This window comes from Cupriavidus malaysiensis (genome assembly GCF_001854325.1).
In the GTDB taxonomy this organism is placed as follows: domain Bacteria; phylum Pseudomonadota; class Gammaproteobacteria; order Burkholderiales; family Burkholderiaceae; genus Cupriavidus; species Cupriavidus malaysiensis.
On the sequence record NZ_CP017755.1, the window covers coordinates 1,084,074 to 1,139,533 of the forward strand.

52 protein-coding genes, 3 tRNA genes and 1 pseudogene (2 of these 56 cut by a window edge) are annotated in these 55,460 nt (G+C 70.1%); 25 read left to right on the top strand and 31 right to left on the bottom strand.

What is annotated here, in order from left to right:
* A protein-coding gene (locus BKK80_RS24435) for a cyclase family protein (RefSeq protein ID WP_071021364.1) crosses the window boundary here: on the bottom strand, positions 1-345 show its 5' portion. 486 nt of this gene lie to the left of the window's left edge; 345 of the gene's 831 nt are visible here — the first part of the coding sequence; its start codon is at positions 343-345; the stop codon falls past the left edge of the window.
* 43 nt (positions 346-388) lie between these two features.
* The gene (locus BKK80_RS24440; RefSeq protein WP_071071654.1) at positions 389-1,663 is read right to left on the bottom strand and encodes an MFS transporter; all 1,275 of its coding nucleotides are present in this window, start codon (positions 1,661-1,663) and stop codon (positions 389-391) included.
* A gap of 182 nt (positions 1,664-1,845) precedes the next feature.
* Here BKK80_RS24440 and BKK80_RS24445 point away from each other — a divergent pair, with 182 nt between their 5' ends.
* A complete protein-coding gene (locus tag BKK80_RS24445; protein WP_071021359.1) occupies positions 1,846-2,520 on the top strand; it encodes a TetR/AcrR family transcriptional regulator in 675 nt (224 codons plus the stop codon).
* A gap of 39 nt (positions 2,521-2,559) precedes the next feature.
* Here the strand turns inward: BKK80_RS24445 and BKK80_RS24450 are convergent, their stop codons facing one another.
* Both BKK80_RS24450 and BKK80_RS24455 read right to left on the bottom strand, forming a co-directional pair.
* On the bottom strand, positions 2,560-3,567 hold the full coding sequence (locus BKK80_RS24450; protein ID WP_071021357.1) for a PAS domain-containing protein: 1,008 nt from the start codon (positions 3,565-3,567) through the stop codon (positions 2,560-2,562).
* Positions 3,564-4,481, bottom strand: a complete 918-nt coding sequence (locus tag BKK80_RS24455; protein ID WP_071021355.1) for a LysR substrate-binding domain-containing protein — start codon at positions 4,479-4,481, stop codon at positions 3,564-3,566. Before BKK80_RS24455 ends, BKK80_RS24450 begins: the two co-directional genes overlap by 4 nt.
* 101 nt (positions 4,482-4,582) lie before the next feature.
* Between BKK80_RS24455 and BKK80_RS24460 the strand changes: the two genes are divergently transcribed.
* From BKK80_RS24460 to BKK80_RS24485, 6 genes are all read left to right on the top strand, one after another.
* A complete protein-coding gene (locus BKK80_RS24460) occupies positions 4,583-5,656 on the top strand; it encodes a tartrate dehydrogenase (RefSeq protein WP_071071658.1) in 1,074 nt (357 codons plus the stop codon).
* 294 nt (positions 5,657-5,950) lie between these two features.
* Positions 5,951-7,567, top strand: a complete 1,617-nt coding sequence (locus BKK80_RS24465) for a BCCT family transporter (RefSeq protein ID WP_269466358.1) — start codon at positions 5,951-5,953, stop codon at positions 7,565-7,567.
* A 105-nt stretch (positions 7,568-7,672) separates the two neighbouring features.
* Complete coding sequence (locus BKK80_RS24470; protein ID WP_071039605.1) at positions 7,673-8,794, top strand: aromatic ring-hydroxylating oxygenase subunit alpha; 1,122 nt, start codon at positions 7,673-7,675, stop codon at positions 8,792-8,794.
* Positions 8,795-8,812: 18 nt separating this feature from the next.
* Positions 8,813-10,264, top strand: coding sequence for an NAD-dependent succinate-semialdehyde dehydrogenase (locus BKK80_RS24475; protein WP_418235912.1), 1,452 nt, complete (start codon positions 8,813-8,815; stop codon positions 10,262-10,264).
* A gap of 96 nt (positions 10,265-10,360) precedes the next feature.
* Positions 10,361-11,338 carry a PDR/VanB family oxidoreductase gene (locus tag BKK80_RS24480; protein WP_071071660.1) on the top strand — a complete coding sequence of 326 codons (978 nt, stop codon included), beginning with the start codon at positions 10,361-10,363 and terminating at the stop codon, positions 11,336-11,338.
* 114 nt (positions 11,339-11,452) lie between these two features.
* Complete coding sequence (locus BKK80_RS24485; protein WP_071021341.1) at positions 11,453-12,529, top strand: porin; 1,077 nt, start codon at positions 11,453-11,455, stop codon at positions 12,527-12,529.
* Positions 12,530-12,556: 27 nt separating this feature from the next.
* Here BKK80_RS24485 and BKK80_RS24490 read toward each other — a convergent pair whose 3' ends face one another.
* A complete protein-coding gene (locus BKK80_RS24490; protein ID WP_071039606.1) occupies positions 12,557-13,525 on the bottom strand; it encodes a LysR family transcriptional regulator in 969 nt (322 codons plus the stop codon).
* A gap of 107 nt (positions 13,526-13,632) precedes the next feature.
* Here BKK80_RS24490 and BKK80_RS24495 point away from each other — a divergent pair, with 107 nt between their 5' ends.
* A complete protein-coding gene (locus tag BKK80_RS24495; protein WP_071071663.1) occupies positions 13,633-15,150 on the top strand; it encodes a CoA-acylating methylmalonate-semialdehyde dehydrogenase in 1,518 nt (505 codons plus the stop codon).
* Positions 15,151-15,277: 127 nt separating this feature from the next.
* Here the strand turns inward: BKK80_RS24495 and BKK80_RS24500 are convergent, their stop codons facing one another.
* Complete coding sequence (locus BKK80_RS24500) at positions 15,278-15,859, bottom strand: class I SAM-dependent methyltransferase (protein WP_071071665.1); 582 nt, start codon at positions 15,857-15,859, stop codon at positions 15,278-15,280.
* A 168-nt stretch (positions 15,860-16,027) separates the two neighbouring features.
* On the bottom strand, positions 16,028-17,410 hold the full coding sequence (locus BKK80_RS24505; RefSeq protein ID WP_071021330.1) for an NCS2 family permease: 1,383 nt from the start codon (positions 17,408-17,410) through the stop codon (positions 16,028-16,030).
* A gap of 432 nt (positions 17,411-17,842) precedes the next feature.
* Between BKK80_RS24505 and BKK80_RS36660 the strand changes: the two genes are divergently transcribed.
* Complete coding sequence (locus BKK80_RS36660; protein WP_156811516.1) at positions 17,843-18,013, top strand: hypothetical protein; 171 nt, start codon at positions 17,843-17,845, stop codon at positions 18,011-18,013.
* 91 nt (positions 18,014-18,104) lie between these two features.
* Here BKK80_RS36660 and BKK80_RS24510 read toward each other — a convergent pair whose 3' ends face one another.
* A complete protein-coding gene (locus tag BKK80_RS24510; protein WP_232346351.1) occupies positions 18,105-19,001 on the bottom strand; it encodes a LysR family transcriptional regulator in 897 nt (298 codons plus the stop codon).
* 260 nt (positions 19,002-19,261) lie between these two features.
* Here BKK80_RS24510 and BKK80_RS24515 point away from each other — a divergent pair, with 260 nt between their 5' ends.
* Positions 19,262-20,620, top strand: a complete 1,359-nt coding sequence (locus BKK80_RS24515) for an MFS transporter (RefSeq protein WP_071071666.1) — start codon at positions 19,262-19,264, stop codon at positions 20,618-20,620.
* A 34-nt stretch (positions 20,621-20,654) separates the two neighbouring features.
* On the opposite strand, the gene BKK80_RS24520 is transcribed toward BKK80_RS24515, so the two are convergent.
* Positions 20,655-21,539, bottom strand: a complete 885-nt coding sequence (locus BKK80_RS24520) for a LysR family transcriptional regulator (RefSeq protein ID WP_071021324.1) — start codon at positions 21,537-21,539, stop codon at positions 20,655-20,657.
* Between the two features lie 202 nt (positions 21,540-21,741).
* Between BKK80_RS24520 and BKK80_RS24525 the strand changes: the two genes are divergently transcribed.
* Positions 21,742-22,251, top strand: coding sequence for a multidrug/biocide efflux PACE transporter (locus BKK80_RS24525; protein ID WP_071071668.1), 510 nt, complete (start codon positions 21,742-21,744; stop codon positions 22,249-22,251).
* Between the two features lie 136 nt (positions 22,252-22,387).
* On the opposite strand, the gene BKK80_RS24530 is transcribed toward BKK80_RS24525, so the two are convergent.
* The 3 genes from BKK80_RS24530 to BKK80_RS36665 form a co-directional block, all read right to left on the bottom strand.
* Complete coding sequence (locus BKK80_RS24530; protein ID WP_071022797.1) at positions 22,388-22,981, bottom strand: N-acetyltransferase; 594 nt, start codon at positions 22,979-22,981, stop codon at positions 22,388-22,390.
* Between the two features lie 125 nt (positions 22,982-23,106).
* A complete protein-coding gene (locus BKK80_RS24535; protein WP_071021320.1) occupies positions 23,107-23,970 on the bottom strand; it encodes a hypothetical protein in 864 nt (287 codons plus the stop codon).
* Between the two features lie 268 nt (positions 23,971-24,238).
* Entirely contained in the window at positions 24,239-24,382 is a 144-nt protein-coding gene (locus BKK80_RS36665) for a hypothetical protein (protein WP_157128552.1), read from the bottom strand.
* Between the two features lie 366 nt (positions 24,383-24,748).
* On the opposite strand from BKK80_RS36665, the gene BKK80_RS24540 reads away from it, so the two are divergent.
* The 4 genes from BKK80_RS24540 to BKK80_RS24555 all read left to right on the top strand — a co-directional run bounded on the left by BKK80_RS24540 (position 24,749) and on the right by BKK80_RS24555 (position 29,592).
* The gene (locus BKK80_RS24540) at positions 24,749-25,912 is read left to right on the top strand and encodes a beta propeller repeat protein (RefSeq protein WP_071021318.1); all 1,164 of its coding nucleotides are present in this window, start codon (positions 24,749-24,751) and stop codon (positions 25,910-25,912) included.
* Positions 25,913-25,953: 41 nt separating this feature from the next.
* Positions 25,954-26,214, top strand: coding sequence for a MoaD/ThiS family protein (locus BKK80_RS24545; RefSeq protein WP_071021315.1), 261 nt, complete (start codon positions 25,954-25,956; stop codon positions 26,212-26,214).
* Between the two features lie 189 nt (positions 26,215-26,403).
* A complete protein-coding gene (locus BKK80_RS24550; protein WP_071021312.1) occupies positions 26,404-27,372 on the top strand; it encodes a chemotaxis protein in 969 nt (322 codons plus the stop codon).
* Between the two features lie 570 nt (positions 27,373-27,942).
* Positions 27,943-29,592, top strand: a complete 1,650-nt coding sequence (locus tag BKK80_RS24555) for a SulP family inorganic anion transporter (RefSeq protein ID WP_071021310.1) — start codon at positions 27,943-27,945, stop codon at positions 29,590-29,592.
* A 54-nt stretch (positions 29,593-29,646) separates the two neighbouring features.
* On the opposite strand, the gene BKK80_RS24560 is transcribed toward BKK80_RS24555, so the two are convergent.
* The 10 genes from BKK80_RS24560 to BKK80_RS36675 all read right to left on the bottom strand — a co-directional run bounded on the left by BKK80_RS24560 (position 29,647) and on the right by BKK80_RS36675 (position 36,031).
* Positions 29,647-29,850 carry a CopG family transcriptional regulator gene (locus BKK80_RS24560; protein WP_071021308.1) on the bottom strand — a complete coding sequence of 68 codons (204 nt, stop codon included), beginning with the start codon at positions 29,848-29,850 and terminating at the stop codon, positions 29,647-29,649.
* An 871-nt stretch (positions 29,851-30,721) separates the two neighbouring features.
* Positions 30,722-31,828: a dihydrolipoamide acetyltransferase family protein gene (locus BKK80_RS24565; RefSeq protein ID WP_071071670.1), complete on the bottom strand. Its 1,107-nt coding sequence runs from the start codon at positions 31,826-31,828 to the stop codon at positions 30,722-30,724.
* 79 nt (positions 31,829-31,907) lie between these two features.
* A complete protein-coding gene (locus BKK80_RS24570) occupies positions 31,908-32,885 on the bottom strand; it encodes an alpha-ketoacid dehydrogenase subunit beta (protein WP_071039613.1) in 978 nt (325 codons plus the stop codon).
* A 109-nt stretch (positions 32,886-32,994) separates the two neighbouring features.
* Positions 32,995-34,077 (bottom strand): pyruvate dehydrogenase (acetyl-transferring) E1 component subunit alpha, encoded by a 1,083-nt coding sequence (pdhA, locus tag BKK80_RS24575; RefSeq protein WP_071071672.1) that lies wholly within the window; start codon positions 34,075-34,077, stop codon positions 32,995-32,997.
* A gap of 261 nt (positions 34,078-34,338) precedes the next feature.
* Positions 34,339-34,413: transfer RNA gene (locus tag BKK80_RS24580), tRNA-Thr, on the bottom strand.
* A 30-nt stretch (positions 34,414-34,443) separates the two neighbouring features.
* Positions 34,444-34,519, bottom strand: a tRNA-Gly gene (locus BKK80_RS24585).
* Positions 34,520-34,525: 6 nt separating this feature from the next.
* Positions 34,526-34,601: transfer RNA gene (locus BKK80_RS24590), tRNA-Asn, on the bottom strand.
* A 178-nt stretch (positions 34,602-34,779) separates the two neighbouring features.
* A complete protein-coding gene (locus tag BKK80_RS36670) occupies positions 34,780-35,163 on the bottom strand; it encodes a hypothetical protein (protein WP_157903332.1) in 384 nt (127 codons plus the stop codon).
* Between the two features lie 38 nt (positions 35,164-35,201).
* The gene (locus tag BKK80_RS24600; RefSeq protein WP_071021295.1) at positions 35,202-35,723 is read right to left on the bottom strand and encodes a hypothetical protein; all 522 of its coding nucleotides are present in this window, start codon (positions 35,721-35,723) and stop codon (positions 35,202-35,204) included.
* Between the two features lie 164 nt (positions 35,724-35,887).
* Positions 35,888-36,031, bottom strand: a complete 144-nt coding sequence (locus tag BKK80_RS36675; RefSeq protein WP_157903333.1) for a hypothetical protein — start codon at positions 36,029-36,031, stop codon at positions 35,888-35,890.
* A gap of 181 nt (positions 36,032-36,212) precedes the next feature.
* Here BKK80_RS36675 and BKK80_RS24605 point away from each other — a divergent pair, with 181 nt between their 5' ends.
* Positions 36,213-36,596 carry an antibiotic biosynthesis monooxygenase family protein gene (locus BKK80_RS24605; RefSeq protein ID WP_071021292.1) on the top strand — a complete coding sequence of 128 codons (384 nt, stop codon included), beginning with the start codon at positions 36,213-36,215 and terminating at the stop codon, positions 36,594-36,596.
* A 356-nt stretch (positions 36,597-36,952) separates the two neighbouring features.
* Positions 36,953-39,190, top strand: a complete 2,238-nt coding sequence (locus BKK80_RS24610) for an NADP-dependent isocitrate dehydrogenase (RefSeq protein WP_071021290.1) — start codon at positions 36,953-36,955, stop codon at positions 39,188-39,190.
* Positions 39,191-39,357: 167 nt separating this feature from the next.
* Here the strand turns inward: BKK80_RS24610 and BKK80_RS24615 are convergent, their stop codons facing one another.
* Together BKK80_RS24615 and BKK80_RS36680 are read right to left on the bottom strand one after the other, a co-directional pair.
* Entirely contained in the window at positions 39,358-40,620 is a 1,263-nt protein-coding gene (locus BKK80_RS24615; RefSeq protein WP_071071675.1) for an MFS transporter, read from the bottom strand.
* Positions 40,617-40,787, bottom strand: a pseudogene (locus BKK80_RS36680) (serine hydrolase); the annotation flags it as partial. The gene BKK80_RS24615 and the pseudogene BKK80_RS36680, both read right to left, overlap by 4 nt.
* A gap of 295 nt (positions 40,788-41,082) precedes the next feature.
* Between BKK80_RS36680 and BKK80_RS24625 the strand changes: the two are divergent.
* Entirely contained in the window at positions 41,083-42,087 is a 1,005-nt protein-coding gene (locus tag BKK80_RS24625) for a LysR family transcriptional regulator (protein WP_071071679.1), read from the top strand.
* Here the strand turns inward: BKK80_RS24625 and fabV are convergent.
* The gene (fabV, locus tag BKK80_RS24630; RefSeq protein WP_071071681.1) at positions 42,053-43,243 is read right to left on the bottom strand and encodes an enoyl-ACP reductase FabV; all 1,191 of its coding nucleotides are present in this window, start codon (positions 43,241-43,243) and stop codon (positions 42,053-42,055) included. The two genes, BKK80_RS24625 and fabV, sit on opposite strands and share 35 nt — an antisense overlap.
* Before the next feature lie 358 nt (positions 43,244-43,601).
* Between fabV and BKK80_RS24635 the strand changes: the two genes are divergently transcribed.
* On the top strand, positions 43,602-44,066 hold the full coding sequence (locus tag BKK80_RS24635; protein ID WP_071021283.1) for a NuoB/complex I 20 kDa subunit family protein: 465 nt from the start codon (positions 43,602-43,604) through the stop codon (positions 44,064-44,066).
* A gap of 17 nt (positions 44,067-44,083) precedes the next feature.
* Entirely contained in the window at positions 44,084-44,911 is an 828-nt protein-coding gene (locus BKK80_RS24640) for a helix-turn-helix domain-containing protein (protein WP_071071683.1), read from the top strand.
* Here BKK80_RS24640 and BKK80_RS24645 read toward each other — a convergent pair.
* Positions 44,875-45,867, bottom strand: a complete 993-nt coding sequence (locus BKK80_RS24645) for a LysR family transcriptional regulator (protein ID WP_071021277.1) — start codon at positions 45,865-45,867, stop codon at positions 44,875-44,877. The genes BKK80_RS24640 and BKK80_RS24645 overlap by 37 nt on opposite strands.
* A gap of 218 nt (positions 45,868-46,085) precedes the next feature.
* Here BKK80_RS24645 and BKK80_RS24650 point away from each other — a divergent pair, with 218 nt between their 5' ends.
* From BKK80_RS24650 to BKK80_RS24660, 3 genes are all read left to right on the top strand, one after another.
* Complete coding sequence (locus tag BKK80_RS24650; RefSeq protein ID WP_236903953.1) at positions 46,086-46,754, top strand: HAD family hydrolase; 669 nt, start codon at positions 46,086-46,088, stop codon at positions 46,752-46,754.
* 94 nt (positions 46,755-46,848) lie between these two features.
* Positions 46,849-47,994, top strand: coding sequence for a DSD1 family PLP-dependent enzyme (locus tag BKK80_RS24655; RefSeq protein ID WP_071073281.1), 1,146 nt, complete (start codon positions 46,849-46,851; stop codon positions 47,992-47,994).
* Positions 47,984-48,394, top strand: a complete 411-nt coding sequence (locus BKK80_RS24660; RefSeq protein ID WP_071021274.1) for a RidA family protein — start codon at positions 47,984-47,986, stop codon at positions 48,392-48,394. Before BKK80_RS24655 ends, BKK80_RS24660 begins: the two co-directional genes overlap by 11 nt.
* A gap of 86 nt (positions 48,395-48,480) precedes the next feature.
* Here the strand turns inward: BKK80_RS24660 and BKK80_RS24665 are convergent, their stop codons facing one another.
* The gene (locus BKK80_RS24665) at positions 48,481-49,302 is read right to left on the bottom strand and encodes a MetQ/NlpA family ABC transporter substrate-binding protein (protein ID WP_071021271.1); all 822 of its coding nucleotides are present in this window, start codon (positions 49,300-49,302) and stop codon (positions 48,481-48,483) included.
* Positions 49,303-49,656: 354 nt separating this feature from the next.
* On the opposite strand from BKK80_RS24665, the gene BKK80_RS24670 reads away from it, so the two are divergent.
* Positions 49,657-50,439: an HAD-IIB family hydrolase gene (locus tag BKK80_RS24670; protein WP_071022787.1), complete on the top strand. Its 783-nt coding sequence runs from the start codon at positions 49,657-49,659 to the stop codon at positions 50,437-50,439.
* Positions 50,440-50,468: 29 nt separating this feature from the next.
* Here BKK80_RS24670 and BKK80_RS24675 read toward each other — a convergent pair whose 3' ends face one another.
* Positions 50,469-51,743: an O-acetylhomoserine aminocarboxypropyltransferase/cysteine synthase family protein gene (locus BKK80_RS24675; RefSeq protein ID WP_071022784.1), complete on the bottom strand. Its 1,275-nt coding sequence runs from the start codon at positions 51,741-51,743 to the stop codon at positions 50,469-50,471.
* A 118-nt stretch (positions 51,744-51,861) separates the two neighbouring features.
* Positions 51,862-52,938 (bottom strand): sulfonate ABC transporter substrate-binding protein, encoded by a 1,077-nt coding sequence (locus BKK80_RS24680; protein ID WP_084545742.1) that lies wholly within the window; start codon positions 52,936-52,938, stop codon positions 51,862-51,864.
* 671 nt (positions 52,939-53,609) lie between these two features.
* On the opposite strand from BKK80_RS24680, the gene BKK80_RS24690 reads away from it, so the two are divergent.
* Positions 53,610-53,924, top strand: a complete 315-nt coding sequence (locus BKK80_RS24690; RefSeq protein WP_071071687.1) for a hypothetical protein — start codon at positions 53,610-53,612, stop codon at positions 53,922-53,924.
* Between the two features lie 149 nt (positions 53,925-54,073).
* On the opposite strand, the gene BKK80_RS24695 is transcribed toward BKK80_RS24690, so the two are convergent.
* A complete protein-coding gene (locus tag BKK80_RS24695) occupies positions 54,074-55,432 on the bottom strand; it encodes an LLM class flavin-dependent oxidoreductase (protein WP_071071690.1) in 1,359 nt (452 codons plus the stop codon).
* 14 nt (positions 55,433-55,446) lie between these two features.
* Positions 55,447-55,460, bottom strand: partial view of a TauD/TfdA dioxygenase family protein gene (locus BKK80_RS24700; RefSeq protein WP_071071691.1) — the end only. The gene runs 994 nt beyond the window's last position; the window shows 14 of its 1,008 coding nt (coding positions 995-1,008); its start codon lies beyond the right edge, outside the window — the gene reads right to left on this strand; the stop codon is at positions 55,447-55,449.

Sequence of the window (55,460 nt, forward strand, 5' to 3'; positions counted from 1 at the left end):
GAAGGCGCGGAAATCCAGCTTGACGCCCGGCTGGAAGCACCACTCCAGCGGCACCTCGTCGATGGTGGTCGAGCGCTCGCGTTCGCCGAGCGCCTCGTTCATGGTGCTGTGGAAGTGATACGGCGCGTCGAGGTGGGTGCCGTTGTGGGTGCTGAGCTGGATCTGCTCGATGGCCCAGCCTTCGCCGTCGGGCAGGTCGGCCGGCCGCAGCCCGGGAAAGAAGGACGCTACCTGCTCGGCGGTGGAGCGGTGCGACAGGTATTCGATCCGGGGGCCGAAGCCCGGGGGATCGGAGACGACATCGTTTTCCAGGTAGATCGACAGGTCGACGAAGCGGCGGGTCATGGGCGGTGCTCCTTGGCGATGGCGGGAGAGGGTGTCGGGGGGATCAGGAATCGAGCGAGGCATCGGCCGGTGCGCCGGCAGCGCTGCGGGGGCGGGAACCCGCGCCGGCGGCATCGCGCGGCAGCAGGGCCACCACGGCGGCGGCCAGCAGGAACAGCGCGCCGCACAGCGCGATGCTGTTGGCGAAGCCGAGCACGCCGGCCACCGAGCCCAGCGTCAGCGGCGCGAAGGCGGAGATGCCGCGGCCGACGTTGAAGCAGAAGCCGGCCCCGGTGGCGCGCAGCCGGGTCGGGAACAGCTCGGCGAAATAGGCGCCGACCAGGCCGGCGAAGGCCATGAAGAAGGCGAACACCGGGCCGAGCAGCAGCAGCGCGCCGTGGCCGGTGGTCATCGCATACAGGGGCAGCGTGAGACCGGTGCCGAGCAGCGACACGATGATGGCGCGCTGCTTGCCGATGCGGTCGGCCAGCAGCCCGAAGGCGTTGTAGCCGAGGAACATGCCGAGATTGAGGACTGCCACGAAGCCGGCCATGGTGGCCACGTCCAGGCCGCGCTCCTTGACGAGGAAGGTGGGCAGCCAGGTGGTCGCGCCCCAGTAGGCGGCAAGGGCCAGCGCCGAAGTGGCGGTGCCGAGCACGGTGATGCGGCGCAAGGCCGGGTCGAACAGCTCGGCGAGGCTGGCGCCGGCCGGGGCGCCCGCGGCGGACGCCGTGGTGGATACCCTCATGCGGCGCTGCGCCAGCCAGACCTCCGATTCCGGCACGCGCAGCCAGACATAGGCGATGGCGATGGCCACCGCGGCGCCGCAGGCGAAGAACAGCACGCGCCAGCCGTGCGCCGGCAGCAGCCAGGCCGAGGCGGCCGCGGCCACGCTGGCCCCGACCGAGAAGGAACTGAGCACGAAAGCCGTGGCGCGCCCGCGCTGGTGTGCCGGCCAGGTCTCGTTGACATGGGCGGCGGCGGTGCTCCAGACCCCGCCGAGCCCCAGCCCGGAGAAGAAGCGCAGCACCAGGATCTGGCGCCAGTCGGTGGCGCCGGCGATGGCCATGGTCAGCACGCCGAAGCTCGCCAGCGACAGCAACAGGGCGGTGCGGCGGCCCAGCGTGTCGGCCAGCCGCCCCATCACCACGCTGCTCAGGCCGATGCCCAGCAGCGTGGCCGTGACCAGCAGGCCGGCCTGGGCCTGCGTGATCTGCAGCGAGGCCGTGATGGCCGGCATGGCGATGGTCAGGATGATGATGTCGACCGCGTCGAACAGGTAGCTGAGGAAGCAGCCGATCAACACGCGCCACTTCAGGGATGCCGGGGTGGGGGCCACGATCTCTCCTCGTCAGGTCCGGCTGTGCGCCGGCGCATTCGGTGCACGCACTGTACGATCGTACAGTCAGTTTATGTACTAGGGTAAACCGGGGGAGGAAGGAAGCGGAGGGGGCGGGAGCGGAGCCGGCCGCGGCGGCGGCATCGTTCGCTACAATCGGGACTTCTTTTCGCGGAGACAGCATGCAAGGCAAGAAAGCGCCAAGGGCGGCAGCCGGGCCGGGCGCGGTGCCGGCACCGCCGGAGGCAAGCAAGCGGGAGCGGGTGCTGGACGCCGCCGAGCGGCTGTTCGCCGAAGGCGGCTTCGACGGCGTATCGATGCGCGACATCGCTGCCGCGGCCGAAGTCGGGCTGCCGCTGATCGTCTATCACTTCGAGACCAAGGCCAAGCTGTACCGGGCGCTGTTCGAGCGCCGCAAGACCGTGCTGGAAGCGCGCCTGGCCGCCTTGCACGCGCCTGTAGCGGAAGGGGAGGACCCGCTCGAACACATCGTGCGGGCCTTCGTGGAACCGGTGATGCGGATCCAGGACAGCGCGCCCGGCATCGCCTACGCCAAGCTGGTCGCGCGCGAAGCCTCGGATCCGCGTGAGTCCGAGCGCGGCATCGTGACCGACTACTTCGACCCCTTCGCCAAGGAGTTCGTGCGCGCGATCCGCAAGGTCCTGCCCGGCCATCCTGCCGGCTACGCCCACTGGGCCTACCTGTTCTCCGTCGGCGCGCTGGTCACGAGCGTGTTCGACAGCCGCATCGAGCGCATCTCCGCCGGCAAGGTCAAGGCGGGCGACCTGCGGCGCAAGACCGCCTACCTGGTCACCTTCATCATGGCGGGCATCCGCGCCGGGGCGCGGCAGGACTGAGCGGATTCCCCGGCCCCCGGGGAGGGCGGCAGCGCCGCTTCAGGCGGGGCGGATGGCGACGGCGAAGTACCCGCTGGCGTGATCGCCGGTGGTGTCGCTGTCCGCGTTCCGTACCAGGGTGGCACGGACGCCGACGGCCAGCGCGGTGCCGTCGGGTGCGAGCAGTTCGGCCTGGAAATCGGCCTGGGGCCTGCCGCGCAGCATGCGCCGCAGCCGCCCGCCGCCATCGGCGAAGGCACTTGCCAGTCCGGCGCCCAGCAGCGCCTCGCGGTCCGTGCCCAGCATGGCCGCCAGGGCGAGGTTGGCTGACTCGCAGCGCAGGCCGGTGTCCAGGATCGCCATGCCTTCCGCCGCCAGGTCGAACATCACCTGGAAACGCTGCTGCTGGTCGCGCAGGGACTGCTCGGTCAGCTTGCGCGCGGTGTTGTCCATGCTGATGCCGACGATCTTGACGATGCGGCCGTCGAATTCGCGCATCGGCGTGGCGCGCGAGGAGATCCAGCGGATGCTGCCGTCCGGCTGGATCAGCCGGAAGTCGAACTCGTGCGCATGCCCGGTACGCAGCGACTCCTCGTAGGCCGCGTTCATCATGGCGATGTCGTCGGCATGCACGTGCTTCCAGAAGCTGGCGTTGCTGTCGATATGCCAGCCGTAGACCGACTCGACATTGGCGGAGTAGGCCACGTCGTCGGTGACCAGGTTCCATTCCCAGGTGACGATGCGCGCGCCCTCCTGGGCCAGCTTCATGCGGGCCTCGCTTTCCATGATCTCGGCGGTATAGCGGCGCCGCACGTCCGTCATCGGCAGTGTCACGGCGCCGGCGTCGTCGAGTTCGCGCCGGGCCTGCTCGCCATAGCGCAGCCAGATCCAGTTGACGCCGAGGAAGGCGGCGAGCTTGCGCAGCTTCTCGTAGTCGATCTCGCCGCCCTTGGTCCACTTGTGCACGGCCGGCCGCGAGACCTGCAGCGCCGTCGCCACGGCCTGCAAGGTCAGTTTCTTGTGTTCGAGGAGTTCCTTCAGGCGGAAAGCAAAGCTGTTCTCAGTCATGGCCCGGCATTCTGGATCGAGGCCTCGTGCAGATGCCTCTCGAAGAACTCGACGCAGGCACGCAGCCGCGCCGAGCCCGAAAGCCGAGAAGGATACACCGCCCAGATATCGGCATCCTGGCGGTAGTCCGGCAGGACCTGCTCGAGGGTGCCGGCGGCCAGGCTGGCGCGCACGTCCCACAGCGAGCGCAGCATGATGCCCCGGCCGCCCAGGGCCCAGCCGTGCACGATCTCGCCATGGTTGGAGGACAGCGTGCCGCGCACCTTGACGTTGCGCTGGCCGTCCGGTCCGCCCAGGCGCCAGACGCCGAAGGGATGGTCACGCTCCTTGGTCACCAGGCAGTTGTGCGTGGACAGGTCTTCCAGCGTCCGCGGCCGGCCGTGGACGGCCAGGTAGGCCGGCGCCGCGCACAACACGCGCCAGTTGCGCGCCAGCCGGCGCGCGATCAGGTGCGGGGCGATCTCGTTGCCGATGCGGATGTCCAGGTCGATGCCCTCGGCGATCAGGTCGACCAGCTTGTCGAAGACGTCGAAGCGGATCTCCAGGCCGGGATGGGCCGCGCTCAGGCTGGACAGCAGGGGCGCCACATGGCGGCGGCCGAAGCCCACGCTGCTGCCGATGCGCACCAGGCCGCGCGGCGTGCCGCCGGCGGCGGAGACATCGTCGAGCAGTTGTCCGACTTCGTCGAGCATGCGCAGCGCCCAGCGCCGCACGCGTTCGCCGTTCTCGGTGAGCGAGACCTGCCGGGTGCTGCGGTGCAGGAGCTTCGCCCCCATCACCTGTTCCAGCAGCTTGATGCGCTTGCTGACATAGGCCGGCGAGCTGCCCAGCTCCTGCGCGGCGGCGATGAAGCTGGCGCGCTGCGCCACCAGCAGGAACACGCGCAGGTCGTCGAGCGGCGGGAGATTGTTCACGATTCGTACTCCTGGTATCCACGGAGGGGCGGCTGTGCCGCGAGCGGTTTGTTGGCAAGCTTGCTGTGTTCCTTGCACAGAGACAGAGAGCACAAGCCAACATGACCACACCATTCCGCATTGCCGCCATCGCCGGCGATGGCATCGGCAACGAGGTGCTGCCCGAGGGGCTGCGCGTCGTCGAGGCCGCCGCGCGCAAGTTCGACCTGCACATCGAGGTCCGTCACTTCGGCTGGGCCAACTGCGACTACTACCTGCGCCACGGCCGCATGATGCCGGACGACTGGAAGGCCCAACTCGACGGCTTCGACGCCATCTACTTCGGCGCCGTAGGCTGGCCGGAGAAGGTGCCCGACCACGTCTCGCTGTGGGGCTCGCTGCTCAGGTTCCGCCGCGAGTTCGACCAGTATGTCAACCTGCGCCCGGTGCGCCTGCTGCCGGGCGTGCCCTGCCCGCTGGCGGGAAAGCAGCCGGGCGATATCGACTTCCTGGTGGTGCGCGAGAACACCGAGGGTGAGTATAGCGCGGTGGGCGGGCGCATGTACGAGGGCACCGAGCGTGAAGTGGTGATGCAGCAGTCGGTGTTCAGCCGCCACGGCACCGACCGCATCCTGCGCTATGCCTTCGAACTGGCACGCGCGCGCCCGCTCCGCAGGCTGACCTCGGCCACCAAGTCGAACGGCATCGCTGTCAGCATGCCCTGGTGGGACGAGCGGACCGCCGCGGTCGGCGCGCACTACCCTGAGGTGGCCTGGGACAGCCAGCACATCGACATCCTGTGCGCGCGCTTCGTGCTGCAGCCGGAGCGCTTCGACGTGGTGGTCGCTTCCAACCTGTTCGGCGACCTGCTGTCGGACCTGGGCCCGGCCTGTACCGGCACCATCGGGCTGGCGGCTTCGGCCAACCTGAACCCGGAACGGCGTTTCCCCTCGCTGTTCGAGCCGGTGCACGGATCGGCTCCGGACATCTACGGCAAGCGCATCGCCAACCCGATCGGCATGATCTGGTCGGGTGCCATGATGCTCGACTTCCTTGGCGGTGCGCCGGGCCGCCAGGCGCACGATGCCATCCTTGCCGCCATCGAGACCGTGCTGCGCGAGGGGCCGCTGACGCCAGATGCCGGCGGCCGCGCCGGCACCAGCGACGTCGGCAAGGCGATCGCCGAGGCGCTCTGACGCCATAGCCTCATCACGGCGAGCCGGAGGTGCCGCACGCCAACGGGCGTGCGGCATCGACGGATCACCACGTCTGCCACCAACACAGGGAATACCCCATCGGTACTTGTGCATGCCGGGAAAAGTGCTTACATTAGCTTCGTAAACCAAAGGTTACGGTAAACCAATGGTTTACAAAAAGCAAGGAAAGCATCGACAGAAGCAGAAAGCCGCGATTCCGTCCCACCCGCGGCCACCGGCAGGCAAGCCCGCTACAGAACACTCGTGCGCCAAGACGCACCGGAGGAGATCCACTTGAAAACATCCATGCCCCGCCGCGACGGGTTCCTGACCGCCTGCACGCTCGCCGCCGTGCTGGTCACCGTCGTCGCCATGACCTACTGGCCCGCGCAAGCGGCCGCCACCGCTGCCGTGCTGTTCGACTGGTCCACGCGTTCCTTCGGTTCGCTGGTCCAGGTCTTCGTGTTCGGCTGCGTGATCGCCTGTATCGCGCTGGCCTTCAGCAAGTACGGCAACATCCGCCTCGGCGAAGGCAAGCCCGAGTACTCCACGCTGTCGTGGGTGTTCATGTTCATCTGTGCCGGCATGGGCTCGTCGACCATGTACTGGGGCGTGATGGAATGGGTCTACTACTACCAGTCGCCCGGCCTCAACCTGCCCAAGGGATCGCGCGAGGCGCTGGAATACAGCATCAGCTATTCATTCTTCCACTGGGGCCTGAGCGCCTGGGCGGTGTACGCGCTGCCGTCGCTGGCCATGGCCTATCACTTCCATGTGCGCAAGAACAAGGGCCTGAACCTCGCCGCCGTCGTCGAGGCCGTTACCGGCTTCCGCGCCACCGGCGCGGTGGGCCGCCTGGTCGACCTGATCTTCCTGCTGACCATGTTCGGTGCGCTCACGGTGTCGATCGCCCTGACGGCGTCGACCTTCACCCGCGGCCTGTCCGGCCTGTTCGGCCTGCCGGACACCTTCACCATGCAGCTGATCGTCATCGTCGGCGTGTCGGTGCTGTTCTCGATGAGTTCCTACATCGGCATCGATGGCGGCATGCAGCGCCTCAGCCACATGGTGTGCTGGGGGGCGCTGCTGCTGGCCGCGGTGGTGTTCGCCATCGGCCCGACGCTGTTCACCGGCAACAACATCGTCAACGGCCTCGGCCTGATGCTGCAGAACTACGTGCACATGAGCCTGTTCACCGATCCCACCGGCGACGGCGCCTTCAGCCGCGGCTGGACGGTGTTCTACTGGCTCTGGTGGGTGTCCTATTCGCCCGGCGTGGCGATGTTCGTGGCACGTGTGTCGAAGGGGCGCAAGATCAAGGAGGTCATCTATGCGCTGCTGCTCGGCGGCAGCGTGGGCTGCTGGTTCTTCTTCGGTGCGCTGGAGAGCTACAGCATGCACCAGTTCCTCACGGGAACCATCGACGTGCCCGCCATCCTGAAGCAGTTCGGCGGCGAGACCGCGGTCGAGATGCTGCTGTCGGCGCTGCCGGCCGGCAAGCTGTTCCTCGCCGTCTACCTGGCCATCATGATCGTCTTCCTCGCCGCCCACGTCGATGCAGTGGCCTATGCGGTGGCCGCCACCACGACCCGCAATCTCGCCGAAGGGCAGGACCCGGCGCCGGGCAGCCGCGTGTTCTGGTGCGTGATGCTGACCCTGGTGCCGCTGGCGATGCTGTTCACCAAGGCCTCGCTGGAAACCATGAAGACCGCGGTGGTGCTGACGGCCATCCCCTTCCTGGCCATCCTGGCCGTCAAGCTGTTCGGCCTGTTCCGCTGGCTGCTGCAGGACTATGCCGATGTGCCGGCGCACCTGATCGAGAGCGTGCCCCCGCTGGAGTCCGCCGCCACGGCCGATGGCCGCGAGCCGGCCGGCGCGGGCGAACGGCAGACCGCCATCGCCAACGGATGAGTGCTGGCATCCGCGCCGCACCTGCAAGCGACGCTGCCCGCCCAGGCATTTTTTTTACGCAAGAAAGTTAAACAATATTTAACGGTTAACCCGAGGAGTGAACTGATGAAGCCGATCGAACAGTTGCCCGAGAATTTCTGCGCGGACGAGGAGAACGCGTGGACCCTGCCGGCCTCGTACTACACCCAGCCGTCGGTCTTCGCCTACGAGAAGGAGAAGATCTTCGCCGACAGCTGGATCTGCGTGGCCCATCGCAGCGAGCTGGCCGAGCCCAACGACTATGTGACGCGCGAGATCATCGGCGAGAGCATCGTCGTCCTGCGCGACCGCGAGGGCGTGCTGCGCGCCTTCTACAACGTCTGCCCGCACCGCGGCCACCAACTGCTGTCGGGCAGCGGCCGCGCGCGCAACGTGATCACCTGCCCGTACCACGCCTGGACCTTCAAGCTCGACGGCGAACTGGCGCTGGCCCGCAATTGCGACAACGTGCCCAACTTCGACAAGAGCAAGGCCAGCCTGGTGCCGGTCAAGGTGGAGGAGTACGCCGGCTTCGTCTTCATCAACATGAACCCGGAGGCCGGCACCGTCGAGGCGCAGCTGCCCGGCCTGGAGGCCCGCCTGCGCGCCGCCTGCCCGGTGGTCGACCGCCTGCACCTGGGTGCCCGCTTTGTCACGGAGACGCCGGCCAACTGGAAGAGCATCGTCGACAACTACATGGAGTGCTACCACTGCGGCCCGGCGCACCCGGGCTTCTCCGATTCGGTGCAGGTGGACAAGTACACCCATACCCTGCACGGCAACTGGACGCTGCAGTTCGGCCTGGCCAAGTCGTCGGAGAAGTCGTTCAAGCTCGACGACTCGATCAAGGACCCCAGCTTCAGCGGTTTCTGGGCGTGGCCGTGCACCATGTTCAACGTGCCGCCGGGCGGCGACTTCATGACCGTGATCTACGAGTTTCCGGCCAGCGCGGAAGTCACGCTGCAGCACTACGAGATCTACTTCCTCAACAAGGAGCTGACCGAGGCCCAGCAGAAGCTGGTCGAGTGGTACCGCGACGTGTTCCGCCCCGAGGACCTGCGCCTGGTGGAAAGCGTGCAGCGCGGCCTCAAGTCGCGCGGCTATCGCGGCCAGGGCCGGATCATGGTCGACCGGCAGCGCAGCGGCATCAGCGAGCACGGCATCGTGCATTTCCACCGCAAGGTGGCCAAGGAATACGAGGCGGGCTGAGCGGTGTCGAGGGAGAGCATGATGCAACTCAATGACAAAGCCCTGTTCCGCCAGCAGGCGATGCTGGGTGGCGAGTGGACCGATGCCGCGGACGGTGCCACCGTGGCGGTGCACGATCCGGCCTCGGGGGCGCTGCTCGGCACGGTGCCCGGCATGGGCGCGGGCGACGCCGTGGCGGCCATCGAAGCCGCCCACGCCGCGCTGCCGGGCTGGAAGGGGCGCACCGCCAGGGAACGGGCGGCCGTGCTGCGCCGCTGGTTCGAACTGATCCTGCAGCACGAGGAAGACCTGGCGCTCATCATGACGCGCGAGCAGGGCAAGCCCTTGCACGAGGCGCGCGGGGAAGTGCGCTATGCCGCCTCCTTCGTCGAGTGGTTCGGCGAGGAGGCCAAGCGTCTCTACGGCGAGGTGATCCCGTCGCCGGCGGCCGACAAGCGGCTGGTGGTGGTGCGCGAGCCGATCGGCGTGTGCGCCGCCATCACGCCGTGGAACTTCCCCGCCGCGATGATCGCGCGCAAGGCCGCGCCGGCACTTGCCGCCGGCTGCACGATGGTGGTCAAGCCAGCCAACGAGACACCCTTCAGCGCGCTGGCGCTGGCCGAGCTGGCGCTGCGCGCAGGCGTGCCGGCCGGCGTGCTGAATGTCATCACCGGGGACGCCGTCGCCATCGGCAGCCAGCTGAGCGGCCATGCCCATGTGCGCAAGCTCTCCTTCACCGGCTCCACGCCGGTCGGGCGGCTGCTGATGCAGCAATGCGCGGGCACGGTGAAGAAGGTTTCGCTCGAACTGGGCGGCAATGCGCCCTTCATCGTCTTCGAGGATGCGGACGTCGACGCGGCGGTCGAAGGCGCGTTGCAGGCCAAGTACCGCAACGCGGGCCAGACCTGTGTCTGCGTGAACCGCTTCTACGTGCACGACACCGTCTATGACCGCTTCGTCGACCGCTTCGTGGCCAAGGTGGCGGCGTTGCGTGTCGGCAGCGGCCTGGAGCCGGACAGCGAGATCGGACCCCTGATCAGCGGGCGCGCGGTCGGCAAGGTGAGCGAACTGGTGGCGGACGCAGTGGCCAAAGGCGCCACCGTGGCGCTGGGCGGCGGCCTGCACGCCGCCGGCGGGCAGTTCTTCCAGCCGACCGTGCTCACCGGGGTCAGCCCCGGCATGCGCGTGCTGGACGAGGAGATCTTCGGGCCGGTCGCGGCGATCGTGCGTTTCCATGCGGAGAGCGAAGTCGTGCGCATGGCCAACGACACGATCTACGGCCTTGCCGCCTACTTCTACAGCCGCGACATCGCGCGCGTGTGGCGCGTGGCGGAACGACTGGAGTACGGCATGGTGGGCATCAACACCGGCCTGATCTCCAACGAGGTCGCGCCCTTCGGCGGCATCAAGCAGTCCGGCCTGGGGCGCGAGGGTTCGCGCCATGGCATCGAGGACTACCTGGAGATGAAGTACCTCTGCATGGCGCTGTAAAGCGTCGGAAGGCGCAGTAAAGCGCCGCACAGCGCCGGAAGCCGCTGCGCGGCGGCTCGGGCGGCAAGAGATCAAGACAGGCAGAAAGGCGGCAATATGGCCAATTCTTATCAGACCCTCCAGGTCCGGGTGGCGCGCATCGAGCGCGCCACTCCCCTGATCAAGCGATTCACCCTGGCGGCGGCGGACGGCGGGCCGCTGCCGCCGTTCACCGGCGGCAGCCACGTCATCGTGCAGATGCAGGACGGCGCGCGCCGCTACAGCAACGCCTACTCGCTGATGGGATCCCCCGACGAGCTGGGCCACTACCAGATCGGCGTGCGCCGCGAAGAGGCGTCCAAGGGCGGTTCGGCCTTTCTCCATGACAAGGTGGCGGAAGGCGACGGCCTCGCCATCACCATGCCGAACAACCTGTTCGCGCTGAGCGCGCAGGCCAGCCACCACGTGCTGGTCGCCGGCGGCATCGGCATCACGCCGTTCCTGTCGCAGATGCATGAGTTGCGCAAGCGTGGCGCGTCGCACGAGCTGCACTATGCCTATCGCGCCGAAGAGCACGGGGCGTTCCGCGACGAGATCGTCGCGCAGTCGCGGCAGGCCGGCGCGGGCACGGCCCGCTTCTACGTCGACAGCCTGGGCCAGAAGCTGGACCTGGATGGCCTGGCGCGCGGCCTGCAGGCCGGGGCGCACATCTATGTGTGCGGACCGGCGCCGCTGATCGATGCGGTGCGCGCGGCGGCGCAGGCAGCCGGCATTGCGCCGGAACGCGTGCACTGGGAGCAGTTCGCGGCGCCGCCGCAGGCGGGCGACGCCTTCTCGGTGGTGCTGGCGCGCTCGGGGCGGACCGTGGAGGTGGCGCCGGGAGAATCGATCCTCAAGGCGATCGAGCGCGGCAACGCCGCCGAGGTGGAGTGCCTGTGCCGCGAGGGCGTCTGCGGTACCTGCGAGACCCGCATTCTCGACGGCGAGGCCGAGCATTTCGACCAGTACCTGAGCGAGGCGGAAAAGCGCGCGCAGCGGAGCCTGATGATCTGCGTGTCGCGGGCCAAGGGCCAGCGGATCGTGCTCGACCTGTAAGGCCGGCGAGCCGGGCCATCGCGCCGGCGGGGCAGGACCCAAGAACCAGAAGAGACAGCCGGCGCCCCATGGCATGCGAGCCCGCGGGCCGCCGGCATCCGGAGGAGATCACCGATGAAACACAGAGCCAGCCTGTGGCTGCTGGCGGGCACGCTGCTGCCTGCCGCCGCGCAAGCGGAGCCCGGCGTCACACTGTACGGCGTCATCAGCACCGCCGTGCGCTATACCTCGAACCTCGACGGCAGGCACGACAACCAGGCCGAACTGGTGTCCAGCGGCATCGGCGGCAGCCGCTGGGGCCTGAAGGGGACGGAAGAACTGGGCGGCGGCAACCAGGCCGTCTTCCTGCTGGAGAACGGCTTCGGCACCGACGATGGCAGGACCGCCTACAACGCCCTGTTCGGGCGCCAGGCCTATGCCGGGCTGACGGGCACCTGGGGCAGCCTGACCTTCGGCCGGCAGTACAACGCGCTGAACAATATCGGCTGGGCCTTCAACCCGCTCGACCAGAGCTGGGGCAACTTCTGGTCGGACCCGCTCTATACCGGCGGCGACATCTTCTTCCAGGACTACCGCATCAACCATAGCGTGGTCTACAAGCACACGCTGGGGCCGGTGTCGGTCCAGCTCGACTACGGCCTGGGCGGACAGCCCGGCAGCCTGGCGCGCGGCAGCACCTTCGGTGGCGGGCTGATGTTCCAGCAGGGAGCGCTGTCGGTCGGCGTCGCCTACGACCAGCGCCGCGTGGCGGGCGGCGGCAACACGCTGCACAACTACTCGGCCGGCGCCTCCTATGTGCTGGGCAAGGCCACCTTCTACGCCGGGCACATGGGGCGGCGGGAAGCCGCCGGCGACGCCCGCTTCGGCATCGGCTTCGTCGGCGTGGGCTACCAGCTCACTCCGGCGCTCCATGTATCCGGTGCGTACTACCACTACCGGCAGCGCGGCGACGTCACCACGCAGTTCCAGGCCACGCCGGTGTGGCTGGGCGGCGGCCGGGCCGACAGCGTCGCCGCGGTGCTCGACTACGCGTTGTCGAAGCGCACCAGCCTGTTCCTGGAGGCCGACGCCACGCGCGCGCGTGGCGGGGCGGTCGGGCGCGAGACCGAGTACTGGGGCGGTCAGCCGCTGTCGGGGGTGGACAGCACCACGCGGGTCGGCGTGATGGCCGGCATCCGGCACCTGTTCTGAGCACCGCAGCCGGCGGGGACGGGTGCGTCAGGCTTCCCGCCGCACCCGCGCGGCCGGGGCGAAGCCCCCCTGCAAGGCCGTCCGCAGCCATTCGACGAACACCGACACCGCCCGCGGCACATGTGCCGCGTACGGCCGGATGGCGAAGATCTGGTCCGGGAAGGCGCCGACCGGCAGCCATTCGTCCAGCACCTCGACCAGCTTGTTGCCCTGCAGCGCCGACTGCGCGGTGAAGTCCGGCACCAGGGCGATGCCGAGGCCGGCCAGCGCGGCGTCGCGCAGTGCTTCGCTGTTGGTGGCGCAGAAGGGCCCGGAGACCGGCACGGTGACGCGCGGCCTGGCCTGGCCCGCGCCGGGCCGGGCCTCGACGAAATGCCAGGCCGGGGTTTCGCGCGTGCGCGGGTAGTACAGGCAGTCGTGGCCGGCCAGGTCCGCCGGGGTGGCGGGATGGCCGCGCCGGCGCAGGTAGGCCCGGCTCGCCACCAGCACGTTGCGGGTGGGGCACAGCGCCCAGGCCACATGGGTGTCGGGCGGCGCCATGGTGTGGCGGATGGCGAGGTCAAAGCCCTCCAGCGCCAGCGCGCGCAGCTTGTCCGACAGTTCCAGTTCGAGCCGGATGTCCGGATAGCGCTCGAAGAAGCCGGCCAGGCGCGGCACCAGCTGCTGGCGCGAGAAGGCGACCGGCGCGGTGACGCGCAGCACGCCGCGCGGCTCGCCGGCGGTGTCGCGCACGCCGGCGAAGCTGCGCGCGATCTGCTCGAACGGCGCGCCGACCTCCTCGACCAGCCGCTGTCCCGCGTCGGTGAGCCGCACGCTGCGCGTGGTGCGCTGCACCAGCGGCACGCCGGCGGCGCGCTCCAGGTCGGCGATGCGCTGGCTGACCGCGCCCTTGGTGACGTTCAGGTAGGCCGCGGCGGCGGTATAGCTGCCTTGCTGCGCCAGCACCGTGAGCCAGTGGAGATGGCCCCAGATCTCTTCTTTGTTCTTGGCTTTCACGATGAATTGTTTAGAAAAATAAACAAGCAGTTTGCCACGGCGGGGCTTGGCGCGTGCGCGGAGGATTCTTAGACTGGATGCAGAGACAGTCCATCGGAGCACAAACCATGTCCAGCATCCAGCACGCCATCGAACACTATATCGGCGGCCGCCGCACCGCCGGCGCCTCGGGCCGCAGCCAGGAAGTGACCAATCCCGCCAGCGGGCAGGTGACCGGCCATGTCGCGCTGGCCGGCGTAGCCGAAGTGAATGCCGCCGTCGCCGCCGCGGCCGCGGCGTTCCCGGCCTGGGCCGGCACGCCGCCGATCCGCCGCGCGCGCGTGCTGTTCCGCTTCCTCGAACTGCTGAACCGCGACAAGGACGCGCTGGCCCACGCCATCACCGCCGAGCACGGCAAGGTGTTCACCGACGCCCAGGGCGAAGTCGCGCGCGGCATCGACATCGTCGAGTTCGCCTGCGGCGTGCCGCAACTGCTGAAGGGCGACTACACCGCCCAGGTCTCCACCGGCATGGACAACTGGACGCTGCGCCAGCCGCTGGGCGTGGTGGCCGGCATCACGCCGTTCAACTTCCCGGTGATGGTGCCGATGTGGATGTTCCCGGTGGCGCTGGCCACCGGCAATACCTTCGTGCTGAAGCCGAGCCCGACCGATCCCGGCCCGTCGCTGATGATCGCCGACCTGCTCAAGGAAGCCGGCCTGCCCGACGGCGTCTTCAACGTCGTGCAGGGCGACAAGGTGGCGGTCGACGCGCTGGTCGGGCACCCCGACGTGCGCGCGCTCAGCTTCGTCGGCTCCACCCCGATCGCCAGCTATATCTACGAGACCGGCGCGCACCACGGCAAGCGCGTGCAGGCGCTGGGCGGTGCCAAGAACCATATGGTGGTGATGCCGGACGCCGACATCGAACAGGCCGTCGACGCGCTGATCGGCGCGGCCTACGGCTCGGCCGGCGAGCGCTGCATGGCGATCAGCGTGGCCGTGCTGGTCGGCGATGTCGCCGAGCGGCTGATGCCGCGCCTGGTGGAGCGCGCCCGCTCGCTCAAGGTGCTGGACGGCGAGAACCTCGCCGCCGAGATGGGGCCGATCGTGACGCGCGCGGCGCATGCGCGCATCACCGGCTACATCGAGCGCGGCGTGGCCGAGGGAGCCAAGCTGCTGGTCGATGGCCGCGACTTCGACCCCGCCTCGGCCGGACCGGGCTGCGCCGGGGGCTTCTGGATGGGCGGCACGCTGTTCGACCACGTCACGCCCGAGATGACCATCTACAAGGAAGAGATCTTCGGGCCGGTGCTGTCCTGCGTGCGGGTCAAGGACATGGCCGAGGCCGTGCGCCTGATCAATGCCCATGAGTTCGGCAACGGCGTGAGCTGCTTCACCCGCGACGGCAATGCGGCGCGCGAATTCGGCCAGCAGATCGAGGTCGGCATGGTCGGCATCAACGTGCCCATCCCGGTGCCGATGGCCTGGCACGGCTTCGGCGGCTGGAAGCGCTCGCTGTTCGGCGACATGCATGCCTACGGCGAGGAGGGCGTGCGTTTCTACACCAAGCAGAAGTCGATCATGCAGCGCTGGCCGGAGAGCATCGAGAAGGGCGCCGAGTTCGTCATGCCGACGGCGAAGTAAGCGCAGCACGCCTGCATGGGCTGCCGCGCGCCGCGCGGCAGCGCCGCCGCCCGGTGCGGGTCCGGTCCCGCCGGGCGCGGCATCCGGCGTGCCGCGTCACCGAATCCCGGACGCAGGACGCAGGGCCCTAGACCCTCTCCACCACCACCTCCCACAGGGCCTTGCTGCGGACGTACTTGCGCGTGCGCTGGTGCGTCATGGACACGCGTTGCCACTGGCCGTCGAACAGGCGGCAGACCGCCTCCTCGTCGAAGAAGCGCTTCGGCTGCCCATCGACCGAGTAGTAGTTCTCTTCGATCCGCACCCCCTGGCCGGCGCCGAAATTGTGGTCCTCGGTGGAATTCAGGCGGCATAGCAACCATCCGCCAGGCCTCATGACGTCCCGGATGCGCTGGACGATCGACACGGTCTCGTCCCAGGGGAAGTAGTGCAGGGACAGGCTGGCGATGACCGCGCCGAGCTCGCTTGCCTGCGGCGGAAACGGCGCGCGGATGTCGCGGCACTCGATCTGTGCCGACGGTACGCGCAGCCGGGCCGCGGCGACGGCTGCCCGCGACAGGTCGAAGGCGATCACGCGCAGGCCGGCGTCCGCCAGCACGGCGGTGTCGTCGCCATGGCCGCAGCCGATCTCGAGCACGGGCGAGGTGGTGCTGCGGGCGGAGATCGCCGGCAGCCAGGGATGCAGCCAGGGATCGGAAAAGGAAGGCATGTTGCGGACCCGGACAGGGGAAGTGGTCGATCGCGCATTGTGCCACCACCGCACGCCACCACCGCGGCGCTCGCCGGGCGAAAAAAAACCGGGCCGACAGGCCCGGTGCGGTAAGCCAGCGCCGAAGCGGCTGGAGGAGACATCGTTCCTTATCGCGGGCGGGCGGCCTCAGATCGCCCAGCCGCCGGCGTAGAAGGCGGCCAGCACCACGGCGATGGCCACCGTGCCGACGTTCAGCTTGCGCCATTCGCCGGCGACGATGCGGCCCACCACCAGGGTGCAGAAGCCGAGCATGATGCCGGTGACGATATTGCAGGTCAGCACGATGAAGACGGCGCACACCAGCCCGGCGAGGGCGTCGACGGTGTCTTCCATGTGCAGGCGGCTGACGCTGGAGAGCATCAGCAGGCCGACGTACATCAGCGCCGGCGCGGTGGCGTAGGAGGGCACCAGGCCCGCCAGCGGCGAGAAGAACATCACGGCGAGGAAGAGCAGGCCGACCACCACCGCGGCCAGGCCGGTCTTGGCGCCGGCGGCCACGCCGACCGTCGATTCGATGTAGGCCGCCGCCGGGGCGCCGCCGAAGAAGGCGGAGAAGATGGAGCTGACGGAGTCGGCGGTCAGCGCGCGGCCGCCGTTGCGGATGTGGCCGCTGGCATCGAGCTGGCCGGCCTGCCCGGCTACCGCGCGGATGGTGCCGGTAGCGTCGAACACGGCGGTCATCACCAGCGCGAACACGCTCGGCAGCACGGCGGCGGAGAGCGCGCCGCGCACATCCATGGCGCCGATCAGCGAGGCGTGGCCGGGGGCGCTCAGCGAGGGCAGGGCGAACACGCCGGTGAACTTCACCGCGGGGTCGAAGGCCAGGCCCAGCGCCGAGATGCCGACGATCACCAGCAGGATGCCGCCGGGCACGCGGCGGCGCTCCAGGCCGAAGATGGCGGCCAGGCCCAGCACCGACATCACCACCGGGAAGGCGGTGATCTTGCCCAGCGTGACCGGCAGGCCGGCGCCGCTGTTCTTGACCACCAGGCCGACGTCGTTGGAGGCGATCAGCAGCAGGAACAGGCCGATGCCGATGCCGGCGCCATGCGCCACGCCGGCCGGCAGGTTGCGCAGGATCCAGGAGCGCACGCCGGTGACGGAGATGGCGGTGAACACCACGCCCATCAGGAAGACCGCGCCGAGCGCCACGCTGGGCGTCAGCTTCTGGCCGAGCACCAGGCCGAAGGCGACGAAGGCGGTCAGCGAGATGGCGCAGCCGATGGCGATCGGCAGGCGTGCCCACATGCCCATCAGCAGCGAGCCGAAGGCCGTGGTCAGGCAGACCGCCACGAACACTGCGCTGGTGTCGAAGCCGGCCTTGCCGAGCATGCCGGGAACGACGAAGACGGCGTAGACCATCGCCATGAAGGTGGTGATGCCGGCCACCACTTCCTGGCGCGTATTGCTGCCGCGCGCGCTGATCTCGAAGTAGCGGTCGAGCTTGCGCTGCGGCGGCGCCGACGCGGCATCGAGTTCCGTCGGCGACGGAATGGATTGGTCCATCATGATTGGCTGTCTCCTAGCGGGGCGCCGGGCGCCGCCAACGGCGGTCGTGGCCGGCCTGGTCTTTTGTGGTGTCGGATGCTGGCCCGCCTGCGCCGGTCTGCGCGGCATGCAAGTTCGGGCGAGGCTCAAGGCTAGGGGAGTTGCCCGCGAAATTCATAAGCGGGTCGGAATGCACGGTATGCCGGCGTGGAAATACCGGAATGCCTGGCCATTGCGACGCTGCCCGGCCGCGTGGCTGCCGGCGGCGGGGCCAGCATCACGGTGTGTGAATCTTCGCAATCCGATCTATCCCAGGTTCCGATGTGCCGGATTCGGTATACTCGGGAAAACCCTTATGCGGGGCCGGCGGCTGTGATGGTGCCGGACCCCGGCACGGAATGCGGGCGCTTCGCCACCAGCGCACCCCGCCGTGGAACCCACCAGGAGAAACCGATGCAGATCTACCTCGAAACCCACTTGCGCAAGACCCCCGCCGCCGCGCGCACCAGCGCCGCCCGTCCCACCCGTCCGCTGCTGGCGCGCCTGCAAGCCTTCCTCGATGCCGGCTGGCAGCGCAATCTGCACCATGCGCAGGCGCTGGCGCGCGTGTACGCCAACCGCTGAAACCAACCGCTGAAATCAGCCGCTGAAGCAGGCTGCTGAAGCCAGCCGCTCACTCAGTACTCCAGTTGCATCCGGCACGCGCTGCGCGCGCTCAGCGCTTGAAGGCGCCGGCCAGCGCCTCGATCACCGCGCGCACGCGCGCCACGCGGCGCAGGTCCGGGTGCAGCACCAGCCAGATGTCGACCCAGTCGCGGCGATCGGGAAAGATCCGCACCAGTCCGCTGTCGCGCTCGGCCAGGAAGGCCGACAGCAGCGCGATGCCCATGCCGCGCAGCGCGGCGGAACGCAGCGCCATCTGCGAGTTCGATTGCAGCGCCACGTGCGCGCCGCGCAGGCTTTCGCCGCCGAGCTCCTGCCAGTGGCGCGGCACCGTATCGCGCGGGAACATCAGCAGGTCGTGCCCCGACAGGCCCGCGCCGCGCCGGGGCTTGCCGCGCCGTGCCAGGTAGTCCGGCGCGGCGTAGAGCCCCATCTCCACCACGCCCAGCTTCTTGATGATGACGTTGCCCGCCTGCGGGCGCAGGCCGCGCACGGCGAGGTCGGCCTCGCGCGCCGCCACGTCGACCAGCTCGGTCGCGGTCAGCAGGGTGTACTCCAGTTCGGGGTGGCGGCGCTGCAGCGCCGCCAGCGCCGGCAGCACGAAGCCCTCGGCCAGGGTGTCGGTGGTGGCGATGCGCACCGGGCCGGCGAGCAGGCGGTCGGCCAGCGCCGACTTGCGTCCGATCGCTTCGGCCGCGCTTTCCATCTGCTCCGCATCCGCCAGCATCATCTCGCCGGCCTGGCTCAGCACGTAGCCTTGCGGCGTGCGCAGGAACAGGGTGGCGCCCAGTTCCTCTTCGAAGGCGGCCAGGCGCCGGCCCACGGTGGCCTGGTCGACCTCCAGGCTGGCGGCGGCGCCGCGCAGCGAGCCGCTGCGGGCGATGGCGAGGAAGTAGCGGGTGTTGTCCCAGTTCATATCAGCGGCGGCGTGCCGCAGACGGGTGTCCATGGCCGCTGCGGTGCTCTCGGATGAATGCAGAAATGCATCATAGCACTGCGAAAGTGCTGCTTTATTGCATGGGTCGGGATCCTTAGCATGGCGGGGTCTTCCTTGCTGCCAGGCCGATCCTACCGACGGCCGCCGACTCCATGCCTGATTCCTTCCGTTCCCGCGCTTGCCTGCCGGCCTGCGCCGGCACCACCCTTTCTCCTGCGTCTCCCGCGTCTCCTGCGTCCCCGCCGCCTTTGCGCGAGGCGCCCGGACCGGCTGTGGCGCCGCGCGGCACCGCCACGCTGTGGGTGCTGTCCGCCGGCATGTTCATGGCCATCCTCGACACCAATATCGTCAACGTGGCGATGCCCGCGATGCGCGCCGGCCTGGGCGCGAGCCTGTCGGAACTGGCCTGGATCGTCGACGTGTACAACCTCAGCTTCGCCGGCCTGATGCTGAGCGCCGGGCTGCTGGCCGACCGCCTCGGCGCGCGCCGGGTCTTCCTCGGCGGCCTGGCGCTGTTCCTGCTCGCGTCGGCGCTGTGCGGCCTGGCGCCCACCGTCGCGGCGCTGGTCGGCGCGCGCGCGCTGCAGGGAGCCGGCGCGGCCTTGTTCCTGCCGAGTTCGCTGGCCCTGCTGCGCGCGGCTTACCCCGACGCCGCGGCGCGGGCGCGCGCGGTCGGCGTATTCGGCGGGCTGGTGGCGACCGCGGCGGCCGCCGGGCCGGTGCTGGGCGGTATCGTGCTGGCGCCGCTGGGCTGGCGTGGCGCCTTCCTGGTCAACCTGCCGGCCGGGCTGCTGGCCCTGCTGGCCGGCCCGCGCGTGCTGGCGGCGCTGCCGGCGCGGCCCGGGCGCGGCGCCGACCGGGCCGGCCAGTTGCTGGGGATGGCCGCCCTGGGCGCGGCCAGTTTCGCACTGATCGAGGGGCCGGCGCGCGGCTGGCTGTCGCCGGCGGTCGGCCTCGCCACGCTGGCGGCGCTGGTGTCCGCCCTGGCTTTCGTGCAGGTCGAGCGGCGCGGCGCGGCGCCGATGATTCCCGCGCGCCTGTTCGCCGATCCCGCGCTGGGCGGTGCCAACTGGGTCGGCTTCGTGATCGGCGCGGCCTACTTCGGCTGCCTGTTCCTGCTCAGCCTCTACCTGCAGCAGGGCCTGTGCATGACGCCGCTGCACACGGGACTGTCGCTGCTGCCGCTGGCGCTGTGCCTGACCGCCGGCAACGTCATCGCCGGGCGCCTGCTGCCGCGCCTGGGCGCGCGACGCCAGATCGCCGCCGGCTTGGCGCTGGCCGCGCTGGGCTACCTGCTGTGCGCGCTGGCCACCCTGCATGGCGGCCTGGCTGCCTTGCTGGCGGCAATGCTGCCGCTGGCGGCCGGCACGGCCCTGGCGATCGCGCCGATGACGGCCACCGTGCTGGAGCGGGCGCCGTCCGACCTGGCCGGTACCGCCTCGGCGGTGCTCAATGCCACGCGGCAGGTGGGCGCGCTGGCGGGTACCGCCGGCGCGGCGGCGATCCTGGCCATCGCCATCGGGGCGGGTGGCGATGCCGGTGCGGCGTTGCGGCTGGGCGCCTGCGCCGCGGCCCTGCTGAGCGTGGCGGGAATCGCCGGGGCCTTGCGCATCGGGGCGCGGCCGCACTGAACGAGGGCGCGCCGCCCCAGGAGCGGGTGGAGGTTCAGGGCGCCAGCATGCGTTCCAGCACCCAGGAGCCGGCCGGGCCCAGCGGACGCTCGCGCGACCATACCGCGTCCACCGGCATGCGGCGCGGCCAGCCGCGTGCGTGCAGTTCGAGCAGGCGCCCGCGCGCGAAATGCTCGACCATGCGGCGCGGCAGCTCGGTCCAGCCGAAGCCGGCCAGCGCCATCTCCATCAGCATCAGGTAGCTCGGCGCCGACCACCAGCGCCGGCCCGCGACCAGCCCGGTCTCGAGCGGAGCGCCGCGCGGCGCCACATAGGTGTGCAGGCGCAGCTCGCGCGCCTCGTGCAGCGCGGCGAGCGGCACCTCGCCATCGCCATAGGCGGCGAAGGGATGCTGCAGGCCGACGTAGAGGCCGATCTCCGCCTGCTCGGCCACCGTCGCCGCGCCGATGTCGGGCGGGTAGCTGCTGCGTGCCGCCATCAGGCCGAGCTGGGCGCGGCCCTGCTGGATCAGGTCGATCACATCGTCGTGCTCGGCGTTCTGGCATTCGAGTTCGAGCGTGGGAAAGCGCCGCTCCAGCTCGGCCAGCGTTTCCTCGTAGCGGCTGGACTGGTAGGTGTCGGACACCACCAGCGTCAGCCGCGCTTCCTCGCCACCGGCCAGGCGGGCGGCGAGCTGGTCGATCGCTTCGCTGGCTTCCAGTACCCGCAGCACCTCCGGCAGCAGCGCGCGCGCCGCATCGGTGAGCCGGGGCTGGCGCGCGGTGCGGTCGAACAGTTGCACGCCCAGGTCGATCTCCAGGTTGGCGATGGCCTCGCTGATGGTCGACTGCCGCTTGCCGAGCTTGCGCGCGGCGGCGGAGAACGAACCCAGGGAGGCGGCCTCGGCGAAGGCGAGCAGGGCTTCAGGCGAATGGCGCATCGGGGGGATTGCTCTATATATCGGAAAAACCGATATTAACAAACTATGTTGAAACGGAAAATCCGATCAAAATGCCGACATCGCTGATTTCAAGGAGTTGCCTATGACGGCGCAAGTGACGTATCCACAGCAGTATCCGAAGCAATCTGAGCAATCGAAGCAATCGAAGCAATGGAAGTCTTCGAACCACGCGGCGCATGGGATGCAGCAGGCGCAGCCGAAGCATCGCGCGTCGCCGTCCCGGCCGCGGCCGGACACCCCCAAGACGCTGGCCGAACGCCTGGCGCACGCGCTGAGCTTCGAGCTGACGGCCATCGTCCTGTGCGCGCCGGTCGTGAGCTGGGTGCTGGGCCTGTCGCTGGTCCACGTCGGCGCGCTGACCGCGCTGGTGTCGCTGATCGCCATGGCCTGGAACGTGGCCTTCAACGCGGTGTTCGAGCGCATCGAACGGCGCTTCGGACTGGTGCGCAACGTGGCCGTGCGGATCGTCCATGCGATTGCCTTCGAACTGGGCCTGATCGCGCTGGTGCTGCCGCTGGCGTCCTGGTGGCTGGAGATCAGCCTGCTCGATGCCTTGTTGCTGGACCTCGGCATCCTGCTGTTCTTCCTGCCGTACACCTTCTTCTTCAACCTGGTGTACGACCGCCTGCGTGCCCGCCGCATCGAGCGGAAGGCGCGGAAGGCATGGAAGGCTGGGGAAGCGCGGACCTGACCATGCCCGGGCCCCATGCCGCATCCCGGCCAGCGCGATCGTTCCGATCGCTCCGAGCTTTCCGATCGTTCCATTTCGACCCGAAGCCGGCCTTGCGCCGGCTTCGTCGTTTCCGGCGCAGGCGTTGCCGCGCCGGCTAGCGCATGCCGGTGGCGCCGGCCAGCGTATCCAGCGTCCAGCCCCGCCCCAGCAGGATCATGCGCGTGTGCAGGTCGTCCAGCACCGCCGGCGTGACGGCCGGCCCCAGGTAGCGCAGCGCCTTGTCGCGCAACTCGACGTAGCCGAGCGGGTAGTGCGCGGCCAGCCGCATCCACAGGGCATGCGCGGCGGCCGACTGGCGCGCGCCGGTGATCAGGCACAGGCCGCCGTCGAGGGCCCAGCGGTAGATCGCCGAGGCCAGGCCGCGCCGCTGGTAGTCCAGCGCGTATTTCGAGTGCGGCGCGCGCAGGTGGCGGTCGGCGCGGCGGTCCACCTCGACCAGCCGGTTGAACACCGTGTAGCCGGCCAGCCGCCCGCGCGCCACGTCCTCGACGTAGACGTAGTACTCGCCATCGGCCTCGCGGTAGCGCAGGCGCAGCCCGGGCACGCCGCAGGCCAGCGACGGCATGCCGTGCAGGGCGCCATCGGGCCGGCACAGGCGGTCGTGCACGGCGTCGATGTCGCGCTCGGTCTCCGCCGGGCCGTGGCTGACGTCGATGCGCAACTCGAGCGGGCGCGGCGGCGGCTGCATGGCGGCTTGCGCGCCGCGCGCGGGCGTGCGCCGGGCTGTCAGCAGCCGCTCGCCCCAGGGCGGCCAGGGCGGCCAGGACGGTGACGGCAAGGCGAAGGGCAGGGCACAGGCGGGCAGGGCGAGGCTCATGGCGCCTCCCAGTGGCCGCTGAGCAGGGCGGCGGGACGGGCGCTGGCGCGCACGCGCGCGCTGTGCGGCCAGTCTTCCAGCCGCACGCTGAGCCCGGCATGCACGCCGTAGCCGGCGCCGGGCAGGATCTCGCCCGTGGCCTCGATGCCCTCGCCCGCGCGGATGGCGCCGTGGGCGCGGATATCGCCGCCGGCCTTGATGCCCCAGCCGGCCTCCAGGTGCAGGCCGGCTTCGATGTCCGCGCCGGATTCGATGCCGCAGGCGACGCGCACCAGATCCTCCGCGTACAGGCTGCCGCCGGTGCGCAACCCCTTGCCGCAGTGCAGGGCGCCGCGCGCGTGCAGGTCCGCGCCGACCAGCAGGCCCGAGCCGGCGGAGAGCCTGTCGCCGCAGTGCAGGGCGCCGCGCACGCGCAGGATGCCCGCGCATTGCAGCGTGCCGGCGACGTCGGCGCTCCAGCCGGCGCGCACGTCGGCGCCAGCCTGCAGGATGCCGCCGCAATGGATGGCACCGTCGGTCTCGATGGCGTCTCCCGCCTGGATGGCCTCGCCGGCGCGCAGGCCGGCCCCGGCCCGGATGGCGCCGCCGGCGCGCAGGACCGTGTCGACATGCACGTCGCCGCGCACGATGAGCGAGCCGGCGAAGACCAGCGCCTGCGCGGCGATGGCATCGGCTTCGAGCACGGTGTCGGTCGGGCCGAACTGATCGAGCAGCCAGCAGGCGTCGCTCACGCGGTGCTGCCGCACCAGGGTGTCCAGCAGGTCTTGATAGTCGGTGCCGCCGTCGCGGTTGCGCAGGTACCAGCGATAGCCGTCGGCGCAGGGGCGCTTGGCCTTGACGAAGTTCTGGCTGATTTCCATGAATCTCGATGTGCATGCGCCGGCCCGCCTGCACGCGTGGCGGACCGGTGCCGGCCGCCGCGGAAGTCCGCGCGGCCGCCTGTGGGCATGGCGGCCGCCTCGGGGCAGCCGCCGCTCGGGTGCGGGTGGCAGGACGCGCCGCGCGCGGCCGATGGCCGGCACGGGCGGGCGGCCGCTGCGGCTTGGCGCCGCGGCCGGGCCCTGGTACCCGGAGGGAGCGGCCGTGCGGGGCGGCGTGCCGGCCTGGGCCGGTGCCGTCCCGCACGGCTCAGGAAAGCACGGCGAGGAGGAAATGCCGGCCGGCGCGGGCAGGCGTGCGCTGCCCGCGGCCCGCGGCGCGGCCGCCCGCGCAGGCGCGCACGCCCGGCAGCGGCTGCCGGGTCGGGGCGGTGCGGTACGGGTGGGCGCGCATGGCCGGTTTCTTGGTATCCGAGGAGGGGAGGTCAACCTGCCGGCGGCCGCGCGATGCGCGAGGCATGGCGTGGCGGGCGGCAGGGCGAATTACGCTGTATGCCATAGCCGGCGGCGCTTGTCCACCGAGAAGTGATGTGTTGGGCGGTTTCTCAAGGGGGCGCGGCACCGGGCCGCGGAGGATGGGGCAGGGGATATCCTAGAATCGGAAAGGTCGGCATCGTGAGCGCGTCCCCCGACCGCGTACCCATGCCGGCGCCGGTGCCGCGCCTGTGCCGTCCTGATGCCACCCTCACGCGCCCGCTGGCGCGTCATGCATGCCGCCCAGGCGGCACGTGCCGACCGGCCCCGCAAGGAGACAAAGTCCATGGCTTCATCCATTGCCGGCAGTGCCGCGCCGCATGACGGGAAGACGACCCTCCTCGTGGCGACGCGCAAGGGCGCCTGGCTGTACCGCGCGGATGCCGCGCGGCAACAGTGGGTGCCCGACGGGCCGCACTTCCTGGGCCATATCGTGCATCACCTGGTGCTCGACCCGCGCGACCGCCGCACCCTGCTGGCCGCCGCCCGCACCGGCCATCTCGGACCCACCGTATTCCGTTCCACCGACGGCGGCCGCCACTGGCGCGAGGCCACGCGGCCACCGGCCTTTGCCCGGGCCGAAGCCGGGCAGGAGGCGCGCGTGGTCGACCATGTGTTCTGGCTGGCACCGGGCCACGCGGACGAGACTGGCACCTGGTATGCAGGCACCTCGCCCCAGGGCCTGTTCCGCAGCGAGGACGGCGGCGACACCTGGGCGCCGGTGTCCGGCTTCAACGACCATCCGATGCGGCCGGCCTGGACCGGGGGCGCGCAGGACGGCACGCCGGACGGGCCCAAGCTGCACTCCATCCTGGTCGATCCGCGCGATGCGCGGCATCTCTATATCGGCATGTCCAGCGGCGGCGTGTTCGAGAGCACCGATGGCGGCGCCGGCTGGGCGCCGCTGAACGCGGGCTGCGCGGCGGACTTCCTGCCGCCGCCCCCGCCCGAATTCGGCCACGATCCGCATCGCGTGCTGCTGCACCCGGCCGCGCCCGACATCCTGTACCAGCAGAACCACTGCGGCATCTACCGCATGGACCGGCGCGAGGGGATCTGGCGGCGCATCGGCGAGGCCATGCCGGCGGAGGTGGGCGACATCGGCCTGCCCATCGTGGCGCATCCGCGCGATGCCGACACGGTCTGGGTGTTTCCCATGGACGGTACCGACGTATGGCCGCGTGTCAGCCCGCAGGGCCGCCCGGCTGCCTACGTCACGCGCGATGCCGGCCGCAGCTGGCAGCGCCAGGACCGCGGCCTGCCGGCACAGCAGGCCTGGTTCACGGTGAAGCGGCAGGCCATGGCGACCGATGCCTGCGATCCGGTCGGCCTCTACGTCGGCACCACCGGGGGCGAGATCTGGGCCAGCGCCGACGAGGGCGGCAACTGGTCCTGCCTGGCGCAGCACCTGCCCGAGATCTACGCGCTGGAGACGGCGGTCTTCGCCTGAGGTGGCGGCATCGGCATCGGCAACGTCATCGTGGAGGCAGCATGAAGGTGATGATCTGTTCCGTCCTGCATTCCTACACCGGCGGGCAGCCGGTGGTGGAGGCGGCCGGCACGAGCGTGGCGGCGCTGCTGGACGACCTCGAGCGGCGCTATCCGGGCATGCGTTTCCGCATCGTCGACGAGCAGGGCGGGCTGCGCCCCTATATGCGCGTTTTCGTCAACCGCAGCCAGGCCATGCGGCTGGACGCGCCGCTCGGCGAGTCGGACGAAGTGCACATCCTGCAGGCACTGGCCGGCGGCTGAGCCGGCCCCGCTAAACCTTGGCGGGAATCTGCCGTTAGCCGCCCTGAGTCCACTGGATCACCGGAGCCGGCCGGCGCCTGCCGCGCCTGCGCGCTGCTTGCCGCAAGGCATGCGCTTCGCCCGTGCCGTCGCGCCGGTGGACCGCAGTGTCGAGGATGTGCCGAACAACACCAGGTAGCGGAGCCAAGCATGAGCAGCAGCAGCGCGATGAGAGAGGTCGACGAACGGACCAATCTGACCAACAATAACCAGTTCGAGTTATTGCTGTTCCGTCTCGGCGATTCGAACCACTCCGGCCAGTCCGAATGGTTCGGCATCAATGTGTTCAAGGTGCGGGAGATCCTGGTCATGCCCACCGTGACCACGGTGGTGGGCGCTGCGCCGGCGGTGCTCGGCATGGCCGATATCCGCGGCCAGGTGATCCCCGTGATCGACCTGCCCAAGCTGGTCGGCTGCACCCCGCGCAGCGGGCTGAACATCCTGCTGGTGACCGAGTATGCGCGTTCCACCCAGGGCTTCGCGGTGGAGGCGGTCGAGGAGATCGTGCGCCTCGAATGGAGCCAGGTGGTGTCGGCCGAGACCAGCGTCAAGGGCGACCTGGTGACCAGCATCGCCAAGCTCGACGCCGAGTCCGACAATCCGCGCCTGGTCCAGGTGCTGGACGTGGAGCAGATCCTGCGCGACGTGCTGCCGACGCGCCAGCCCGACGTCGATCCCGCCACCGTGGGGCCCAGGCTTTCGCTGCGTCCCGGTGCCCGCATCCTCGCCGCCGACGATTCCGCCTTCGCGCGCAGCCTGATCGAACAGGGCCTGCAGGCCATGGGCGTGCAGGTGGTGATGACCAAGACCGGCCAGGAAGCCTGGGACGTGCTGGGCGAGATCGCCGACCAGGCCGCCGGCAGCGGCAAGTCGGTGCAGGACGAGATCGCGCTGGTGCTGACCGATCTCGAGATGCCCGAGATGGATGGCTTCACGCTCACGCGCAAGATCAAGGGCGATGCCCGCCTGAAGTCGCTGCCGGTGGTGATCCACTCCTCGCTGTCGGGCGAGGCCAGCGAGGAACACGTGCGCAAGGTCGGGGCCGACGCCTACGTCTCCAAGTTCCTGGCCAAGGATCTCGCCGAGACCATCCGCGGCGTGCTGGCGCGCCACGCCTGAGGCCTCGCTGCCGGACGGGCTCGCGGGCGCGGCCCCGATCGCGCTTCCGCCCCGCCGCGCCTTCCCTCTCTTCTTCGCTGCCGCGCCCGGCGCGGCGCGCTTGCCCGCGGCTCTGCCACGCAGCCGCCGGGCGCGCCATCGCTGCGGCGATCGACCCTGCCGGGCGCGAGGCGCCCGACGCGCGCGTAGCTTGCCTGCCTGCGTCCTGTCGGCCAGTCCATCGGACCGGGACTGCGGACAGGGAGCGCGGATACGGACGATGCCCGCGCCGCGTGCCTGCCACCGTGTTCCCTTCCACTGGCCTGCGACCTGCCCGGCAGGGCTTGACTGCACGAAGCATTCCTGCCTTCCCCGCCTCAAGCATGTGTTTGCCTATTATTTGTGCAGTCCAGCTTTTTTGAGTACTGGCGCGGCTTTGCGGGAGGCAGGTGGCTTGGATATCCACCGTTCCTGTGGATACCTTGGATAAGTCCGTCAGCGTTCCCGCGCATGTGGCCGGCCGCCTTGCTCCTGGCTCGAAGCGCATCCTATTATCATGAAATGTGATGCGATACGAATGGAGCGTGCGCCATGACGGCATTGCGGGAAGCCTGGCGCGCCGGCCTGTTCCGGCGCGGGAACTGGTTGCCGAACATCGTCTCCGGGCTGATCGTCGGCGTCGTCGCGCTGCCGCTGGCGATGGCCTTCGCCATCGCTTCCGGCGCCAGGCCTGCGCAGGGCCTCTACACGGCCATCATCGCCGGCCTGCTGGTGTCAGCCTGCGGCGGCAGCCGCGTGCAGATCGCCGGCCCGACCGGCGCCTTCATCGTGATCCTGTCGGGCATCACGGCGCGCCACGGCATCGAGGGACTGCAGATCGCCACGCTGATGGCCGGCATCATGCTGCTGGCCATGGGGCTGGCCCGGCTGGGCGTGGTCATCAAGTACATCCCGGCGCCGGTGATCGTCGGCTTCACCACCGGCATCGCGGTCATCATCTGGGTGGGCCAGTGGCGCGACTTCTTCGGCCTGCCGGCGGTGCCGGGCGAGCATTTCCATGACAAGGTCTGGCACCTGCTGCAGGTCCTGCCGCAGTGGCATCCCGCCACCACCGGCATCGCACTGCTCAGCCTGGCCCTGGTGGTGGCCACGCCGCACATCGCCCCGCTGCGGCGCGTGCCCGGCCCCCTGGTGGCGCTGGTGGTGGCGACCGCCTTGCAGGCCGCGTTCGGCTTCGATGGCGTGGCTACCATCGGCAGCGCCTTCGGTGGTATCTCCCGTGGCCTGCCGGCCTTCGCGCTGCCGGAGGTCACGCCTGCGCGCGTGGTGGAGTTGATCGGGCCAGCCTTCACCATCGCCATGCTGGGGGCGATCGAATCGCTGCTGTCGGCGGTGGTGGCGGACGGCATGGCCGGTACGCGGCACGATTCCAACCAGGAACTGATCGGGCAGGGCATCGCCAATATCGTCGCGCCGCTGTTCGGCGGCTTCGCCGCCACCGGCGCCATCGCGCGCACCGCCACCAATATCCGCAATGGCGGCAACAGTCCGCTGGCCGGCATCACGCACGCGGTGGTGCTGATGCTGGTGCTCGTGCTGCTGGCACCGCTGGCGGCCAGCGTGCCGCTGGCCGCGCTCGCCGCCATCCTCTTCGTGGTGGCCTACAACATGAGCGAAGTGCGGCACTTCGCCGCCATGGTGGTGCGCGCGCCGCGCGCCGACGTCGCCATCTTGCTGATCACCTTCGTGCTGACCGTCTTCGCCGACCTCGTGGTGGCGGTCAATATCGGCGTGATCCTGGCGATGATGCAGTTCCTGCGGCGCATGGCCGCCTCGGTCGAGATCGCGCGGCAGGACCATGGCGCGCTCGGCAGGGAACTGGGCGCGGTGCCGGCGCTGCCGCCGGGCACGCTGGTATACGCCATCGAGGGCCCGTTCTTCTTCGGCGCGGTCGAGAACTTCGAGCGTGCCCTGGTGCAGACGCACACCGATCCGCGCTGCCTGGTGATCCGCCTGCGCCGCGTACCCTTCATGGACATCACCGGACTGCAGACGCTGATCGAGGTGGTCGGCAAGCTGCGGCGGCGCGGCGTGGCGGTGGTGCTGTGCGAAGCCAATGCGCGGGTGCGTGGCAAGCTGGCGCGCGCGGGGGTGATGTCCGCGCTGGGCGAGGGCAATTACGTGGACAGCCTGGAAGCGGCGCTGGAACGTTGCCGGGTGTTGCGCGCCGCAGCGGCCTGAGTGCCGCGCCGCGCCGCGGCACCCAGGCCGTGCACGGCGCCCGGCGGCGGACGTTCAGCCGGCGCGCTTGCGCCCGGTGGAGGCGGCGGGGGCGCGGGCCTTGGTGGCGTACTCGACGCCGTGGTGCTGCAGATAGTCGCGGATCAGCTGGCGCACGACCTGCGACGGTGTCAGGTCCTGGGACGCACACAGCGTCTCGAAGGCCTTTTTCTTGACCGGGTCGATCAGCACGGTCAGGCGGGCGGTCTTGGATTCCATGAGGGGCTCGGCGCGCTGTGATGTTAATCAAATTATCATTATATACACAAGGAACACGGCGGCGGCTGGACTTCGGCGCGGGTCTGTGGCATAAGGGACCACACCCCGTTCGCCATGCTGCGCAGCGGTCATGGCCCGCGCCAAAGGCGCCGAGGCCAGGCCGGCGGGGCACATGATCGACCACCTGTCTCGACCACCTGTCGCGCCGGCGCATGCCGGCGGACCAGCGCCAAGACACGAAGGATATACACGGATCGCGCATGACGATGCCTGACGCCTCCCCCCGCCACGTTTCCCGCCGCCGGCACCTGCCGTGCGGGTGGGCGTGCGCGGTCGCGGCGTCGCATCGCGCGGCGACGGTCCGCCGCGCTGCCGTGGCCGTTCCGACCGTCCCCGGCGCCGGCATGGCACGTCCTGCCCATGCCGCGCGCCTTGCCTCCGTGGCCCGCCACGGCTCCCCGGCCGTGCTTCTCCCCGCCGTGCGGGGAGTCCGCGGGCCGGTTTCCCCGGCCTGATTCTCCCGCACGGCAGCCTGTCTGGAGGCGGCATCCTGCCGCCCTTTCCAACATGCAACCGGGAGAATCCGAGATGCCAGCCATCTATCACAAGACGCTCTACGCGATCGGCACGGTCGCGGCCCTCTATCTGCTGATCAACCTTTGAGCCATGCGGCCGGGACGGGGCCAGGCGGCGGTGCGCCCGCGTCCCGGCCGTGCATGCCAAGCGCTGCCGGCAAGGAGATTGCCATGTTCTACAAGCTGATGCTGATCCTGGTGCTGTTCATGGTGGCCATCGCGGCGCTGTCGCAGGCGTTCCAGCAGATGCCGGGCTGATCCGACGGCGGGCGGCCGCGGGCCGCCCGCCGTCGGCTTCAATCCGGCAGGGCCAGGTCGGCGATCACCGCGGCGAGAAAGCGCGCGGCTTCGCCGCCGGTGACGACCCGGTGGTCGAAGGTCAGGCTCAGCGGCAGCAGGCGATGGATGGCGACGGCCCCCGCGGCCGCGACCACGGCATCATGCATACGGCCCGCGCCGAGGATGGCGACCGTGGGCGGCACCACGATGGGTGCGGCGTACTTGCCGCCGATCATGCCGAAGTTCGACAGCGTGATCGTGTTTCCACGCATTTCTTCCGGCGCGATGGTGCGCGCGCGGATGTCGGCGCGCATGCGTTCCAGCCCCTGGCGCAGGTCGGCGGCATCGCGTCGTCCCGCGTCGCGCAGCACCGGCACGAAGAGGCCCTCGGGCAGGTCGGCGGCGATGCCGACATCGATCTTCTGCAGCACGTGGCGGCGCCCGCTGCCGCCTTCGTACCAGGCATTGAGGCCGGGTTCTGCACGGCAGCCCGCCACCAGCGCGCGCACCAGGCGCATGGTCGCGTCGGTGCCCGGCGGCCACGCCTGGATGTCGGCGTCGTCCATCACCGTGGCGGCGGCCACCTCGCTCTGCGCGCGCGCCATGTTCTGCGCCATGGCGCGGCGCACCCCGCGCAGCACTTCGGCCGGGCCGGTCTCGGCCAGGGCCTTGGCCACGCGCTCGACGTCGGCGGCCGTGATGACCCCCTCCGCGCCCGAAGGCGTGACCATGGCCAGGTCGACCGACAGCTTGCGCGCCAGCGCCCGTACCGCCGGCGCGGCCCGCACCGCACCGGCGCCGGCGCCGCCGGCCAGCGGCGCCGGGGCTTCCGCCACCACCTGGCTGCCGACCGCGACGGTGCCGACCACGGTGCCGGCATCGTCCTCGCCTGCGCCTTCGAAGCCAGCCAGCGGCGCGCCCAGGTGGACGATGTCGCCCGGCGCGGCGTAATGCCTGGCCAGGCGCCCGGCGAAGGGCGAGGGGATCTCGACGATGGCCTTGGCGGTTTCCACCGACAACAGCGGCTGGTCGGCCGCGACTGTCTCGCCTTCGGCGACGTGCCAGGCGACGATTTCCGCTTCCTGCAGGCCTTCGCCGAGATCGGGCAGCTTGAAGATACGCATCGCATTGCTCCTTGCGGTCATCGCCTGCGCGGCGCGGCGCGGGCGCGAACCATCGTTTGCCGGCCCGCGGCGGGGTCGATCACGCCGCCATCGCGCGGCGCGCCGCATCGACGATGCGCGCCACGCTCGGCATGTAGAGCGCCTCCTGCCGCGCCAGCGGCACCACGGTGTCGTAGCCGGTCACGCGCAGCACCGGCGCGGCCAGCGAGTAGAGGCCGGCATCGGCCAGGCCGGCGGCGATCTCCGCGCCGAAGCCGGCCGTGCGCGGCGCCTCGTGCACGATCACGCAGCGGCCGGTGCGTGCCACCGACGCCAGGATGGTGTCGAGATCGAGCGGCTTGAGCGTGGCCACATCGATGACCGCGGCCGAGATGCCTTCCTGTTCGAGCTGGCCGGCCGCGGCCAGCGTCTCCTGCAGCATCGCGCCCCAGCTCACCAGTGTCAGGTCGCTGCCGTCGCGCAGGGTGAAGCAGGCATCCAGCGGCAGCGCCTGGCCATCGTCGGCGACCTCCTGGCGGAACAGCCGGTACAGGCGGGTCGGCTCGAGGAAGATCACCGGGTCGGGGTCGCGGATGGCAGCCAGCAGCAGGCCGTAGGCGCGTGCCGGCGAGGAGGGGATCACCACGCGGATGCCCGGCATGTGGGCGAACATGGCCTCGGGACTTTCAGAATGGTGCTCGGGCGCGTGGATGCCGGCGCCGAACGGGGAGCGCAGCACCATCGGACAGCTCAGGCGCCCGCGGCTGCGATGGCGCAGGCGGCCCGCGTGGTTGATGATGTGGTCGATCGCCGGATAGATGAAGCCGGTGAACTGGATCTCCGCCACCGGCTTCAGCCCCATGGCCGCCATGCCGACCGCGGCGCCGGCGATGCCGGATTCCGCCAGCGGGGTGTCGATCACGCGCTGCGCGCCGAAGCGGGCCTGCAGGCCCACGGTGGCGCGGAACACGCCGCCGTTGACCCCGATGTCCTCACCCAGCAGCACGACGCTCGGGTCGCGTGCCAGTTCGTGGGCCAGGGCCTGGTTGACGGCTTCTACCAGATGGATCTCGGCCATGGTGTGCTTGCCTCGCTAAGGTTGGCGCCGTTTCCGCTTGCTGGCGTCGTTTGCCCGGTGCCTTGCATGCCGTGCGCTCATCGGCGGTACGGGAAGTCCGGCGTCCGCCTCAAGGCGGCGTGTCCGTGCCCGCGAAACGCTGCGCCATGGCGAGCTGGCCGGCCAGCGCCGCCGGCAGCGTGGCGTAGAGATGCTCGAACATGGCCGCCGGCGCGGGCATGGGCGTGGCCAGGTAGGCTTCGACCGCCTGCGCCACCTGCTGCGCGCAGTCCTTGATGAGCGCTTCTTCGCGCGCCGCATCCCACGCGCCGAGGCTGGCCAGATAGTTGCGCAGGCGCAGCACCGGTTCCTGTGCCCAGTGCGCTTTCACGCTGGCTTCGTCGCGGTAGCGGCTGGCGTCGTCGGCGGTGGTGTGGTCGCCCAGCCGGTAGGTGATGGCCTCGATCAGCGAGGGGCCATCGCCCGCGCGCGCGCGTTCCAGCGCTTGCGCGGCGGCCTGGCGCACGGCGACGATGTCGTTGCCGTCGACCTGGCGGCCGGGCACACCGGCGGCGATGGCCTTCTGTGCCAGCGTCTGCGCCGCCGTCTGCGCCGCGCGCGGCATCGAGATGGCCCATTGGTTGTTGCTGACCACCAGCACCATCGGCACGCGCCAGGCGCCGGCCAGGTTCATGCCCTCGTAGAAATCGCCCTTGGAGGTGCCGCCATCGCCGAGCAGGCAGACCGCGGCGCGCGCCTCGCCGCGCAGGCGGAAGGCGTAGGCCGCGCCCGCGGCGTGGCACACCTGGGTGGCGATCGGCACGTTGTTGGGAAAGTCGTGGGGCGCCGCGGCGAAATGGCTGCCGCGCTCGTCGCCGCCCCAGTACAGCAGGCTCTCCGTCATGGTGACGCCGCGCACGAATTGCGCGGCATGGTCGCGGTAGGAGGGCACCAGCACGTCCTCGGGCCGCATCGCGCTGGCCACGCCGACCCCGATCGCTTCCTGGCCGATGGCCGAGGCGAAGGTGCCGATCTTGCCAGTACGCTGCAGGGCGATGGCCTTCAGGTCGAAATGCCGCGCCAGCACCATCGCGCGGTAGAGCGGCAGCAGCGCCGCGGGGTCGCGCGCGAAGGCGGGAAGATCCTGCTTGGGTTCACCGCGTGCATCGAGGTACTGCGTGTAGCCGATCTCAAAGCTTGCCACCGTGCCCATGCCGAGCCCCCTGTCGCATTGCCGCTTGCGCACCGCAGCACCAGCCACGCCGCCACGGCGGAGCGGTGCGATGCTGTTTCGAGTGTAGGGCAAGCGTGGAAAAGCGTCGTGGTGCGCGCGCGGCCAATGTACGGCAGAGCGCCATGCCATCGGTGCGCCTGGGCGAAGCGGAGACCGTGCGCGTGCGGACGCGGCGGCGTGACAGCGATGGCGGGTGGGTTTGCCGGATACCGGCGAGGAGGGGATGCAGAAGGGGGGGGGTGGTGCCCATGGGCAGGATCGAACTGCCGACCTCTCCCTTACCAAGGGAGTGCTCTACCACTGAGCCACATGGGCATCTGCCGTGAAGGCAATGCAAAAAAACTCTGGAGCGGGAGACGAGTCTCGAACTCGCGACCTCAACCTTGGCAAGGTTGCGCTCTACCAACTGAGCTACTCCCGCTTGGAGTGGCTCCCCGACCTGGGCTCGAACCAGGGACCTACGGATTAACAGTCCGGCGCTCTACCGACTGAGCTATCGGGGATTTGTTCCGCTGTCTCAGCGTTTGCTGCTGCAGCGGAGGCCGGATTGTACAACAGGTTTTTCGCGCGTGGGAAGCCCCCTGATCGAACTTCTTGAAAATCGCGATTGAGGCGCTTGTCGCGCAGCGGCGCACATGATGTGCGTGATGGATGCGCGCGGATGCGCGCGCAGGAACCATGTCACCAGCGTGCGCGATGGATGTGCGCTGTATGTGCCGAGGTGTGCGGCGGCCGGTGCGCCGATGGTGGCGATGGTGGCGATGGTGGCGATGGTGGCGATGGTGGCGATGGTGGCGATGGCTGCCATCGCCGCATCGCCTGGCGCCGTTCCGTGAAGGCGATGCGCAGCGCGAGCGCGCCCGGCACGGTGCCCATCACGTAGCGCTGCGCCAGCAGACAGCGCTCGCTGCGCGAGCGGCGGGTCGTGATGCCGGCGGCGTCGAGCACCAGCATCAGGTTGACGCTGCCGCTGACGCCGATCTGCACGGCGCCGCGCTGCAGGGTCTGCAGCAGGAGCGAGCCCTTTGCCGGATGCGGGCCGCCGCGCGCCCGGCGCGGTGTCACGGCCAACGCCACTACTGCGACTACTGCGACTACTGCCACTACTTGCTGTGGTCGCGACTGTCGCCGCCGATGGCGTCGACGATGATCATGGTGCGGTCGAGCATGCCGCGATCGTCGAAGTAGGCGCTGAAATGCGCCGGCTGGTAGCCGCTGACGTACATGCGGTAGGACCAGGCCTCGCGCTTCATCAGCGGGTAGTACTGGATCGGCTCGCGCGGCATGCCGAAGCGCTCGGCCACATCATGCTTGGTCCACAGGCCCGGGCGCGCCTGGTAGATCTCCTGTTCCGTCAGCATCTGGCGGAAGCCGGCCAGCCTGCCGGCAGCGTCGAAGTCGGCCGCATAGACCTCGTAGCCGAGCGGCTGCTTGGAGTAGATCCAGCGCGTCTTGCCGTCGGCCAGCTGGTAGGTCTCGGTCGGCGCGCCGAAGGTGTCGCGCACGGAACTTTGCGGGCTGCCGATCATCTTCTCGGCGGTCTGCACGGGTTGCAGCGTGGCGCAGGCGCTCACAGCGGCGGTGGCCAGGGCCGCGGCGATCCAGGGCGCAAAACGAAAGGGCATGACGATCCTCCAGCATCGGCCGGATCCGGCGCACGGTCCGGCCGTGCGTTCAGCATAGTCCACCTGCGGGACGGCGCGGCTGCTCCGACAAGTGTGCGCGTTCCCACCAGCCATAACGCGCTCGGAGGGCGCTTTATTCCGCACGGGCAGGTCGGCGGGGCGCATCAGGTGGAAGTCGGCGCCGGAATCGCCGGCGCCCGGCGGATGGAGGCGGGCAGCAGCGCGAGCGAGGAGGCGGCGGCGCCCGCCTGCAGCGAGCGGCGCAGGAAGGGGCGCAGGAAGCGGCGGCGTTGATCGTCGTGTGTCATGGCGGTGGGCGTGGTCGGGCGGCCGTTGGCCTCGCGTGGCGCGCCGCTGGCGAGGTGGGCCGAAGATAAGCGACAGGCGCTTGTCCCGCCCGCGGCGGGCTGCGGTATGTCCCGCCCGCGGCAGGCTGCGGTAGGATCGCGGCTCCGACCGTTGTTCTGCTGTCCTCACCGCGAGACCGCCATGTCCTTCCCCGCCGAGACTCCCGTTCCTCCCTATTACGCCGTGATCTTCACCAGCACCCGCACGCCGGGCGACGAGGGCTACGGCGCCATGGCCGACCACATGGAGCAGCTGGCCGCGACCATGCCGGGCTTCCTCGGCGTGGAGTCGGTGCGCGATGCCGGCAGCGCCGGCGCGCCCGGCATCACGGTGGCCTACTGGGCCTCGCTGGAGGCCATCGCGGGCTGGAAGGCCCATGGCGAGCACCAGCTGGCGCAGCGGCTGGGGCGCGAGCGCTGGTACGAGGACTACCGCGTGCGGGTGTGCAAGGTCGAGCGCGAATACGGTTTCTCGCGTGCCGCAGACGCGGGCGCTCCTGCCGGTGAGGCCGTCCGGGCTCGCTGAGGCGCGGCGCCGGCCTGGTGCCGTGCCCCAACCTTTGCGCGCCTTGCCGGGCCGCGGCTGCTTCATGTTGCGGTGCGGCATCGAAAGGCTTCGCGCGAGGATGTATGCAGTTGCGTGCGGATGGGCACGCGTTAGGTCCTGCTGGTGCCAGGAAGGCCCGTTTCCTGTGCCCGGGTCCAAGGCCTGCGCGGAGGCCCAGTTGATGCACCATTTCTGTGCATTCGTATTGCGACTGCAATGAATGCAGTAGTTTTCAGGCATTTGAAAGCAAAATCAGGCAAAATCCCGGATTTACTTGTCCGACTGCGATCCAGCCGGCGGGGCTTTTCCCTTAGATCCAGACCTTGAGGTAAGCAATGAGTGACCAGCAACCGACCATCATTTACACGCTGACCGACGAAGCACCCTTGCTGGCGACCAGTGCCTTCCTGCCGATCATCCGCACCTTCACGGCACCGGCCGGCATCAACGTCGCCACCAGCGACATCTCGCTGGCCGGCCGTATCCTGGGCGAGTTCCCCGAACTCCTGACCGAAGAGCAGCGCGTCCCCGACAACCTGGCCGAACTCGGCCGCATGACCCTGCTGCCGGACACCAACATCATCAAGCTGCCGAACATCAGCGCATCGGTGGCCCAGCTGAAGGCCGCGGTCAAGGAACTGCAGGGCAAGGGCTACCAGCTGCCGGACGTGCCGGACGAGCCCAAGAACGACGAAGAGAAGGCACTCAAGGCGCGCTACTCGAAGTGCCTGGGCTCGGCGGTGAACCCGGTCCTGCGCGAAGGCAACTCCGACCGCCGCGCGCCGGCGGCGGTGAAGAACTACGCCAAGAAGCATCCGCATTCGATGGGCGAGTGGAAGCAATGGTCGCGCACCCATGTCTCGCACATGGAGCACGGTGACTTCTACCATGGCGAGAAGTCGCTGACGCTGGACCGCGCGCGCGATGTCAAGATGGAGCTAGTCACCAAGAGCGGCAAGGCCATCGTGCTCAAGCCGAAGGTCGCGTTGCTGAACGGCGAGATCATCGACTCGATGTTCATGAGCAAGAAGGCGCTGTGCGAGTTCTACGAGCAGCAGCTCGAGGACTGCCGCCAGGCCGGCATCCTGTTCTCGCTGCACGTCAAGGCGACCATGATGAAGGTCTCGCACCCGATCGTGTTCGGCCACTGCGTCAAGATCTACTACAAGGAAGCCTTCGAGAAGCACGGCAAGCTGTTCGACGAGCTGGGCATCAACGTCAACAACGGCATGGTCGATCTCTACGAGAAGATCAAGACCCTGCCGGAGTCCAAGCACGAAGAGATCATCCGCGACCTGCACGCCTGCCAGGAGCACCGCCCGGCGCTGGCCATGGTCGATTCGGCCAAGGGCATCACCAACTTCCACTCGCCCAACGACGTGATCGTGGATGCCTCCATGCCCGCGATGATCCGCCAGGGCGGCAAGATGTGGGGCGCCGACGGCAAGCCCTATGACTGCAAGGCCGTGATGCCCGAGTCGACCTTCGCCCGCATCTACCAGGAGATGATCAGCTTCTGCAAGTGGCACGGCAACTTCGACCCGCGCACCATGGGCACGGTGCCGAACGTCGGCCTGATGGCGCAGAAGGCCGAGGAGTACGGTTCGCACGACAAGACCTTCGAGATCCCCGAAGACGGCGTCGCCAACATCACCGACCTGGCCACCGGCGAAGTGCTGCTGTCGCAGAACGTCGAGGCGGGTGACATCTGGCGCATGTGCCAGGTCAAGGACGCGCCGATCCGCGACTGGGTCAAGCTGGCCGTCACGCGCGCGCGCAACTCGGGCATGCCGGCGGTGTTCTGGCTCGACTCGTACCGTCCGCATGAGAACGAGCTGATCAAGAAGGTCGAAGCCTACCTGAAGGACCACGACACCAGCGGCCTGGATATCCAGATCATGTCGCAGGTGCGCGCGATGCGCTACACGCTGGAACGCGTGGCACGCGGCCTGGACACCATCTCGGTGACCGGCAACATCCTGCGCGACTACCTGACCGACCTGTTCCCGATCATGGAACTGGGCACCAGCGCCAAGATGCTGTCGATCGTGCCGCTGATGGCCGGTGGCGGCATGTACGAAACCGGCGCCGGCGGTTCGGCGCCCAAGCACGTGCAGCAGCTGGTCGAGGAGAACCACCTGCGCTGGGATTCGCTGGGCGAGTTCCTGGCCCTGGCGGTGTCGCTGGAAGAGCTGGGCATCAAGAACGACAACGCCCGCGCCAAGATCCTGGCCAAGACCCTGGACGAAGCCACCGGCAAGCTGCTGGACCTCAACAAGTCGCCGTCGCGCCGCACCGGTGAGCTGGACAACCGTGGCAGCCAGTTCTACCTGGCCATGTACTGGGCCCAGGCACTGGCCGCGCAGACCGAGGACGCCGAGCTGGCGGCCAAGTTCGCCGAGCTGGCCAAGACGCTGACCGCCAACGAGAAGACCATCGTCGGCGAGCTGTCCGACGTGCAGGGCAAGCCGGCGGACATCGGCGGCTACTACATGCCCGATGCCGCCAAGCTGGAAGGCGTGATGCGCCCCAGCAAGACGCTGAACAACGCGCTGGCGGCCGTTTCGGCCTGAGGCAGCGTGCCGGCGGCCCGTCCCCCAAGCCGGGGCGGGCCGTCCACGTGATGCGTATCGAGCGGAACGCCGCAGCCCGATGGGCTGCGGCGTTTTTTTTCGGGCGGCGCTGGACCTCGTTCGGCCGGCCTTGCCGGCCCCGGCCGGACCGCGGCAGCGGCCTGCCGTCAGGCAGGATGGCGGCCGTCGGTGGCATCGGCGGCAGGCTGCTGCCGGCGCCGGTACGCGCCCAGCCCCAGCACGACGCTGGCCAGCGCGCAGGCGGCAAACAGCCAGCCGCTCCAGATGGCGCCGTCCATGCCGGCGGCGGCGATCATCCGGCCTCCTGCCGCCGCGCCCAGCACCACGCCCAGGTTGGCGGCCGAGATGAACAGGCTGGTGGCGAACTCCGGCGCCTCGGGCGCGGCCGCGGCCATCCAGGTCTGGCTGACCACCAGTCCGCTGGTATGCGCGGCGCCCCACAGCAGGCATAGCGGCACCATGATGGCGGCGTGCGGCGAGCCGAAGCCGTGCAGCGCCGCATAGGCGAGCGCCAGCAGGACGGGATGCAGCAGCACGGTAAGGTTGCGGCGGCGCTCCAGCCAGCGGCCGGCCACCAGGTTGCCGAGCACGCCGCCGGCGCCGAACACCAGCAGCAGCATGCCGATGGCCTCGCCGCCCAGCCCGGTCGCGCGGGCCAGGTATTCCGCCGCATAGCTGTACACGGAGAACATGGCGGCGAACAGGCTCACCGTGGTCGCGCTGGCGAGCCACAGGCCGGGCTTGCGCAGGATGCGCAGCGGCGCCGGTGCGCGCGCCGCCGGTGCCTCCTGGGGAGACGGCGAGGATGGCGAGGACGGCGACGGCGGAGCGGGTGCGGCGGACGGCAGGGCGCGCCAGATGCCGGCGGCGGCCACCAGGTTCACCACGGCGCAGCACAGGAACGAGGCTTCGTAGGAAAAGCGCGCGGCCACCCAGGTGGTCAGCGGCACGCCGAGCACCAGGCCCATGCTGGTGCCGACGAAGGCCATCGCGGTGGCATGCGCCGCGCGTGCCGGCGGGTAGAGCGAGATGGCGGCGGCGAAGGCGACGGCGAAGAAGACCGGGTGCAGCAGTGCGGCCGGCACGCGCAGCGCCATCAGGCTGCCCAGGTCCGGCGCCCAGGCCGATAGCGCGCTGCACAGGCTGAAGGCCAGCAGCGCGCCGGCCAGCACGCGGCGCCGGTCGAAGCGCGACAGCCACAGCACCATGGCCGGCCCCAGCACCGCGACCAGCGCGGCAAAGACGCCTACCAGCGCGCCTGCCTGCGCCACCGTGACGCCATAACGCGCCATGATCGCCGGCAGGATACCGACCACGCCGAACTCGACGGTATAGAGGCCGAACAGGCCGAGGGCGATGAAGAAGAGCGGGCGCCCGGGTGCCGGTGGCGTGTTCAGGTGCGAACTCATGCCCGTACCTCCGCGGTGGCATCGACGGCATCGCGCAGGTCCGTGGCGAAGCGTCCCGACCTGCCCTCGTACAGGGTGCCGGTGAAGGCCGCCACGCTCAGGCCGCGCGCGCGGTCGACGAACCACGGATGGCCATCGGCGCCGCCCCAGCGCCAGCTGCCCGCTGCGCCGATGCGCGCGGACAGGTCGCGGCCCGCCGCCGCGATGGGGGCGGAGGCGGGCCGGGAGGGCGGGGCGGTGGCAATGGAGAGAGAGTCGGGGCGGTGCGGCATCGGCGTTTCCTTGTGTCGGTTCACGATGCCGCCACGATAGAAAGCCGGCGACTAAAGAAAAAGTCGGGTAGAGTTCCTGGCTCTGCGGACAAAAATGTCCGCAATCGGTGTCAATCAACCGGCATAATCAATATCGATCGATGCTGCAGGCGGCCGTCCGGTGCGGCCTCGCAGCCGGCAAGGCGGGAGCATGGACGAGCACAGCGACAACCTCAAGGACAGCCTGGGCGGCTTCGCGGTCTTCGTGCAGGTGGCCGAGGCGCGCAGCTTCGTGGTGGCGGGCAGGCAGCTGGGCGTGTCGGCCTCGGCGGTGGGCAAGAGCGTGGCGCGCCTGGAGGAGAAGCTGGGGGTGCGGCTGTTCCATCGCAGCACGCGCAGCATCACGCTGACGGCCGAAGGCGCGCTCTTCCTGGAGCGCTGCCGCCGCATCCTGGCGGAGATCGAGGCGGCCGAGCTGGAACTGTCGCATGCCACCGCCGCGCCGCGCGGGCGCCTGCGCGTGAGCCTGCCGCTGGTCAGTTCGCTGATGCTGCCGGTACTGGCCGGCTTCATGCGGGAGTACCCCGAAGTCCAGCTCGACCTGGACTTCACCGACCGCATGGTGGATGTGATCGAGGAGGGTTTCGATGCCGTGGTGCGCACCGGCGAGCCGGCCGATTCGCGGCTGGCGGCGCGCACCCTGGGCAGCTTCCGGCAACTGCTGGTGGCCTCGCCCGCCTACCTGCGCGAGCACGGCGAACCCAGGCACCCGCAGGACCTGCTGCGGCACCGCTGCCTGCAATACCGCTTTCCCAATTCCGGCAAGCTGGAGATCTGGCCGTGGCGGCCGGGTGTGCCCGCGCAGGAACTGCAGCTGCCCGCCACCATGATCTGCAACAACATCGAGACGCGGCTGTGCTTCGCGCTCCAGGGCCTGGGCATCGCCTCCCTGCCGGAGTTCGCCATGCGCGAGCCGCTCGCCGACGGCCGCCTGCGCACCGTGCTGGACGAATATGTGGCCGGCAGCGGCACCTTCCGCGTGCTGTGGCCGGCCAGCCGCCAGCCGGCGCCCAAGCTGCGCGCCTTCATCGACTTCCTGAGCGCGCATGTGTTTCCCGTGGCGCCGCCGCCAGCGCCGGCCACGCCGCGGCGGCGGGCCGGGGGCAGGGCGCGGGCGCGCCTCAGGCCAGGTGCGGGATCGCCACCTCGGGATTGACGTCGGCCTCGTAGTCCACGCCGGCCATGGCGAAGCCGAACAGGCGCAGGAACTCGGTCTTGTAGCCGGCGAAGTCGGTCAGCGTGTACAGGTTGTCGTCGCGCACCGCGTTCCACAGTTGCTGCACCTGCGCCTGCACGTCGGCGGCCAGCTCCTTGTCATCGGCGCGCAGGCGGCCCTCCTCGTCCAGCAGCGGCTGGCTGCCGTACAGGCTGTCCTTGAGCAGGCGGTAGACCTGCTCGATGCAGCCTTCGTGCGTGCCCTTTTCCTTCATCACCTTGAGCAGCAGCGACAGGTAGAGCGCCATCATCGGGATGGCCGAGCTGGCCTGCGTGACCACCGCCTTGAGCACTGCCACGCGCGCGTCGCCGCCGCGCGGCGCGAGGCGGGCGCGGATGCCGAGCACCTTCTGGTCGAGGTCCTTCTTGGCGGCGCCGATGGAGCCGTTCCAGTAGATGTCGTGGGTGATCTGCTCGCCCAGGTAGGTGAAGGCCGTGGTCTTGGCGCCGTCGGCCAGCACGCCGGCCTCGTCGAGCGCGTCGATCCACATCTGCCAGTCCTCGCCGCCCATGACCGCCACGGTGTCGTCGATCTCCTGCTGGGTGGCCGGCTCCAGCACGGTTTCCTTGACCACCTCCTTGTCGGTGTTGATGCCGCGCAGGGTGACGGACTTGCCCACCGGCTTGAGGGTGGAGCTGTAGACGGTACCGGTCTTCGGATGGGTGCGGCGCGGCGACGCCAGGCTGTAGACCACCAGGTCGACCTGGCCGAGATCGCGGCGGATCAGCTCGATGGTCTGCTGCTTGATCTCGTCGGAGAAGGCGTCACCGTTGATGCTCTTGGCATAGCGGCCCTCGGCGGTGGCGAACTTGTCGAAGGCGGCGGTGTTGTACCAGCCGGCCGTGCCGGGCTTGCCCGCGCTGCCGGCGCGCTCGAAGAACACGCCGAGCGTGTCGGCGCCGCAGCCGAAGGCCGCCGTGATGCGCGCGGCCAGGCCGTAGCCGGTCGATGCGCCGATCACCAGGACCTTCTTCGGGCCGCCGGCGATGGGGCCGCTCGCCTTGACGTAGGCGATCTGTTCCTGCACGTTGGCCTCGCAGCCGACGGGGTGGGTGCTCACGCAGATGAAGCCGCGTACGCGGGGTTTGATGATCATGGAAGCCTCGCTAGTCGCTTGTTGGGTGCTGCGCCAGCGGCATGCCGGCGAAAAAACCCGTGCATTGTAAAGGAGGCCGGCCCTGGCCCCGTCGTCAGGGCCAGGCGAGGCCGCGCGCAGCCCCGGCTCGCCCGTGGCGCGCATGTCGCTTCGATACAAGCCGGCGGCGGCCGCACCCGCTACCGTATCGCCATGACCGCGCCTGGTCCGCCGGGCCGGATTCCCCGCATTCCTCTCACGCATAGCCATGGCCGATCCTGCTGCTTCTTCCTCCGCCTCTTCCTCCGCCTCTCCCTCCGCTTCTCCTGCCGCTTCCCCTGCTGCTTCCTCGCCCTTTTCCCTCGAACGCGATGGCTTCGTGCTGACCCGCCTCGACGGCGTGCTCGCCGCAGCGCAGCGCAACAGCTTGTGGTACCTGTCCTTCGGGCTGGCCTGCTGCGCGGTCGAGATGATGCATGCCGCCAGCGCCCGCTATGATATGGACCGCTTCGGCATGATTCCGCGTGCCTCGCCGCGCCACTGCGACCTGATGATCGTGGCGGGCACACTGACCAACAAGATGGCGCCGGCCATGCGCAAGGTCTATGACCAGATGGCCGAGCCGCGCTATGTGCTTTCGATGGGATCCTGCGCCAATGGTGGCGGCTACTATCACTACAGCTATTCGGTGGTGCGCGGATGCGACCGCATCGTCCCGGTCGACGTCTACGTGCCGGGCTGCCCGCCGACGGCGGAGGCCTTGCTCTATGGACTGCTGCAACTGCAACGCAAGGTGGGCCGGCGGGCGGCTGGCGGCGCGCCCGCGGCGCTGGCGCGCCGCTGAGTGCCGGGACGGGCGGCATGGCTGAGGCCGATCGCCTGCTGGCACCCCGGTCCGCGCTGCGCGGCCTGGTGAGCGGCATCTTCACGGAGGCCGGGCGCCACGGCCCGATGCTGTTCCCGGCCACGCCGAGCCCGTCGCTGACCGTCTTCCTCTGCGGCGCCTCGATCCACGAGGACGGCCGGGCCTTCGCGCACAGCTTGCTGGCCGGCCCGCAGGGGCGGGCGCGCTGGGCGAGCATGCTGCCGGGCACCGCCTTCGTCACCGCCCTGTTCCGTCCGGGGGCGCTGCCGCGCGTGCTGGTGCCGGGCGGCCTGCCAGAGATGGACGAGGCGGGCGAACTGGCCGCCTTCCTGCCGCAGGCCGAAGCGGATGCGCTGGTGCAGGCGGTGCGGCGGCACGGCACCATGGCCGGCGCGGTGACGGCGCTGGAGGATTGGCTGCTGGCGCGCACGGCACGCCCGCCACGCCGGCGCGGCGGCGACCTGTGGCTGCCGCCCGCGGCCATCGCCATGCCGATCGCCGCGGTGGCGGCCGGCACGGGCCGCAGCCCGCGCCAGGCGGAACGCCTGTTCCGCCAGACCTTCGGCGCCTCCCAGCGGGAACTGCGTGCCTTGCTGCGTTATGGCCGCATGCTCGGGGGTCTGCTCGCCGGCACGGCGACGCACGGCCTGGGTGCGGCGGCGCTGGATTGCGGGTACTACGACCAGGCACAGATGGCGCGCGACATGCGCCGCTTCGCCGGGCTCTCGGCGCGCGAGGTGGCGGCCGCCGCGCGCGGCGGCGGCGGGCCGGCGTTGTCGATGTTCCGCTACGGCGAAGGGGAGCGCCGCCTGCTGCTGGGCTGAGCGCGCCGCGGCGCGGCCTGGCCGGGCCGGACGGCGGTCGCTGCCTCGAAGAAGGCCAGCAGCGCGCGCACGCGCGCGGTGCGGCCACGCCGGCCCGGCACCAGCAGCATCACCGGGGCGCTGTCGAACTGCCAGCCGGGCAGCACGCGCACCAGGGTGCCGGCCGCGATCGCTTCGCTCACATCCCATTCCGATCGCAGCACCAGTCCCAGTCCGGCCTCTGCCCAGGCGCGCGCGACCGCGCCGTCGTTGGTGGTGTAGGCGGGCGCAATGCGTAACGCTTGGCGTGGTGCGGCGCGCGTGCGCCTGGCCGCGGCCGCCGCCTTCCCATCCGGTGGCGCCAGCCGGTAGTGCCAGAGCGTGTTGTCCTCGTCGTTTTCGCGGATGCAGATGCAGGCGTGCGCCAGCAGGTCGCGCGGCTCGGCCGGCGTGCCGTGCGCGCGCAGGTAGGCCGGGCTCGCGCACAGCCAGCGTTCGTTCGCTGCCAGCGTGCGCGCGATCCAGGAGGAATCGCGCACCTTTCCGACGTGGATCACCGCGTCGGAGTCGTGGCGGTCCGGCCAGGGCGTCTCGCGCAGGTCGAGCTGCAGGCGCAGGCCCGGATGCTGGCGCGCGAACTGCGCCAGCAGCGGCGCCACATGCCGCCGCCCGTAGCCGAACGGCGCGGCGATGCGCAGCGTGCCGGTCAGGCGCTGGTCTTCGCGCTGGAACGATTCCGGCAGCGCCTCGAGCTGCGCCAGCAGCGCGGCGCCTTGCTCGGCGAAGCGCTCGCCTTCCGGCGTGAGGCTCAGGCGGCGCGCGGTCCGGGTCGCCAGCGTCAGCCCCAGGGTGGCTTCCAGCTTGCGCAGCCGGATCGACAACGCCGGCGGCGTCACATTGAGCGCGCGCGCCGCGGCGCTGAGCGATGGCGCTTGCGCCAGGGCCTCGACCAGGCGCAGGTCCTCGATCTGGATCATTAAGCTGGGTTTAACGATTGATGTTCCTGCATTTAACCACGAAACGGCGGGAGCTTCCTACACTGTGGTCCGTCCGCGGCGCACCGCCAGCGCGGCGCTGCGAGGTCGAGTGGCGGCGCGCCCGGGCATTGCGGCGGGCCCTGCCGGGACGACCGCAGCCACAAGCAAGACCACAGCCATCACCATAGCCATCACCACAGCCCCAGGAGCACGACCGCATGGACACCATGGCAACTCTCGCTCAACCGCAGGCGCCGGCGTGGCCGCGCGCCGTCCTGTTCGACCTGCTCACGGCCCTGCTCGACTCCTGGACCGTGTGGAATGCCGCCGCCGGTTCCGTGGCGCAGGGCAGGGCGTGGCGCGCGGCCTACCTGCGCCGCACCTATGGCTGCGGCGCCTATGTGGGCTATGAGCAGCTCGTGCGCGAAGCCGCCGCCGAGGTCGGCCTGCCCGCTGCGGCGCCGCTGGCGCTGGAAGCCGCCTGGGACACGCTGACGCCGTGGGATGGCGCGCGTGAACTGCTGCAGGCCCTGCGCCCGCACTGCCGGCTGGCGGTCGTCACCAACTGCTCGGAGCGCCTGGGGCAGCGTGCCGCCACGCGCCTCGGCATCGACTGCGACACGGTCGTCACCTCGGAGACGGCCGGCTTCTACAAGCCCGACCCGCGTCCCTACCGGCTCGCGCTGCAGCGTCTCGGCGTGGCGGCGCACCAGGCGGCCTTCGTCGCCGGCTCCGGCTACGACCTGTTCGGCACCGCCGCCGTCGGCCTGCGCACCTTCTGGCACAACCGCGTCGGCCTGGCCCTGCCGGAGGGCGCGCCCGCGCCCGCGGCGCAGGCGGCCACGCTGGCGCCGGCGCTGGCCTGGCTGCGCGGCGGGCAGGACTGATCGTCCCGCCACCTGATTGCCGCCGAGGCATCGCCCCGGCACCCGCCACACGATTCCCGTCATTCCCATCACCAACATGGTCAACACAGACGATATGGACCCGCTCCCGGCCTCGCTGGCCCAGGCCGAGACACCCGCCGCGGTGATCGACCTGGACCGCATGCAGCACAACATCTCCCGCATGCAGCAGCGCATGGACGCGCTGGGCGTGGCCTTCCGGCCCCACGCCAAGACCAGCAAGTGCATCCCCGTGGTGCAGGCGCAGATCGCCGCCGGCGCGCGCGGCATCACGGTCTCGACGCTGAAGGAGGCCGAGCACTTCTTCGCCGCGGGCATTGCCGACATCCTCTACGCGGTCGGCATGGTGCCCGGCAAGCTGGCGCAGGCGCTGGCGCTGCGGCGCCAGGGCTGCGACCTGAAGATCCTGTGCGACAGCGTGGCCTCGGCGGAGGCCATCGTGGCCTGCGGTGCGGCGCATGGCGAGGCTTTCGAGGTGTGGATCGAGATCGACTCGGACGGCCACCGCTCCGGCATCCGCGCCGACGAGCCCGCGCTGCTGCAGGTGGCGCGCGTGCTGCACGAGGGCGGCGCGCGCCTGGGCGGCGTGATGACGCACGCCGGCTCCAGCTACGACCTCGATACGCCGGCGGCGCTGGCGGCCATGGCCGAGCAGGAGCGCGCCGCCTGCGTGCTGGCGGCGCAGCGGCTGCGCGCGGCCGGGCTGCCGTGCCCGGTGGTCAGCGTCGGCTCCACGCCGACGGCCTTGTCGGCAAGTCAGCTCGACGGCGTGACCGAGGTGCGCGCGGGGGTCTATGTCTTCTTCGATCTCGTCATGCGCAATATCGGCGTCTGCCGCGAGCAGGACATCGCGCTGAGCGTGCTGACCACGGTGATCGGCCACCAGCCGGAGAAGGGCTGGGCCATCGTCGACGCCGGCTGGATGGCGATGAGCCGCGACCGCGGCACGCAGAAGCAGAAGCAGGACTTCGGCTATGGCCAGGTGTGCGACGCCGCCGGCCAGGTGCTGGAAGGCTATACGCTGGTCGGGGCGAACCAGGAGCACGGCATCCTGGCGCGCAGCGGCGAGCCCGACCGCGATATCGCCGCGCGCTTCCCGCTCGGCACGGTACTGCGCATCCTGCCCAACCATGCCTGCGCCACCGGGGCGCAGTTCCCCGCCTACCGCGCCTGCCGCGCGGACGGCACCACCGAACGCTGGGAGCGCGTCCATGGCTGGTGAGCACGACTCCAAGACTCCGCAGCCGTCGCTGCCGCCGCCTGGCGGCCACTACAGCCACGCGGTACGCGCCAACGGCTTCGTCTTCGTCTCGGGGCAGCTGCCGATCACGCCGGACGGGTGCAAACTGGGCGATGCCCCGTTCGAGGTCCAGGCGCGCCAGGTGCTGGCCAATGTGGCGGCGGCCCTGCGGCAGGCCGGCAGCGACGTCGGCCTGCTGGTGCAGGTGCGCGTCTATCTCGACGATGTCGCCAACTGGTCGGCGTTCAATGCGATCTATGCGGATTGGGCTGGCGCGGCAAGGCCGGCGCGCGCCGTGGTGCCGACCGGCCCGCTGCACTTCGGCCTCAAGGTCGAGGTGGAAGCGGTGGCCTTGGCCGGGCCGGAGCCGGGCGCGAGCTGAGGGGAGTGGCGGCGATTGCCGCGGATGACCGCGGCAGATGAAAAAAGCCCGCGCCGGAGCGCGGGCTTTCTTCCCATCCTGGCCGCTCAGCGCTGGTACGCGGGCGGCAGGAAGCCGGCGAAGCGCTGTTGCGTCACGGTCTTGAACTCGGCCGATTGGTACGCCGCGCGGATGTCCTTGACGTAGGGCTTGTTCAGGTCGGCCGTACGCACCGCCACCAGGTTCATGTAGTAGTCGGGGATCTTTTCCAGCGACAGGGCCTCGGTCAGCTTGAGGCCGGAGGCCAGCGCGAAGTTGCCGTTGACGAAGGCGTAGTCGACGTCATCGAGCGAGCGCGGCAACTGCGCCGCTTCGAGCTGGATCAGCTTGAGCTTGTGCGGGTTGCCTTCGATGTCACGCTCGCTGGCGCGGATCGGATCGGTGCCGGCCTTCAGCGTGATCCAGCCGAACTGCTGCAGCATGGCGATCGCACGCGCCAGGTTGGTCGGGTCGTTGGGCAGCGACACGCTGGCGCCGCTCTTCACCTCGCCCAGCGACTTGTGCTTGCGGCTGTAGATGCCGATCGGCGCGGTCGGTACCTGGACCACGTCGGAGAGCTGCAGCTTGCGGTCGGCGGAGAACTTCTTCAGGTAAGCCACGTGCTGGAAGGCATTGGCGTCGATGGCGCTGTCGGCCAGCGCCAGGTTCGGCTGCACGTAGTCGCTGAACTCGACGATGGTGACCTTGTAGCCCTGCTTTTCCAGGATGGGCTTGATGCCGTAGCGGATCTGGTCCGAGTACGGGCCGGCGGTGGCGCCGAAGCGGATTTCCTTCTTGTCCGGATCGGCCGCGCCCGCCGTGTGCATGATGCCCAGTGCGCCGATTGCCAGTGCCGCGGCCACGAGCCGTTTTGCGATGCCGGATGCCATATGCTGCTGCTCCCCTGAATGTTCTGTCTGGTTGTTGGACGGCGGCGGGTGCCGCTCGGGTCGGGCCATTGTAGGGGCGCCCCGGTGCACGGGAAACGAGTAATTCATCATGCCCATATGCCGTGGGTGCATAAGGGCGGGACGGCATACCCTTATGGCGAATCGATGGTTGGCCGGCGCCTGCCGGGCCCGTATGATGAAACCGTCTCCTCCTCGCCATCCAGGCTGGGATTGCGGCCCGCCGGGCGGATGCCTCGAGCGGGCCTTTTCTTTGGCGTCCGCTTTCCCGCCGCGAACGGCCGGGGCTCCGGCGTCCCTGCCGATGCCGTCCCTGACCGAATGCATGCCACGACCATGAACCCGCTTGAAGATGCCGCGCCCGGCGCGCTGGCCGCAGTGCGCTATGTGCTGACCGACATGGACGACACCCTGACCTTCCACGGCCGGCTTGCCGCCGCCACCTACGGCGCGCTGGAGCGCCTGCAGGCAGCGGGCATCCGCGTGATTCCCGTCACCGCCGCGCCGGCAGGGTGGTGCGACCAGATGGCGCGCATGTGGCCGGTCGATGCCGTGATCGGCGAGAACGGCGGGTTGTGCTTCGCGCGCGGGCCGGACGGCGACCTGGTGCGCCACTACTGGCTGGAGGCGGCGCAGCGGCAGGCCGCCGACGCGGCCCTGGACAGCGTGCGCCGGCGCGCGCTGGCGGCGCTGCCGCAGGCACGCGTGGCGAGCGACCAGCCGTTCCGCCAGACCGGGCTGGCCTTTGCCAGGCCTGCCGACGCGGACCAGGTAGCGCGCCTGCGTGGCTTCTTCGCCGAGGCGGGGGCCGACTCGACCGTCAATTCGCTGTGGGTGCTGGGCTGGCTGGGAGGGTATGACAAGCTGGCCATGGCGCGGCGCAGCCTCGGCCTGCTGTACGGCGTCGACCTGGATGCGGTGCGCGCCCAGGTGATGTATGTCGGCGATTCGACCAACGATGCGCCGATGTTCTCGTTCTTCGCACACACCGTGGGCGTGAGCACGGTGGTGGACTATCTCGACACGCTGCCGGTGCCCCCGCGCTGGATCACGCGGGGTCCGGGCGGCGCCGGCTTCGTCGAGGCCGCCGAGGCGGTGCTGCGCGACGCGGCGCGCTAGCGCTGCCCCGGGGCCCGGCGCCGCGTGCCTCAGGCCGCTGCCAGGGCGCGCTCGAGGTCCTCGATCAGGTCGTCGATATGCTCGATGCCGATCGACAGGCGCACCATGTCCTCGCTGACGCCGGCCGCCTTCAGCTCGGCGGCGTCGAGCTGGCGGTGCGTGGTCGAGGCCGGGTGGGTGGCCAGCGACTTGGCGTCGCCGATGTTGACCAGGCGCGTGAACAGTTGCAGCGCGTCGAGGAAGCGCGCGCCCGCCTCGCGGCCGCCTTCCTTCAGGCCGAAGGACAGGATGCCCGGGCCGCGACCGCCCAGGTAGCGCTGTACCAGCGCGTGGTCCGGGTGCTCGGGCAGGCCGGCGAAGTTGACCCAGCCCACCTTGGCGTTGCCCTGCAGGTGGCGCGCCACCGCCAGCGCGTTCTCGGTGATGCGGTCCAGGCGCAGCGCCAGCGTCTCGATGCCTTGCAGGATCAGGAAGGCGTTGAAGGGCGACAGCGCCGCGCCGGTATTGCGCAGCGGCACCACGCGCGCGCGGCCGATGTAGGCCGCCGCGCCCAGCGCCTCGGTGTAGACCACGCCGTGGTAGGACACATCGGGCTCGTTCAGGCGCTTGAAGCGCTCCTTGTGCTCGGCCCAGGGGAACTTGCCGCTGTCGACGATGGCGCCGCCCACGCTGTTGCCGTGGCCGCCCAGGTACTTGGTCAGCGAGTGCACGACGATGTCGGCGCCATGCTCGAAGGGGCGGCACAGGTAGGGCGAGGGCACCGTGTTGTCGACGATCAGCGGCACGCCGTGCGCGTGGGCGACCTCGGCGATGGCCGCGATGTCGACCACGTTGCCGAGCGGGTTGCCCACCGACTCGACGAAGATGGCCTTGGTGCGCGCGTCGATGCGCTCGGCGAAGGCGGCCGGATCGCGGCCGTCGACGAAGCGCGTCTCGATGCCGGACTGCGGCAGCGTGTGGGCCAGCAGGTTGTAGGTGCCGCCGTAGAGCTGGCTGGCCGACAGGATGTTGTCGCCGGCCTCCGCGATGGTCTGGATCGCGTAGGTGATGGCCGCCATGCCCGAGGCCAGCGCCAGCGCGCCGACGCCGCCCTCGAGCGCGGCCAGGCGCTGTTCGAGCACGTCGTTGGTCGGGTTCATGATGCGGCTGTAGATATTGCCCGGCACCTTCAGGTCGAACAGGTCGGCGCCATGCTGTGCGCTGTCGAAGGCATAGGCGACGGTCTGGTAGATCGGCACGGCGACGGCGCGCGTGGTCGGGTCGGGGGAGTAGCCGCCGTGGACGGCAAGGGTTTCGAGTCTCATGATGTCGTTATGGGTGAAAGTCAGAAAAAAGGCACGGCGCTGCGCATGGTAGCAGCGCCGCCGCCCGGGCGGCACCCCGCCGTGGCGCGGGCCGCCGCCGTCGTCGTTCCGTCCCGATCTACTGGCGGGCGACCGGGACGTTGTGGACGATGGGGGCGATGGGGAAACTGGCCTGCCACACGTTGTCGCTGACGCGGATGGTGGACGGGATCAGCTTCTGCTGGTGGAACAGGTCGGCCACCTGTTGCTGCACCAGCACGACCTCGGCCGTGATCGGCGTCACACCGTAGGGCACGCGCTTGAGCCAGGCCTCGACCACCGGCGCTTCCAGGCCCAGGCTGGGCGCCAGCAGCGCCGCCGTCTCGCCGGGGTGCGCCACCACCCACTGGCCGCTTTCGCGCAACTGCGCCAGGATGGCGTTGACCACGCGCGGCTCGCGTTCGGTGAAGGCGCGCGCCGCCTCGTAGAAGTTGTAGGGCGAGGGCACGCCTTCGTAGTCGGCCAGCGTGCGCACCTTGAGCGCGCGCTGCGCCAGCGCGTAGTACGGGTCCCATACCACCCAGGCATCCACCGCGCCGCTCTCGAAGGCCGCGCGCGCATCGGCCGGCGGCAGGTAGACCGGCTGGATATCCTGCAGCGACAGGCCGTTCTTCTTCAGCAGCTGCACCAGCAGGTAGTTCGAGCTGGAGCCCTTCTGCAGCGCCACGCGCTTGCCCTTGAGCTCGGCCACCGAACGGATCGGCGAACTGGCCGGCACGAACAGCGCTTCATTGCTCTTGCCGCCCGGCTCCGCGCCCACATAGACGAAACTGGCCTTGGCCGCCTGCGCGAACACCGCCGGCGGGGCGCCGGTGTAGCCGAAGTCGATGCTGCCGGCGTTGAGGGCCTCCAGCAACTGCGGTCCGGCGGGGAATTCCTTCCACTCCACCTTGTAATGCAGCGGTGCCAGTTTCTGCTCCAGCGTGCCCTGCGCCTTCAGCACCGCCAGCAGGCCGGCCTTCTGGAAACCGATGCGCACGGTCTGCTCGGCCGCCTGCGCCACGCCGGTGGCCGCGGTGCTGGCGGCGAAGGCCAGCAGGGCCAGCGCGGCCGGGCGCAGCAGGGCGCGCAGCCAGCGGCCGGCGCGGCGGTCCCGCTTGCCGTCGGGGTGGGCCGGCGCGGTGATCGTGTGCGAAGGGGATAGCGGCAAATGCATCGATTTCTCCAATTCCTGTGGCTCTGGATGGCTATGGTTGCGAAATCGCGTCCGCGAGGGAAGGAAGCTTGTCGCATTTGCTTAGAACCGGTGCGCCAGGCGGGGCGCCGGTGGGGGATGGGGCGGTGCGAGTGCGAGGCGCGTGTCCCCGCGCAGGCGGCGACGCGCCTGCCCGTCGGATCCGCATGGCCTGTTGCGCATCACATCGCCTTCGTGCCATGCCATGCGGGCCGGCGGAGCGCTGAATTCCGCGTGCCTGGCGCCCTTAGCTGAGGTCGCGCCGGGGCGGTCGGTCAGATCGACGGGGTCACGCAGCCGAACGCTGCCTTGGTGGAGGCGGTTTCCGCGGCCGCGCCGTCGATGCTGGAGCTGGCCGGCGATCTGACCCGGGAGGTCAGTGCGTTCCGGCTCGGGCTGCCGCCGGTCGGCCGGGTTCTTGCGGTGGCCGCCCCAGGGTGGCATCGGGGTGATGCCGACCGCCACGTGGCCCCGGCCGCGCCAAGCGTCTGAATCTATATTCAAAAAAACTGAATATTAAATCCGGATTTCATCCGCAACGCCTTCGATGGCCAGCCCTATAGTTACGTCAACGGGCAGCAATCAACCAAGAAGACGCGGCCCGGCGAGATTCAAATCCTTTAATGATTTGCTGACTGCCTCGGAGAGAAATCATGGCCTCGAACACCACCCTGAAGATTGCATCCGCCCTCCTGCTGTCGCTGGCCGCGCTCGGCGCGGCCCGGGCCGACACGGTGCCCGCCGACAAGTACGGCTACGTCTACCGCCAGGCCGCCTCGGCCGACACCTATGGCTACGGCCTGCGCGGCAAGGTGTCCGGCGATGACTACGGCTATACCTTCCGCAGCCACGACGTCTTCACCGATGGCGCCCGCAAGGTGGCCGGACTGGACCGCAGCGGTGTGTCGTCCGAGCCGGCGCGTAGCTTCGATCCCTACCAGGAGGGCGCCCGCGCGCGCACGGCCTGAGCGGCCTGAGCGGCCTGAGTGTCCCGGCGCCGCCGCTGGCGGGAATCCGACAAGAACAGCGACAGCGCGCAAGGCCTGGCCTTGCGCGCTGTTCTGTTTGCCCTTGCTTGCCCTTGTTTGCCCGCTTCCCATTTCCCTTCCCGGGGGCTTCAGGCGGCAGCCCGCTGCCGCACCGCCGGATGCACCGGCCGCGCCAGTCCCAGGTGCTCGCGCAAGGTGCGGCCCTCGTACTCCTCGCGGAACAGCCCGCGCCGGCGCAGTTCCGGCAGCACCAGGTCGATGAAGTCGTCGAGGCCGCCCGGCAGCCACGGCGGCATGATGTTGAAGCCGTCGGCGGCGCCGCCTTCGAACCAGGCCTGGAGCTGGTCGGCGATCGAGGCCGGGGTGCCGTGGATGGACCAATGCCCGCGCGCGGTGGCCACGCGCAGGTAGAGCTGGCGGATGGTCAGGCTTTCGCGCCGCGCCAGTCCGGTCACCAGCTGGAAGCGGCTCTTGGCGCCGTTGGGCTCGGGCAGGTCGTCGGGCAGCGGGCCGTCGAGCGGGTAGCCGGACAGGTCCACGCCGCCCAGGTTCTGCGATAGCAGCGCCAGGCCGACGCTGGGGTGGATCAGTGCCTGCAGCGCTTCGAACTTCTCCTGCGCCTCGGCTTCGCTGCGTCCCACCACCGGGAACACGCCGGGCAGGATCTTGAGCTGGTCGGGCGTGCGCCCGTAGCGCGCCAGGCGCGCCTTCAGGCCGCTGTAGAAGGCCTGGGCGTCCGCCAGCGACTGCTGCGCGGTGAAGATGACCTCGGCGGTGCGCGCGGCCAGTTCCTGGCCGGCTTCGGACGAGCCGGCCTGCACCACCACCGGATGGCCCTGCGGCGGCCGCGCCACGTTGAGCGGGCCGCGCACCTGGAAATGCGCGCCGCGGTGCTCCAGCGCGTGCAGCTTGCCGCTGTCGAAATGCAGGCCGCTGTCCTTGTCGTACAGCAGCGCATCGTCCTCCCAGCTGTCCCACAGGCCGTTCACCACGTCGACGAATTCCTCGGCGCGGGCATAGCGGTCCGCATGTTCCGGGTGGTGCTCGAGGTTGAAGTTGCGCGCTTCGGCGTCGGACCAGGAGGTGACGACGTTCCAGCCGGCGCGCCCGCCGCTGAGGTGGTCGAGCGAGGCGAACTTGCGCGCCACGTGGAAGGGCTCGTTGTAAGTGGTCGACACGGTGGCCACCAGGCCGATGCGTTCGGTCACCGCGGCCAGCGCCGACAGCAGCGTGAGCGGCTCGAAGGTGGCCGCGCGCGCGGTGCGCGGCAGCGTGGCATCGCTCATGCCGCGGATGGCCACGCCGTCGGCGAGGAACACGGCATCGAACCTGGCGGCCTCGGCGCGCCGGGCCAGGCGCGCGTAGTGGGCGAAGTTCTGGCCGGCATCGGCCTGGGCGCCGGGATGGCGCCAGCCGGCGACGTGGTGGCCGGTGGCCTGCAGGAAGGCGCCGAGATGCAGCTGGCGCGGGGCGCGGGGCTGGGACATCGCCGGCATCTCCCTCAGGCGGCGCGCG

Coding starts and splice junctions, on each gene's coding strand:
- BKK80_RS24445 (WP_071021359.1), top strand. CDS start 1,846: ATGCAAGGCAAGAAAGCGCCAAGGGCGGCAGCCGGGCCGGGCGCGGTG.
- BKK80_RS24450 (WP_071021357.1), bottom strand. CDS start 3,567: ATGACTGAGAACAGCTTTGCTTTCCGCCTGAAGGAACTCCTCGAACAC.
- BKK80_RS24460 (WP_071071658.1), top strand. CDS start 4,583: ATGACCACACCATTCCGCATTGCCGCCATCGCCGGCGATGGCATCGGC.
- BKK80_RS24470 (WP_071039605.1), top strand. CDS start 7,673: ATGAAGCCGATCGAACAGTTGCCCGAGAATTTCTGCGCGGACGAGGAG.
- BKK80_RS24475 (WP_418235912.1), top strand. CDS start 8,813: ATGATGCAACTCAATGACAAAGCCCTGTTCCGCCAGCAGGCGATGCTG.
- BKK80_RS24480 (WP_071071660.1), top strand. CDS start 10,361: ATGGCCAATTCTTATCAGACCCTCCAGGTCCGGGTGGCGCGCATCGAG.
- BKK80_RS24485 (WP_071021341.1), top strand. CDS start 11,453: ATGAAACACAGAGCCAGCCTGTGGCTGCTGGCGGGCACGCTGCTGCCT.
- BKK80_RS24495 (WP_071071663.1), top strand. CDS start 13,633: ATGTCCAGCATCCAGCACGCCATCGAACACTATATCGGCGGCCGCCGC.
- BKK80_RS24500 (WP_071071665.1), bottom strand. CDS start 15,859: ATGCCTTCCTTTTCCGATCCCTGGCTGCATCCCTGGCTGCCGGCGATC.
- BKK80_RS24505 (WP_071021330.1), bottom strand. CDS start 17,410: ATGATGGACCAATCCATTCCGTCGCCGACGGAACTCGATGCCGCGTCG.
- BKK80_RS36660 (WP_156811516.1), top strand. CDS start 17,843: ATGCAGATCTACCTCGAAACCCACTTGCGCAAGACCCCCGCCGCCGCG.
- BKK80_RS24510 (WP_232346351.1), bottom strand. CDS start 19,001: ATGGACACCCGTCTGCGGCACGCCGCCGCTGATATGAACTGGGACAAC.
- BKK80_RS24520 (WP_071021324.1), bottom strand. CDS start 21,539: ATGCGCCATTCGCCTGAAGCCCTGCTCGCCTTCGCCGAGGCCGCCTCC.
- BKK80_RS24525 (WP_071071668.1), top strand. CDS start 21,742: ATGCAGCAGGCGCAGCCGAAGCATCGCGCGTCGCCGTCCCGGCCGCGG.
- BKK80_RS24530 (WP_071022797.1), bottom strand. CDS start 22,981: ATGCAGCCGCCGCCGCGCCCGCTCGAGTTGCGCATCGACGTCAGCCAC.
- BKK80_RS24535 (WP_071021320.1), bottom strand. CDS start 23,970: ATGGAAATCAGCCAGAACTTCGTCAAGGCCAAGCGCCCCTGCGCCGAC.
- BKK80_RS36665 (WP_157128552.1), bottom strand. CDS start 24,382: ATGCGCGCCCACCCGTACCGCACCGCCCCGACCCGGCAGCCGCTGCCG.
- BKK80_RS24540 (WP_071021318.1), top strand. CDS start 24,749: ATGGCTTCATCCATTGCCGGCAGTGCCGCGCCGCATGACGGGAAGACG.
- BKK80_RS24545 (WP_071021315.1), top strand. CDS start 25,954: ATGAAGGTGATGATCTGTTCCGTCCTGCATTCCTACACCGGCGGGCAG.
- BKK80_RS24550 (WP_071021312.1), top strand. CDS start 26,404: ATGAGCAGCAGCAGCGCGATGAGAGAGGTCGACGAACGGACCAATCTG.
- BKK80_RS24555 (WP_071021310.1), top strand. CDS start 27,943: ATGACGGCATTGCGGGAAGCCTGGCGCGCCGGCCTGTTCCGGCGCGGG.
- BKK80_RS24560 (WP_071021308.1), bottom strand. CDS start 29,850: ATGGAATCCAAGACCGCCCGCCTGACCGTGCTGATCGACCCGGTCAAG.
- BKK80_RS24565 (WP_071071670.1), bottom strand. CDS start 31,828: ATGCGTATCTTCAAGCTGCCCGATCTCGGCGAAGGCCTGCAGGAAGCG.
- BKK80_RS24570 (WP_071039613.1), bottom strand. CDS start 32,885: ATGGCCGAGATCCATCTGGTAGAAGCCGTCAACCAGGCCCTGGCCCAC.
- pdhA (WP_071071672.1), bottom strand. CDS start 34,077: ATGGGCACGGTGGCAAGCTTTGAGATCGGCTACACGCAGTACCTCGAT.
- BKK80_RS24600 (WP_071021295.1), bottom strand. CDS start 35,723: ATGCCCTTTCGTTTTGCGCCCTGGATCGCCGCGGCCCTGGCCACCGCC.
- BKK80_RS36675 (WP_157903333.1), bottom strand. CDS start 36,031: ATGACACACGACGATCAACGCCGCCGCTTCCTGCGCCCCTTCCTGCGC.
- BKK80_RS24605 (WP_071021292.1), top strand. CDS start 36,213: ATGTCCTTCCCCGCCGAGACTCCCGTTCCTCCCTATTACGCCGTGATC.
- BKK80_RS24610 (WP_071021290.1), top strand. CDS start 36,953: ATGAGTGACCAGCAACCGACCATCATTTACACGCTGACCGACGAAGCA.
- BKK80_RS24615 (WP_071071675.1), bottom strand. CDS start 40,620: ATGAGTTCGCACCTGAACACGCCACCGGCACCCGGGCGCCCGCTCTTC.
- BKK80_RS24625 (WP_071071679.1), top strand. CDS start 41,083: ATGGACGAGCACAGCGACAACCTCAAGGACAGCCTGGGCGGCTTCGCG.
- fabV (WP_071071681.1), bottom strand. CDS start 43,243: ATGATCATCAAACCCCGCGTACGCGGCTTCATCTGCGTGAGCACCCAC.
- BKK80_RS24640 (WP_071071683.1), top strand. CDS start 44,084: ATGGCTGAGGCCGATCGCCTGCTGGCACCCCGGTCCGCGCTGCGCGGC.
- BKK80_RS24645 (WP_071021277.1), bottom strand. CDS start 45,867: ATGATCCAGATCGAGGACCTGCGCCTGGTCGAGGCCCTGGCGCAAGCG.
- BKK80_RS24650 (WP_236903953.1), top strand. CDS start 46,086: ATGGACACCATGGCAACTCTCGCTCAACCGCAGGCGCCGGCGTGGCCG.
- BKK80_RS24655 (WP_071073281.1), top strand. CDS start 46,849: ATGGACCCGCTCCCGGCCTCGCTGGCCCAGGCCGAGACACCCGCCGCG.
- BKK80_RS24660 (WP_071021274.1), top strand. CDS start 47,984: ATGGCTGGTGAGCACGACTCCAAGACTCCGCAGCCGTCGCTGCCGCCG.
- BKK80_RS24665 (WP_071021271.1), bottom strand. CDS start 49,302: ATGGCATCCGGCATCGCAAAACGGCTCGTGGCCGCGGCACTGGCAATC.
- BKK80_RS24670 (WP_071022787.1), top strand. CDS start 49,657: ATGAACCCGCTTGAAGATGCCGCGCCCGGCGCGCTGGCCGCAGTGCGC.
- BKK80_RS24675 (WP_071022784.1), bottom strand. CDS start 51,743: ATGAGACTCGAAACCCTTGCCGTCCACGGCGGCTACTCCCCCGACCCG.
- BKK80_RS24680 (WP_084545742.1), bottom strand. CDS start 52,938: ATGCATTTGCCGCTATCCCCTTCGCACACGATCACCGCGCCGGCCCAC.
- BKK80_RS24690 (WP_071071687.1), top strand. CDS start 53,610: ATGGCCTCGAACACCACCCTGAAGATTGCATCCGCCCTCCTGCTGTCG.
- BKK80_RS24695 (WP_071071690.1), bottom strand. CDS start 55,432: ATGTCCCAGCCCCGCGCCCCGCGCCAGCTGCATCTCGGCGCCTTCCTG.